General features: G+C 43.9%; 51 protein-coding genes, 1 pseudogene, 1 riboswitch and 1 other annotated feature (1 of these 54 only partly in view). Of the genes and pseudogenes, 34 read left to right on the top strand and 18 right to left on the bottom strand.

The annotated features are described in order from the left end of the window. The 6 genes in view from fsa to T546_RS0118325 are tightly spaced (at most 59 nt apart) and all read left to right on the top strand, a layout consistent with a single transcriptional unit that may run on beyond the window. Positions 1–589: the 3' portion of a fructose-6-phosphate aldolase gene (gene fsa / locus T546_RS0118350; protein ID WP_026892881.1), read on the top strand. The gene continues 68 nt to the left of window position 1, outside the view; only the last 589 of its 657 coding nucleotides appear in the window; its start codon lies beyond the left edge, outside the window; it ends in the stop codon at positions 587–589. A 34-nt stretch (positions 590–623) separates the two neighbouring features. Continuing rightward, the gene (arfA, locus tag T546_RS0118345) at positions 624–2,141 is read left to right on the top strand and encodes an arabinosylfuranosidase ArfA (RefSeq protein WP_026892880.1); all 1,518 of its coding nucleotides are present in this window, start codon (positions 624–626) and stop codon (positions 2,139–2,141) included. Positions 2,142–2,163: 22 nt separating this feature from the next. Continuing rightward, the gene (gene araA, locus T546_RS0118340) at positions 2,164–3,657 is read left to right on the top strand and encodes an L-arabinose isomerase (RefSeq protein WP_026892879.1); all 1,494 of its coding nucleotides are present in this window, start codon (positions 2,164–2,166) and stop codon (positions 3,655–3,657) included. A gap of 59 nt (positions 3,658–3,716) precedes the next feature. After that, positions 3,717–5,315 (top strand): xylulokinase, encoded by a 1,599-nt coding sequence (locus T546_RS0118335; protein ID WP_034599869.1) that lies wholly within the window; start codon positions 3,717–3,719, stop codon positions 5,313–5,315. A 27-nt stretch (positions 5,316–5,342) separates the two neighbouring features. Continuing rightward, positions 5,343–6,038 carry an L-ribulose-5-phosphate 4-epimerase gene (locus T546_RS0118330; protein ID WP_026892877.1) on the top strand — a complete coding sequence of 232 codons (696 nt, stop codon included), beginning with the start codon at positions 5,343–5,345 and terminating at the stop codon, positions 6,036–6,038. A gap of 10 nt (positions 6,039–6,048) precedes the next feature. Next, positions 6,049–7,149 carry a GntR family transcriptional regulator gene (locus T546_RS0118325; protein WP_026892876.1) on the top strand — a complete coding sequence of 367 codons (1,101 nt, stop codon included), beginning with the start codon at positions 6,049–6,051 and terminating at the stop codon, positions 7,147–7,149. A gap of 1 nt (position 7,150) precedes the next feature. On the opposite strand, the gene T546_RS0118320 is transcribed toward T546_RS0118325, so the two are convergent. Beyond that, entirely contained in the window at positions 7,151–8,458 is a 1,308-nt protein-coding gene (locus tag T546_RS0118320; RefSeq protein ID WP_051629962.1) for an MFS transporter, read from the bottom strand. Positions 8,459–8,655: 197 nt separating this feature from the next. On the opposite strand from T546_RS0118320, the gene T546_RS0118315 reads away from it, so the two are divergent. After that, on the top strand, positions 8,656–9,474 hold the full coding sequence (locus tag T546_RS0118315; protein ID WP_026892874.1) for a helix-turn-helix domain-containing protein: 819 nt from the start codon (positions 8,656–8,658) through the stop codon (positions 9,472–9,474). 22 nt (positions 9,475–9,496) lie between these two features. On the opposite strand, the gene T546_RS0118310 is transcribed toward T546_RS0118315, so the two are convergent. Continuing rightward, the gene (locus tag T546_RS0118310) at positions 9,497–10,342 is read right to left on the bottom strand and encodes an AraC family transcriptional regulator (RefSeq protein WP_026892873.1); all 846 of its coding nucleotides are present in this window, start codon (positions 10,340–10,342) and stop codon (positions 9,497–9,499) included. Between the two features lie 32 nt (positions 10,343–10,374). After that, a complete protein-coding gene (locus T546_RS24765; protein WP_242842258.1) occupies positions 10,375–10,803 on the bottom strand; it encodes a helix-turn-helix domain-containing protein in 429 nt (142 codons plus the stop codon). Between the two features lie 839 nt (positions 10,804–11,642). Here T546_RS24765 and T546_RS25380 point away from each other — a divergent pair. From T546_RS25380 to T546_RS0118295, 3 genes are all read left to right on the top strand, one after another. Further along, a complete protein-coding gene (locus T546_RS25380; protein WP_156951367.1) occupies positions 11,643–11,957 on the top strand; it encodes a hypothetical protein in 315 nt (104 codons plus the stop codon). Then, complete coding sequence (locus T546_RS0118300; RefSeq protein ID WP_156951366.1) at positions 11,893–12,390, top strand: sigma factor-like helix-turn-helix DNA-binding protein; 498 nt, start codon at positions 11,893–11,895, stop codon at positions 12,388–12,390. Before T546_RS25380 ends, T546_RS0118300 begins: the two co-directional genes overlap by 65 nt. Positions 12,391–12,625: 235 nt before the next feature. Further along, positions 12,626–13,678 (top strand): Kelch repeat-containing protein, encoded by a 1,053-nt coding sequence (locus T546_RS0118295; RefSeq protein ID WP_026892871.1) that lies wholly within the window; start codon positions 12,626–12,628, stop codon positions 13,676–13,678. A gap of 350 nt (positions 13,679–14,028) precedes the next feature. Here T546_RS0118295 and T546_RS26385 read toward each other — a convergent pair. The 3 genes and pseudogenes from T546_RS26385 to T546_RS0118285 all read right to left on the bottom strand — a co-directional run. After that, positions 14,029–14,270: pseudogene (locus tag T546_RS26385) on the bottom strand (transposase); the annotation flags it as partial. Positions 14,271–14,428: 158 nt separating this feature from the next. Next, positions 14,429–14,671 carry a CsbD family protein gene (locus tag T546_RS0118290; RefSeq protein ID WP_026892870.1) on the bottom strand — a complete coding sequence of 81 codons (243 nt, stop codon included), beginning with the start codon at positions 14,669–14,671 and terminating at the stop codon, positions 14,429–14,431. A 137-nt stretch (positions 14,672–14,808) separates the two neighbouring features. Then, entirely contained in the window at positions 14,809–15,057 is a 249-nt protein-coding gene (locus tag T546_RS0118285) for a GlsB/YeaQ/YmgE family stress response membrane protein (RefSeq protein WP_026892869.1), read from the bottom strand. A gap of 943 nt (positions 15,058–16,000) precedes the next feature. Between T546_RS0118285 and T546_RS0118275 the strand changes: the two genes are divergently transcribed. The 3 genes from T546_RS0118275 to T546_RS0118265 all read left to right on the top strand — a co-directional run bounded on the left by T546_RS0118275 (position 16,001) and on the right by T546_RS0118265 (position 20,041). Then, positions 16,001–19,075 (top strand): glycoside hydrolase family 2 TIM barrel-domain containing protein, encoded by a 3,075-nt coding sequence (locus T546_RS0118275; protein ID WP_026892867.1) that lies wholly within the window; start codon positions 16,001–16,003, stop codon positions 19,073–19,075. A gap of 113 nt (positions 19,076–19,188) precedes the next feature. Further along, complete coding sequence (locus T546_RS0118270; RefSeq protein WP_026892866.1) at positions 19,189–19,527, top strand: winged helix-turn-helix transcriptional regulator; 339 nt, start codon at positions 19,189–19,191, stop codon at positions 19,525–19,527. Between the two features lie 97 nt (positions 19,528–19,624). Beyond that, a complete protein-coding gene (locus T546_RS0118265) occupies positions 19,625–20,041 on the top strand; it encodes a pyridoxamine 5'-phosphate oxidase family protein (RefSeq protein WP_026892865.1) in 417 nt (138 codons plus the stop codon). Between the two features lie 242 nt (positions 20,042–20,283). On the opposite strand, the gene thiD is transcribed toward T546_RS0118265, so the two are convergent. The 12 genes from thiD to T546_RS0118205 all read right to left on the bottom strand — a co-directional run bounded on the left by thiD (position 20,284) and on the right by T546_RS0118205 (position 31,215). Continuing rightward, positions 20,284–21,084: a bifunctional hydroxymethylpyrimidine kinase/phosphomethylpyrimidine kinase gene (thiD, locus tag T546_RS0118260; RefSeq protein ID WP_026892864.1), complete on the bottom strand. Its 801-nt coding sequence runs from the start codon at positions 21,082–21,084 to the stop codon at positions 20,284–20,286. Continuing rightward, positions 21,081–21,722, bottom strand: a complete 642-nt coding sequence (gene thiE / locus T546_RS0118255; protein WP_026892863.1) for a thiamine phosphate synthase — start codon at positions 21,720–21,722, stop codon at positions 21,081–21,083. Before thiE ends, thiD begins: the two co-directional genes overlap by 4 nt. Then, positions 21,709–22,587, bottom strand: coding sequence for a hydroxyethylthiazole kinase (gene thiM / locus T546_RS0118250; RefSeq protein ID WP_051629958.1), 879 nt, complete (start codon positions 22,585–22,587; stop codon positions 21,709–21,711). The genes thiE and thiM overlap by 14 nt, the downstream gene beginning before the upstream one ends. Positions 22,588–22,607: 20 nt before the next feature. Continuing rightward, on the bottom strand, positions 22,608–23,141 hold the full coding sequence (gene thiW / locus T546_RS0118245) for an energy coupling factor transporter S component ThiW (protein ID WP_051629966.1): 534 nt from the start codon (positions 23,139–23,141) through the stop codon (positions 22,608–22,610). 58 nt (positions 23,142–23,199) lie between these two features. After that, on the bottom strand, positions 23,200–24,507 hold the full coding sequence (gene thiC / locus T546_RS0118240) for a phosphomethylpyrimidine synthase ThiC (protein WP_026892860.1): 1,308 nt from the start codon (positions 24,505–24,507) through the stop codon (positions 23,200–23,202). 90 nt (positions 24,508–24,597) lie between these two features. Continuing rightward, positions 24,598–24,706, bottom strand: a riboswitch (TPP riboswitch). Positions 24,707–24,750: 44 nt separating this feature from the next. Beyond that, on the bottom strand, positions 24,751–25,521 hold the full coding sequence (gene trpA / locus T546_RS0118235) for a tryptophan synthase subunit alpha (RefSeq protein WP_026892859.1): 771 nt from the start codon (positions 25,519–25,521) through the stop codon (positions 24,751–24,753). After that, positions 25,514–26,698 (bottom strand): tryptophan synthase subunit beta, encoded by a 1,185-nt coding sequence (gene trpB / locus T546_RS0118230; protein ID WP_026892858.1) that lies wholly within the window; start codon positions 26,696–26,698, stop codon positions 25,514–25,516. The genes trpA and trpB overlap by 8 nt, the downstream gene beginning before the upstream one ends. Before the next feature lie 2 nt (positions 26,699–26,700). Then, a complete protein-coding gene (locus T546_RS0118225; protein ID WP_026892857.1) occupies positions 26,701–27,327 on the bottom strand; it encodes a phosphoribosylanthranilate isomerase in 627 nt (208 codons plus the stop codon). Next, positions 27,324–28,124: an indole-3-glycerol phosphate synthase TrpC gene (gene trpC / locus T546_RS0118220; RefSeq protein WP_026892856.1), complete on the bottom strand. Its 801-nt coding sequence runs from the start codon at positions 28,122–28,124 to the stop codon at positions 27,324–27,326. The genes T546_RS0118225 and trpC overlap by 4 nt, the downstream gene beginning before the upstream one ends. Then, a complete protein-coding gene (gene trpD / locus T546_RS0118215; protein ID WP_026892855.1) occupies positions 28,121–29,140 on the bottom strand; it encodes an anthranilate phosphoribosyltransferase in 1,020 nt (339 codons plus the stop codon). Before trpD ends, trpC begins: the two co-directional genes overlap by 4 nt. Positions 29,141–29,155: 15 nt before the next feature. Continuing rightward, complete coding sequence (locus T546_RS0118210; RefSeq protein ID WP_026892854.1) at positions 29,156–29,734, bottom strand: anthranilate synthase component II; 579 nt, start codon at positions 29,732–29,734, stop codon at positions 29,156–29,158. Next, positions 29,731–31,215, bottom strand: a complete 1,485-nt coding sequence (locus T546_RS0118205; RefSeq protein WP_026892853.1) for an anthranilate synthase component I family protein — start codon at positions 31,213–31,215, stop codon at positions 29,731–29,733. Before T546_RS0118205 ends, T546_RS0118210 begins: the two co-directional genes overlap by 4 nt. A gap of 83 nt (positions 31,216–31,298) precedes the next feature. Further along, positions 31,299–31,555 (bottom strand) — a binding site (T-box leader). 148 nt (positions 31,556–31,703) lie between these two features. On the opposite strand from T546_RS0118205, the gene proC reads away from it, so the two are divergent. The 21 genes from proC (at position 31,704) to kduI (ending at position 57,589) form a co-directional block, all read left to right on the top strand. After that, positions 31,704–32,498 (top strand): pyrroline-5-carboxylate reductase, encoded by a 795-nt coding sequence (proC, locus tag T546_RS0118200; RefSeq protein ID WP_026892852.1) that lies wholly within the window; start codon positions 31,704–31,706, stop codon positions 32,496–32,498. A gap of 21 nt (positions 32,499–32,519) precedes the next feature. Then, complete coding sequence (locus T546_RS0118195) at positions 32,520–33,068, top strand: NUDIX hydrolase (RefSeq protein WP_026892851.1); 549 nt, start codon at positions 32,520–32,522, stop codon at positions 33,066–33,068. A gap of 61 nt (positions 33,069–33,129) precedes the next feature. After that, on the top strand, positions 33,130–33,726 hold the full coding sequence (locus T546_RS0118190; RefSeq protein WP_026892850.1) for a stage II sporulation protein M: 597 nt from the start codon (positions 33,130–33,132) through the stop codon (positions 33,724–33,726). Positions 33,727–33,946: 220 nt separating this feature from the next. Next, positions 33,947–34,834: a site-specific tyrosine recombinase gene (locus T546_RS0118185; RefSeq protein ID WP_026892849.1), complete on the top strand. Its 888-nt coding sequence runs from the start codon at positions 33,947–33,949 to the stop codon at positions 34,832–34,834. Between the two features lie 169 nt (positions 34,835–35,003). Further along, the gene (locus T546_RS0118180) at positions 35,004–35,528 is read left to right on the top strand and encodes an adenine phosphoribosyltransferase (RefSeq protein WP_024837199.1); all 525 of its coding nucleotides are present in this window, start codon (positions 35,004–35,006) and stop codon (positions 35,526–35,528) included. A 261-nt stretch (positions 35,529–35,789) separates the two neighbouring features. Next, complete coding sequence (locus T546_RS0118175) at positions 35,790–37,013, top strand: NAD(P)-dependent oxidoreductase (RefSeq protein WP_026892848.1); 1,224 nt, start codon at positions 35,790–35,792, stop codon at positions 37,011–37,013. Between the two features lie 5 nt (positions 37,014–37,018). Continuing rightward, positions 37,019–37,927 (top strand): AEC family transporter, encoded by a 909-nt coding sequence (locus tag T546_RS0118170; RefSeq protein ID WP_026892847.1) that lies wholly within the window; start codon positions 37,019–37,021, stop codon positions 37,925–37,927. 107 nt (positions 37,928–38,034) lie between these two features. Further along, positions 38,035–39,030, top strand: coding sequence for an adenosine deaminase (gene add / locus T546_RS0118165; RefSeq protein ID WP_026892846.1), 996 nt, complete (start codon positions 38,035–38,037; stop codon positions 39,028–39,030). 73 nt (positions 39,031–39,103) lie between these two features. Further along, on the top strand, positions 39,104–41,410 hold the full coding sequence (locus tag T546_RS0118160) for a RelA/SpoT family protein (RefSeq protein ID WP_051629964.1): 2,307 nt from the start codon (positions 39,104–39,106) through the stop codon (positions 41,408–41,410). Between the two features lie 50 nt (positions 41,411–41,460). Beyond that, positions 41,461–42,483, top strand: a complete 1,023-nt coding sequence (locus T546_RS24760; protein WP_051629956.1) for a CatB-related O-acetyltransferase — start codon at positions 41,461–41,463, stop codon at positions 42,481–42,483. 38 nt (positions 42,484–42,521) lie between these two features. Then, complete coding sequence (locus T546_RS0118150; RefSeq protein WP_026892844.1) at positions 42,522–43,169, top strand: MBL fold metallo-hydrolase; 648 nt, start codon at positions 42,522–42,524, stop codon at positions 43,167–43,169. Between the two features lie 8 nt (positions 43,170–43,177). Continuing rightward, positions 43,178–44,632 carry a coproporphyrinogen dehydrogenase HemZ gene (gene hemZ, locus T546_RS0118145; protein WP_026892843.1) on the top strand — a complete coding sequence of 485 codons (1,455 nt, stop codon included), beginning with the start codon at positions 43,178–43,180 and terminating at the stop codon, positions 44,630–44,632. A gap of 54 nt (positions 44,633–44,686) precedes the next feature. Next, positions 44,687–45,946: a histidine--tRNA ligase gene (gene hisS / locus T546_RS0118140; protein WP_026892842.1), complete on the top strand. Its 1,260-nt coding sequence runs from the start codon at positions 44,687–44,689 to the stop codon at positions 45,944–45,946. A gap of 19 nt (positions 45,947–45,965) precedes the next feature. Next, on the top strand, positions 45,966–47,756 hold the full coding sequence (gene aspS / locus T546_RS0118135) for an aspartate--tRNA ligase (protein WP_026892841.1): 1,791 nt from the start codon (positions 45,966–45,968) through the stop codon (positions 47,754–47,756). A 167-nt stretch (positions 47,757–47,923) separates the two neighbouring features. Further along, positions 47,924–49,477 carry a hypothetical protein gene (locus T546_RS0118130; protein WP_026892840.1) on the top strand — a complete coding sequence of 518 codons (1,554 nt, stop codon included), beginning with the start codon at positions 47,924–47,926 and terminating at the stop codon, positions 49,475–49,477. 135 nt (positions 49,478–49,612) lie between these two features. Further along, positions 49,613–51,442 carry a bifunctional metallophosphatase/5'-nucleotidase gene (locus T546_RS0118125; RefSeq protein WP_026892839.1) on the top strand — a complete coding sequence of 610 codons (1,830 nt, stop codon included), beginning with the start codon at positions 49,613–49,615 and terminating at the stop codon, positions 51,440–51,442. A 113-nt stretch (positions 51,443–51,555) separates the two neighbouring features. Then, positions 51,556–52,086, top strand: a complete 531-nt coding sequence (locus T546_RS0118120; RefSeq protein WP_026892838.1) for a GNAT family N-acetyltransferase — start codon at positions 51,556–51,558, stop codon at positions 52,084–52,086. Between the two features lie 140 nt (positions 52,087–52,226). Next, a complete protein-coding gene (locus T546_RS0118115; RefSeq protein WP_026892837.1) occupies positions 52,227–53,339 on the top strand; it encodes a tetratricopeptide repeat-containing glycosyltransferase in 1,113 nt (370 codons plus the stop codon). Continuing rightward, entirely contained in the window at positions 53,336–54,448 is a 1,113-nt protein-coding gene (locus T546_RS0118110; RefSeq protein WP_026892836.1) for a tetratricopeptide repeat-containing glycosyltransferase, read from the top strand. The genes T546_RS0118115 and T546_RS0118110 overlap by 4 nt, the downstream gene beginning before the upstream one ends. 412 nt (positions 54,449–54,860) lie before the next feature. Further along, a complete protein-coding gene (locus tag T546_RS23965; RefSeq protein WP_051629954.1) occupies positions 54,861–56,600 on the top strand; it encodes a methyl-accepting chemotaxis protein in 1,740 nt (579 codons plus the stop codon). A 146-nt stretch (positions 56,601–56,746) separates the two neighbouring features. Continuing rightward, entirely contained in the window at positions 56,747–57,589 is an 843-nt protein-coding gene (gene kduI, locus T546_RS0118100; protein WP_026892835.1) for a 5-dehydro-4-deoxy-D-glucuronate isomerase, read from the top strand. Positions 57,590–57,671: the final 82 nt, after the last annotated feature.

The raw sequence follows: 57,671 nt of genomic DNA, 5'->3' as shown, positions 1-57,671 counted from the left end.
CGGTGTTACCACCAATCCATCTTTGATTGCAAAAGAGGGAAGGGATTTTAATCAGGTGATTGAAGAGATTGCTTCTATTGTAGACGGGCCGGTGAGCGGTGAAGTAAAGGCCACCACTGAAGCTGCCAAAGATATGATAGAGGAAGGACGTCAGATTGCCTCCATTCACCCAAACATGGTAGTGAAGATTCCTATGACGGCAGAAGGTTTAAAGGCAGTAAAGGTTCTTAACTCGGAAGGGATTAAGACCAACGTAACGCTGGTCTTTTCCGCAGCCCAGGCGCTTTTGGCTGCAAGAGCAGGAGCTACATATGTTTCCCCGTTTTTAGGAAGGCTTGATGATATTTCCATGCCGGGAATTGATCTTATTAAGGATATTATGGACATCTTTACGGTTCATGGGATTGAGACTGAGATCATTGCAGCGAGCATTCGTAATCCTGTTCATGTGATAGACTGTGCAAAGGCAGGTGCTGATATTGCAACTGTACCTTATCCGGTATTGGAGCAGATGACGCATCATCCTCTCACAGACCAGGGAATTGTAAAATTCCAGGATGATTACCGTAAGGCATTTGGCGAATCATAAATGGAAGCAAATAGAGAAAGGTTGGAAGAACAAAATGGCGTACAGCAAAGTTAAGATGGTAGTTGATAAGGAGTTTCGCATTGCAGAAATAGATGAAAGGATCTACGGCTCATTCATTGAGCATCTTGGCCGCGCCGTATATGACGGTATTTACTCCCCAGAGCATCCCACTGCCGATGAACACGGCTTTCGTGAAGATGTTAAGGATTTGATCCGGGAGCTTAATGTTCCGATTATCCGGTATCCAGGCGGTAATTTCGTATCCAGCTTCAATTGGGAAGATAGTGTGGGACCTTTAAATGAACGCCCCAGACGCCTGGAACTTGCATGGAAAAGCATTGAAGAAAATAAAGTAGGCTTAAATGAATTCACCAAATGGACCAGGAATGTAGGGTCCGATGTTATGATGGCAGTGAATTTAGGTACCAGAGGAATTGCAGATGCCTGCAATATTTTAGAGTATTGCAACCACCCAGGCAATACCAAATACAGTGATTTAAGAATCAGTCACGGATATAAAGAGCCACATAACATAAAGACATGGTGCCTTGGCAATGAGATGGACGGAACATGGCAGCTGGGACATAAGACCATGGAAGAGTATGGCCGCCTTGCAGAAGAAACAGCCAGAGCCATGAAGATAATTGATCCTACCATTGAGCTGGTATCCTGCGGAAGCTCTTCTCTGACCATGCCCACCTTCCCTGACTGGGAGGCAGTAACACTTCAGCATACATACGACCACGTGGACTACGTTTCCATGCATCAGTACTATGGAAACCAGAAGGGCGATACCGAGGATTTCCTGGCTTGTTCCGATGATATGGACCAGTTTATCCGCACCGTAATCGCTACCTGCGATTATGTGAAGGCAAAAAAGAGAAGCAAAAAAGAGATTAAGATCAGCTTTGACGAATGGAATGTATGGTATCACTCCAACGCGGCTGACGATGATATTACAAAAAATCACCCATGGCAGATCGCACCTCCTATGTTAGAGGATATCTATACCTTTGAAGATGCCCTGCTGGTAGGACTTATGTTAATCACTATGTTAAAGCATGCAGACCGTGTGAAGATGGCGTGTCTGGCTCAGCTTGTCAATGTTATTGCGCCGATTATGACTGAGGCTGGCGGCGGCGCTGCATGGAAGCAGACGATTTTCTATCCATTCATGCATGCATCCAAATACGGAAGAGGAACGGCTCTTCTTCCAGTCATCAGTACTCCTAAGTTTGATACAGCGACTCATGAGAATGTAACTGCTGTTGAGGCTGTTCCTGTTTACAATGAGGAAAAGGGAGAGGTTACTATTTTTGCAGTCAACAGAAGCATTAAGGAAGATGCCGAGATGACCATTGATGTCAGAAGCTTTGAGGGATACCGTGTTCTTGAGCATACGGTTTTGGAATGCGATGATCTTCAGGCTGTGAACGGACCATTTAATCAGAAGGTGGCTCCAAAAGAGACCAGCCAGTCTGTTCTTGATGGCGGAGTGGTCACAAGCAAACTGAATAAAGCTTCCTGGAATGTAATCCGTCTTGGAAAGTAAATAAAAGTAAGGGGGTAATCTTATGGTAAGTAAAGAATATAAATTCTGGTTTGCAACCGGTTCCCAGGATCTCTATGGGGAAGAGTGCCTGAGAAATGTGGCGGAGCATTCTGCTATTATTACAGAGCGGTTAAACGCCTGCGGTCTGCTGCCATTTCCAGTGGTATTAAAGCCGGTACTCATTGACAATACTTCTATTCGCGCCCTGTTTCATCAGGCCAATGATGATGAGACTTGTGCCGGTGTTATTACCTGGATGCATACCTTTTCTCCGGCAAAATCCTGGATCTTAGGACTTCAGGAATACAGAAAGCCGCTGCTTCATCTACATACCCAGTTCAACCAGGAGATTCCTTATGACTCCATTGACATGGATTTCATGAATGAGAACCAGTCTGCCCATGGAGACCGGGAATTCGGCCACATGGTAACAAGAATGGGAATGGCAAGAAAGGTGATCGCTGGCTTCTGGGATGATGAAGGTGTCCAGAGACGGATCGGCGACTGGATGCGTACCGCAATCGGAGTGATGGAAAGCAGTCATGTCCGTGTGGTCCGTGTAGCAGATAACATGAGAAATGTAGCTGTTACCGAAGGAGATAAGGTTGAGGCCCAGTTAAAGTTCGGCTGGGAGATTGATGCCTACCCGGTCAGTGAGATCACAGACTTTGTAAAGGATGTAAAAGAGGGCGAGGTATCTTCTCTGGTAGAAGAATATTACAGCCGTTATGAAATTCTGACCGAAGGCAGAAGCCCGGAGGAGTTTAAAGCCCATGTGGCAGCCCAGGCGAGGATTGAGCTGGGATTCGAACAGTTCCTGAGGGAGAAGAATTATCAGGCCATTGTCACCCATTTTGGGGATCTTGGTGCATTGCAGCAGCTTCCGGGCCTTGCCATCCAGCGTCTGATGGAAAAGGGCTATGGCTTTGGAGCGGAGGGTGACTGGAAGACTGCTGCCATGGTACGCATAATGAAGCTTATGACCTCTGGGATTAAGGATGCCAAGGGAACCTCCTTTATGGAGGATTATACCTACAACTTAGTTCCCGGTAAGGAAGGAATTCTACAGGCCCATATGCTGGAGGTATGTCCAAGCATTGCTGACGGCAAGGTTGGAATCCGGGTGAATCCTCTTTCTATGGGCAATAAGGAAGATCCGGCGCGCCTTGTATTTACAGCAAAAGAGGGAAGAGGGATTGCCACCTCCCTCATTGATCTTGGAAACAGATTCCGTCTTATCATCAATACCGTAAACTGCAAAAAGACAGAAAAGCCGATGCCAAAGCTTCCAGTTGCAACTGCCTTCTGGACTCCGGAGCCAAATTTAATTACCGGAGCAGAGAGCTGGATTCTGGCTGGAGGTGCGCATCATACGGCATTTTCCTATGACCTGACTCCAGAGCAGATGGGAGATTGGGCGGAAGCTATGGGAATTGAAGCTGTCTTCATTGATGAGAATACAACCATACGTGATTTAAAGAACGAATTGAAATGGAATTCGGTAGTGTACCGCTAAGAACTTGATGGGGTCCGCCTCCTTAAGGGGGCGGGCCTATTTTAAAGGAGGGGTCCAAAATGAAAGGAAACGATATCGCAGCAGCAATTCGGGAAGGCAAAACAGCACTTGGAATTGAGCTTGGTTCTACCAGAATCAAAGCAGTATTAGTGGATGAAGACCATAACCCCATTGCTTCCGGCAGTCATGATTGGGAAAATAAGTATGAAAATGGAGTATGGACGTATTCCATACCTGATATCTGGAGTGGAGTACAGGACAGCTACCAGAAGATGGCAAAGGAAGTAAAGGAAACCTACGGGGAAACCCTGACCACCATTGGCGCTATCTGTTTTTCTGCCATGATGCATGGATATATGGCTTTTGACAAGGAAGGGGAAATACTGGTTCCTTTCCGTACGTGGAGAAATACCATGACAGGAGAGGCCTCCAAAAAGCTGACTGATATTTTTTCCTATCATATTCCTCAGAGATGGAGCGTTGCTCACCTCTATCAGGCGATTCTAAATAAGGAAGAGCACGTTTCAGCCATAGATTATCTCATTACCCTGGAAGGCTATGTTCACTGGAAGCTTACAGGAAAGCGGGTGCTTGGAATTGGAGATTGTGCCGGCATGTTTCCTGTTGACAGCACCACAAAGGATTATTATGAGCGGATGGTGGAACAGTTTGATTCCCTCATCGAACCGGAAGGTCTGCCCTGGAAGCTTAGAGATATTATGCCAAAGGTCTTGACCGCAGGCGAAGAAGCCGGTACATTGACTGAAGAGGGGGCTGCCCTTCTTGATGTCAGTGGCAATTTAAATGCAGGAATACCTCTTTGTCCCCCGGAAGGAGATGCAGGAACCGGAATGACGGCCACCAACAGCGTCGCCAGAAGAACGGGAAATGTGTCCGCAGGAACCAGTGTATTTGCCATGGTCGTACTGGAAAAGGAGCTTTCTAAGGTTTATGAAGAAATAGATTTGGTCACCACACCAGCAGGAGACTCCGTGGCAATGGTACACTGCAATAACTGTACCTCGGATTTAAACGCCTGGGTTTCTCTGTTTGAGGAGTTTGCTGAGACAATGGGAATGAAGACGGATAAGAATACTTTGTTTTCCACTCTTTATCAAAAAGCTTTGGAAGGAGATAAGGATGGAGGAGGTCTCTTATCTTACGGCTACTTATCCGGGGAGCATATCACACATTTTGAAGAGGGAAGGCCATTATTCGTGCGTACGCCTAACAGCCGTTTCAATCTGGCTAACTTTATGAGAGTACATCTTTATACTTCACTTGGAGCTTTAAAGGTTGGTATGGAAATTCTTTATGAGGAAGGTGTTAAGCTTGATGTGCTTCTTGGCCATGGCGGTTTATTTAAGACAAAAGGTGTAGGTCAGAGCATTATGGCAGCAGCCATGAACGTTCCGGTTTCGGTTATGGAAACGGCAGGAGAAGGCGGTGCCTGGGGAGCAGCTCTTTTGGCTTCCTATATGATCCGAAAGGATGAAGGCGAGACCTTAGATCATTACCTGGCTCAAAAGGTGTTCCATGGGGAAACTGGTACGGTGATAAAGCCGGATTCAGAGGACGAAGCCGGATTTAACGTATTTATGGAGCGGTATAAAACCGGGCTTTCCATCGAGCGGGCAGCCCTGGATTATATGAAATAATACCACAGACAGAAAGGCGGAAAGAACATGCTGGAAGAATTAAAACGCATTGTGTACGAAGCAAATATGGAGCTGCCAAGGAAGGGGCTTATTACATATACCTGGGGAAATGTCAGCGGAATCGACCGGGAGAGGGGGCTTTTTGTAATCAAGCCCAGCGGAGTGGATTATGAAAAACTGAAACCGGAAGATATGGTAGTTATGGACCTGTTGGGAAATAAGGTGGAGGGGGATTTAAATCCCTCCTCTGATACCGCCACTCATTTGGAGCTTTATAAGGCTTTTGAAGAAGTGGGAGGGATTGTTCATACTCATTCTCCTATGGCAACCTCCTGGGCACAGGCTGGCCGGGCACTGCCTTGTTATGGAACTACCCATGCCGATTATTTCTACGGTGAGATTCCATGTGCCAGGAATCTGACGGAGGAAGAGATTGAAGAGGGGTATGAGAAAAACACGGGAATGGTGATCATTGAGACCTTCCAGGGGAAAAATCCCATGCACGTACCTGGGGTACTCTGTAAAAATCACGGTCCCTTTACCTGGGGGACGGATGCAGACAATGCAGTTCATAATGCAGTTGTTTTAGAAGAAATTGCAAAAATGAACCTGATGACAGAACTTCTTAATCCCAATATCATTCCTGCACCTCAGTGCATGCAGGATAAGCATTTTATGCGCAAGCATGGCCCTAATGCCTATTACGGGCAGAAAAAATCGTAAGGAGCTTTCTATGGCAGAGGACAGCGGTAAGACAAAATACTATGTATTAATGGAAGAATTAAAGCAGGATATCATATCCGGGAAACGAAAGCCAGGAGATCGTCTGCCATCTGAAAATGAATTATCCGCCTCCTGTCACGTAAGCCGCCACACGGTGAGAAAAGCACTTTCCATTCTGGAGCAGGAGGGCTTTATTGAAGCGGAGCATGGCCGGGGCACCTTTGTCTCCAGAAAGGCAGGAGGGAAAAAGGGATCCGGCAATGTAGCGGTCATTACCACTTATTTGTCGGACTATATATTTCCCAGACTGATTCAGGGAATTGACAGCGTGCTTACGGCAGGAGGATACAGCATTATCCTTAAGAATACGGGAAACAGCAGGTTAAAAGAAAGCAAATGCCTGGAAGAAATACTGGAAAAGGATATTGACGGCTTAATCATTGAACCAAGCAAAAGTGAGATCATGTGCGGCCATAAGGGGCTTTATGACAAGCTGGATTTCTATCAGATTCCATATGTGTTCATTCAGGGGTATTACTCTCAGATGAAGCATAAGCCCCATATTCTCATGGATGATTGTATGGGGGGATATCTGGTAACGAAATACTTAAGAGATTTGGGACATGAGCATATCCTGGGTATCTTTAAGGCAGATGACATTCAGGGCAGGGACAGGCATAAGGGATATGTAAAGGCCCTCCAGGAAGCAGGGATCTTCTATGATCCTGATATGGTGATCTGGTTTCATACGGAGGATCGTACGGTCAAGCCTTCTGAGGTATTAAAATATTTACTGGAAGAGGGAAGATTAATAGATGGAATCGTCTGCTACAATGACCAGATTGCTCTGGAAATCATTAAGACACTTGAAAAATGCGGATTGTCTGTGCCACAGGACATATCTGTGACTGGTTATGATAATTCCTTTATTGCAGAGAATGGAATGGTAAAGCTGACGACCATCGCCCACCCCCAGGAGCGACTGGGGGCTATGGCGGCAGAACTTCTTTTGGAGAAGATTGACGGCATACCAGATGAGGAAAGCCGGGTAGAACGAATTTTAAAGCCGGAGCTTGTAATCCGTGAGTCCTGCAGGGAGCGAAAGGGCTGACTTAATGAGTACGAAGCTTACCCATGTAAAGGACACAGCCTATGATTAAGGTTCCGGATAATAGAAACAGCATCTGCATCCCTCCCATGGGAAAGCCAAGTATCTGGATGGAGGGAAGAACTTTTAGAAGTAGTGCGCCAATCAGGGTTGCAAGGAATCCACTGAGTCCGGCATAGGAAGAATTGGCACTGACATAAGGGACCCTTTTCTCTGTGGGAGCATAGTGGTATTGCAGGTGGAAAACAGAAATGGCAATTCCTCCCCAGGCGATGCCTGATAATGCCTGCAAAGGGGGCTGGAGGACGTAACAGGTCTCCGGCGTCATAAACAGCCAGCTGGCGTGAATCAGCCCTAAAAGGCCCATAGAGGCTCTTGTAACAAATAACCAGGAGGTTCTATCCGCCAGCTTTCCCCAAAGGGAAGAGGCGATGATCCGAAGGGTAGAGGAAATCAGCCCCAGGAAGGTGATATAGGTATAGTCAAGCTTTAGTCCGGTCACCATGTAGACGCTGAAAAAGGGGCCTGCTACCTGGAGGGCCACGTTCCAGAACATGTAGGAAAACATAACCTTTCGATATTCCTTATCTGCCAGGGGGGAAAGAATGGAATCCCTGAGCTTTTGGACGTGGGGAATGCTCTCCGGCTCCTTGATGGAGGAGAGGCACCAAAAATCCAGACAGGCCAGGGCGAATACCACGAAGCCTACCACATAAAATCCCTGCTGTTCCATATCCCCGCTTCGAAACCAGTCCATGACGCGGCCCATAAGGAGGCTGATGGCTGTGGACATACCAAAGGCAAAGGAGTCTTTCTTCCCAAGATATTTCCCTCGAATGGTGGAAGGAACCATCTGGAGAATCCAGTTACCGATGCCGGTTCCGATAAATGCACCGAAAAAGTGAGCCGTTCCATAAATTCCAACCAGCGCAAGCAGGCGGAGGCCGGGATTTTCGATAAAGAGCGGAACAAAGAACACGGAAGACAAAAGCAGCCGGTGAATCAGGGAAAATGCCGTAAGAATGGTTTTTCTCCGGCTCATGCTTTCTAAGAGGACTGCGGAAAACATCTGAAGCAGACAAAGCAGCAAAGGCAGAGAGCCGATGATTCCGTTGATGGAGTCAGTGGCTACCAGTGAGCTTGCGTATCCGGACAAAAATGCACCCGTAGTCAAGGTTACGATGCCGTTTGCGCAGCATCCTTCTGCAATAAAATATCTTCTGCCACTTCTATAATCTAAATCCGTCATAAGCGCTCCCTGAGAGCGGTTAGGAAACATTTTTTCCTTTATCCGTAATACGATGTCCATCATGTTAAGTCGGCAAATCTGCCGCGATCCCCTTTTCATTTTGCTGATTTTCTGCTATGCTTTTATTACATGAAGCAGCGTAGATTAAGAATGCTGCTGCTTTTTATCTTTCTCTATATTGCCAGTAGAATGAAAAGGATACAAGAGGAAAAAGAAGCGAAAAACTGGAGAATTCCGACTCGGGGTGACAGGGGGATGTTATGGAACATTATTTACAGCTAAAAGCGGTACTTCCGGTAAAAGCGCTCAATGCAGGATACCTAGTAACAGGGGGAAATGGCCGTCATGCAGACCGGGTCATGGATTCTTTTGAAATTATCTATGTAAATTCGGGAGTTTTGGGGATTGCCGAGGAAGAAATAGCTTACAATGTGGAAGAAGGGGAAGCACTGATCCTGTTTCCGGGTAGACATCATTGGGGAACCAGGGAATTTGATGAGGACCTGACCTTTTACTGGCTTCATTTTCATCTGGAAGAGGAAGCCGTAAGAACGGGACGGGATGTGATGTCCCTGCCTCAGCTGATACGGGTGAGAAAGCCGGAGCAGTTTGAGGATTTATTTCGCCGGTTTATCAAGCGGCAGAATGTTTGCAGAGATGATAAGACCATTTTAAATCTGGTGCTTTTGGAGCTTCTTTGTGAACTGAGCGATTCCCTTTCGCCCATGGAAGTCAATGGACAGAAGGTGCTCCTGGCCAACCAGGCGGGGCAGTATATCAGAAATCATTTAGAGGAGCCGTTATCTTCCTCTATTCTGGCAGAAAAGCTGGACTGCAGCCCGGATTATCTGGGGCGGGTCTACAACGCTGTATATGGGAAGACCCTGACAGAGGGAATTCATGAGGTGAGGTTAAATAAGGCCTGCCGTATGCTGGTGGAGACCAGTCTCACCGGCAATGAGATTGCTTATCAGTGCGGTTATCAGGATGTGGACTATTTCCGCAGAATCTTTAAAAAGTATATGGGAATTACACCAAAGGAATACCGCCAGACCTACAGCCTGGTGGGAAGAAAATAAATGAAGCGGCAGGAGAGGAAACTCATCTTGCCGCTTTTCTGTATTCTGCCGGGGAGAGTCCGGTCTGCTTTTTAAATATCCGGCTGAAATACAAGGGATTCTCGTATCCGATGATGGCGCCGATCTCACCCACGGTGTAATCCGTGCTTTCTAACAGCTCTTTTGCCTTGTTGACACGAATGGAGGTTATGTATTTTCCAGGCGGCATTCCAGCGTACTGTTTAAAGCTTCGGATAAGCCAGCAGGTGCTCATATGAAGCTTTTTCGCATATTCCTCAACAGAAATGTCTCTGGTAAAGTTTTCGTGGAAATAGTGGATGGCCTGTTCCATCTCTTCTTTGACCTCTGTTTTATTATAGCCGCCTTCTTCTTTTAACCGTTTGAGGGTAAGAAAAAGCTGTCTTAAATAGAGAGAGGACAATTCTTCGGAGCAAGGCCGTGGAAGCTGGAGTTCTTTGATCATGGCTAGAAAAAGATCCTGATACTTTGCCGAGATTCCGGTATACAGGATATGATCTCCTGAAAATCCGGCGTCTTTTATGAGTGTTTGTGCATCTTCGCCTGTAAAATGAAGCCAGTATACTTCTGGTCTATCTTCCAGGTAATACGCGTACTGCTGAAGACTGCGGGGGTGATAGATGACCATATGTCCGGCAGGAACCTCCCGGGGTTCTCCGTTTATGTAAAAGGTAGCTTTTCCAGATGAAATGTACAGGATCTGATAGTCCGGTCGGCCCAGTGGCCGTATGGTGGACATGACTGGGAGGGTAAGGAGGCGATATATTCCACAGCAGTTGGTTCTTAATGGGATATTGTAATTTTCCAGTTCTTCATCGGTTAAATCCATATAGCCGGTATTTGTGTACATAGGCATGGCTCCTTGGGGCATTATTTCCTTCTTTATTCATCAAAGAATGCATCGTCGAATTGTTTCATCTCATCCGTTACTTCTATATCGGTACGCTGGTGAGCGGCATTGACCTGTAAGTGGGCGCGGTCCCTTTGGGGGATTGGTGATATCTTTGATTGTTCTTGTTCGCAGCGGTTGTATTCCATTAGAAGTATGGTATCTACGGTATGTCTACCTTTGTCATCGATGGAGCGGTATTTCATCAGGTGATCTTCTTCTGATTTTGTCATAAGAATTGGCTGATTGGTATTGGTAGCTTCACTCCAGCCCATAAGATATGCAGGGCTGCATTCAAGAATGCTTGCCATGTGAGCGATGACGGAACGCTTGATGTTTTCTACCCGCCCGTTTTCGTACTTTGCGATAGCAGATTTCTGAAGTCCAAGTTTTTCGGCTAATTCTTCTTGTGTATATTTCATGATAAGTCTACGTTCTTTTATTCGTTCTGCCATTCCCATGACTATTGTTACCTCTCTTTTAACTTGTTGTGTCTTAATTTTACTATATTATTGGAGGATATGCAAGGTTTATTGCTGAAAGTGTCTTGAAATTCATATTTATGATTGACAGGGGGAGAGATACGTGATATATTTTAAGTGTCTTAAAAAGATACATTGGTTTTGGGGTAAATTGATATGAAGTATGATGTGTGTTGAGGGTGTATGGGGATATTGTATTAATAAGCTGATGATGTGTTGATGGGCGGAGGGTATTTTGGCTGGTTGTTTATTTCATTAGATAATATAAGAATTAAAGAATTATAGAATTAAAAACCGAAGAACCAAAGAACAAAGGTGAGTAATAATTAAAGAAACTAAGAATTAAGTAGTTAAGAAATCTAATGATAAGACCTGATTTGTTAAATTGTTAAATGACTGGATTAAGAGCCAATAAAATAAGATATTAATTATTTGCAATTTTTTTTGCAATAAATGTGTCTTAAAAAGACTCTTAATAATGAGGTACATTGCATTTGGAGATGGCAAATAAGTAAGAGTGAAATAATTATTTATTTCATTTCACCAGGAACGATTTAGTTTTGTCTCATAAAAGGGAGGAGCCGACAAGATTGGGGGATCCTGTCGGCTGAGTATGAAAAAAAGTTTATTTAAATGCTGTCTCTTTACATTTACTAATATACTTGGAAATTGTGACGGGATTTTGATGAAACTGTGAAGAGTCTGTGAAAGTGATATGGATCGTTGAAAATTAATTATTGAAAATGGATAAGAAAGAAAAGTAAAAGGAGGAACCAGGAATGAGTAAGGAAGTCAGAAAAATATATACCTTATATGACAACGGCTGCAAGATGGGACAATACAGTGCATTAGAAGCATCAGCACTTTTGAAAATTCCCTGCGCGTCAATCTCGTCTTATGCGAGCTCAGGGGCAAGGGCACTAGGCAGGTACACATTTGAACCTATGGAATCGGTGGAAGAACAGGACCCACTTGCAGTGGAATGGGATAAGGTTAGAAATGAAATTTTGGCAGCAGGGAGGTGTAAGAATGGATCAGGCAATGGCAGAGCAATTGGTAAAGTCAGCGGCACTGGAAGCAGTTCAGTTATATGAGAAGTCACAGAAAAAGTGTAACAGGACAAGGGTATTTCATAATGCAAAGAAACTGATGGAGAATTATAACCGGATACATCAGGGAGTCGTGGAGGGCGTGTCTGAACTATCTTATTTGGAAGGCCGCAGTCATTTGGAGAGCTCCTCAGAAGAGGACATGTACATCAACAGCATCCTGAAAAGTAAGCTCCGCAGCATCGTTATAATTGCACATCTGGATAAATGCATGAAGCTTTTAAAAGAGGAACAGAAAAGAAAAAATGCGCCAGAAAAATTTGAAGCCTTTAAATTGTACTATCTGGACAATGTGACTCAGGAAGAAATTGCTGAAATTTTACATAGCACAGACAGAACGGTACGGAGATGGGTGTCAGAAGTAACAGAAATACTGAGCGTTTACTTGTTTGGAGCGGATGCAATTGTTCTGGATTAGGACATTTAATGCTTATCCAAATCGTGTCCTGTTTCAGACGATATAGCAGATTTATAATTATATTATTCCAGATAGGAAAATCTGGAAAAGTAATCAGAGGAGGACATGGTGTGTGGAGTACTTGTTTTTTGCATATTATGTAACTTTGATTAGAGCAAAAATTATACTATTTGTTGACAGACACTATGAGAATAACTACCAATTGTTTATATAAAAATGTAAAAGGAGAATTACTATGGGATTGCCATTAAAAGGAAATTGGAAAATGGGTTTGCAGATGCCAACCGCTCGATTCGCATTTGCATGTGAAAGTGTTGGTAAGAAAATTTACTGTGCTGGTGGTTCAATATCTACCAGTAATCATAGAAATACAACTAATGTGTTAGAAGTATATGATACAGAAACTAACTATTGGGTACCCGCTAAGCCTATGCCTGAGTCATTATATATGATTGGATCGGTAGTAGTAGGAGATAAAATTTATTGTATCGGAGGTGTTGGTCCTAGCACCTTCTCAAATCGCATATATATTTATGATACAATAACAAATAATTGGACTTTAAGCCAGTATACAATGCCTACTGGTAGAGGTGCCCTGCGTTGCAGTTACGTTGAAGGAAAAATATATTGTGCTGGAGGGATTGTAAATGATGGAAGTACATCATGGGTATTTACTAATACTTTAGAGATATTAGATTTATCAACGGGAGCCTGGACTACAGGTAACCCACTTCCCGATAAATTGGGATTTGGCTGTTTACATTACAATAATGGCCGCTTGTATTGGATAAGCGGAGGCCATACGCCCTCTACCATCAATTCAAAGAAAACATATGTTTATGATATAATTAATAATATCTGGTCTGAAGGATCAAATGTGCCATCAAATCAGATTGCTTATGCAAGTGTTATAAATGATGAAAAGATATATATTATTAGTGGTACTAACTTTGATACAATGAAAGATTTAAATTCATTTCTGTCATATGATATTAAAAATGATACATACATAAACCTGCCCAATGCACCTACTATGCGCTCATCCTGTCAGGGTACGATTATAGATAATAAATTGTATGTATTAGGTGGATTTACAAATAATGGTCTGTCCAATAACGTTGAGATTTATACTGAAGAAAATTCTGTAATTAGAGAAGAACATTGCTGTTGTGGTTCATTAAAACTTGAACTAAATATACCAATTAATAATAATGCGGAAATGCTTGAAAAACTTAAAGAATTAGTTGGTGTAGCAAAAGGGTGTGATAGTAGTGGCTGTTGCAAATAATATGTAAAGAGCTGTAACTTTAAAAATAGGTGACAAAAGTCTCATTAATGTTTAGAGTGAGAGCTTCCTTTCGCTCACACAATTGTATAAAGCAGGGGATAAATATGCAACTAAAATACAATCCGCGAGCATATGGAGCATGTGAAGAAATCTCTTTAAATATATATCTTCTATTATATTGAGTGGGCTGAATTCTTCTAAAAGTAGGTTCAGCCCTTGATTTATATATAACAGCACATGCTAGGCATGTCAAGAGCAGACGGAACTTCGGTCTGTTTTTTATCTTATGTAAACTATTGTTCCAGTAACCAGCCCTCGAATATAATGCTCAATTCACGGTAAACGTGACCCTAGTTACGGATGGGCATACGCCACCTTTTTGTGGTATTAAAAGTTGACAGATACAAAGCTTTTAATAAAGCCGTATCACTTGAAAATACACTTCTTTGCCGGTTAAGCTTAGGATATGTAGCATTTAAGCTCTCAATGGCATTTGTAGTCTAGATAACTTATGAACATCAAAGGAGAACTTAAAGAAGGGAAAAATAGCGTCCCAGTTCTTTCGCCAGTTCCTCATAGAGTTGGAATATTTTACTATTATCATGAAGATCCTATTTTAAAGAGAAACTTTCACGTACTCTCCCAAAATGAAAAAAAACGACTATTAGCTACGAATTTAATTCTACGCTAATAGTCGGTCCCTTATTATAATATTTAAACAGTTTTCATTTACAGTATCCAAACAAATACTTATTTCTCTTTTTTCTTCATCGAATCAATCAAGTCATTTGCCTTCTCTGCAATATTCTCCTTAATATCCTCACCGATATGTGCAACTTTTTCCTTTGCCTTTTCTACATTTTCTCTGGCTTCGCCAGAAAGTTTTTGTAATTTACCGTCCAGTTCCAACTGTTCAGATTCGATGGATTTCCCAACGCTTTCTTTCACACTGCCTACGGCTTTATCTATTTTGCTTTTAACTGAGTTATTCATAAAAAACGCCTCCTTTGATAAGTGTTCTATCGTCGAGTTTAAAAATATATAAACAAATATGTATAAAACAAAATGTCTTTTATATCAAGACATTTTGTTATTTATCTTTTCAAAGTCAATTAGTAAAAAATAGTTTTTTATTTGCGAACTTTGTTTACGATCCACAATAAAATCAATGAACCTATAAAGGCAACTAATAGACTCCAAAGATTAAAACCGGTAATGCCATTTCCGCCTATTAAATTCATAATAAATCCGCCAATAAGACCACCAATAACACCTACGCATATATTTGCGAATGCGCCCATCTTTTTATCATTTCCAGTAACCATGCTTGCAAGCCATCCAGCTAAAGCACCTATAATAATCCAACCTATAATTCCCATGATTCACCTCTTTTCTTTATTGTTAACTAAATATAACACATAAATATAATTGATGTCAATTAATTTAAAGAAAAAACAGATATAATCTGTGTTATGTAATTGGTTTTCATCCCACCGTGCTAGAAACTATTAATTGTATTATTCCCCTAATCTCTTGAAATAATACGTAAAATAACCAGCCACAAATATCCAAAAAATAAAAATATACAGTAAGTTAGCTCCACTTTGATGCCTGAAACTGACAATATGATTTTTAAACTCTGTTTCAGTGGAAAGAGCTTGCGTAGCAATGAGTCCTCGTAACCTATATTTTAAGCCAATAGCTTCGGTTTCATAAGGAGGCCTAAATGCTGTTGTATCATTTTTAGCATGTTTCGCCTGGTTATAGGACTTCTTAATCCATAACCATTCACAACTAGTCTTTACGTCCCATATACTATTCTATAATTAAAAAAATGAGGTGCGTAATATGAGTTGTTCTTGGGGCTGTAGAAATAATTGTAGATGCAATACAAATAATAATTGTAATAACAATTGCAACAGTAATTGCAACAATAATAATAGATGCAACAACGTCGATCCTTGTGCTGAGGAAAAAAGAAGATGCTATTGTGAAGGTTTTCGCGATGGCTGTAACAGTGCCAATAGTCAGCGGAATAATAACAACAATTGTGGCTGTTAATCAAAAGCAGGCGGGTATCCGGTTCACCGGACCCGCCTTTTTACATAGAGTAGGTTGTATTATATTGAGTTTGTATTTAGAGAGCCACAAGTTAGAACTTCAAAATATTAGTAAAACACAAATCCATGGGAAAAGCTTAGTGATTTAGGGAATGCTTTCATATAACTGTATCATTTTGTGCATATTTTGGCTAATCAATGATATGGATTTTAGTCTGGTTCATTCTATAATAGGAGATAGAAATATTAGGAGGTAGAAACCATGATCGTCCCCAAACACTATGAAAATCTGCATCTGCTCCATGAAAACACCATGCCAAACAGAGCTTATTATATCCCGGTTTCCATGGCACGCTTTGATCTTGTTGAGCAGAGAGAAAATTCCGACCGCTTCCAGCTTTTAAACGATACCTGGAAATTCAAATATTTTGACAGTATTTATGATGTAAAAGAAGAGTTTTTCCTTGAAGATTATAATACCGAAAGCTTTGGAGATATCCCGGTTCCAGGCTGCTTTCAAAATTATGGCTATGATAAGCACCAGTATACCAACACCAGGTACCCTTTTCCAATGGACCCACCCTATGTGCCAGCAGAAAATCCCTGCGGTGCTTACGTTCATCACTTTATATATGAAAGAGATGCCAATGCGCCAAAAGCATTTTTAAATTTTGAAGGCGTGGATTCCTGCTTCTATGTCTGGTTAAATGGCAGCTATGTAGGATACAGCCAGGTTTCCCATGGAACCAGTGAATTTGATGTAACAGGGCTGATCCGAGAGGGCGATAATACCCTTTCCGTACTCGTTTTAAAATGGTGTGATGGAAGCTACCTGGAAGATCAGGATAAATTCCGTATGACTGGAATTTTCCGTGATGTATACTTATTAAAGCGCCCGGAAGAAGGAATCTTTGATTACTTCTTAAAGACAGCCTGTAAAGATGGCAAGGCTCACATCACAGGAGAGGTGACCTTTACCGGAAATGAGGTTCCAGTAAAAGTCACAGTTCTTGATAAAAGTGGAAATGTAACATCTGGTATGGAAGGGTATTTAAATGACGGAAAAATGGATCTTACCATTGAAGAACCTGTTCTTTGGAATGCCGAGAACCCTTATTTATATACCATTATTCTGGAGACCCAGAATGAAGTCATTGTAGACCGGTTGGGAATCAGAGAAATTTCTATTCAAAATGGAGTTATCTATTTTAATGGCCAGAAGATTAAATTCCACGGAGTGAACCGCCACGACAGCGACCCGGTTACCGGCTTTGCCATCAGCCTTTCCCAGATGAAAAAAGATATGAAGGTAATGAAAGAGCATAATGTCAATGCCATCCGTACCAGCCATTATCCCAATGCCCCACAGTTTTATCAGCTTTGTGATGAATACGGCTTTTACGTCATTGATGAGGCGGATAATGAAAGCCACGGAACGGCCTATGTATACATGAAAAACCGCGCCACAGAAGTTTGGAGAGACCGCTGGAATCGTGCCATCTCAGACAATCCGGACTTTACAGAAGCAACGGTAGACCGTGCCCAGCTTTTGGTAGAGCGGGATAAGAACCGTACCTCTGTAGTCATCTGGTCCATGGGAAATGAATGCGCTTATGGCTGCACCTTTGAGGCTGCTCTTAAATGGACGAAGGAATTCGACCCCACAAGACTGACCCACTATGAAGGCGCTCGTTACCGGGTTCTGAGTAAAGAATACGATTTCTCCAACCTTGATTTATACAGCCGTATGTATCCTAGCCTGGAGGAGATTCACGAATATGTAGAACGAAAGTCTGGTAAGCCATTTATTCTCTGTGAATACAGCCACGCCATGGGCAATGGTCCTGGGGATCTGGAAGATTATTTTCAGGTATTTGAACAGCATGATGAGGTGTGCGGCGGATTCGTATGGGAGTGGTGTGATCATGCTATTTACCAGGGAAGAAATACCGATGGAAAGCCTATGTATCTCTACGGCGGTGATCATGGAGAATACCCTCATGACGGTAACTTCTGTATGGATGGACTGGTGTATCCAGACCGCAGGCCACATACAGGGCTTAAGGAATTTAAGAACGTATACCGCCCATTAAGAATGGTATCTTTTGACCAGAAGTCAAAGGAATTAGTGCTTCATAACTATATGGATTTCTTAAGTCTTAAGGATTATGTCCGCCTTTCTTATGAGGTGACCTGTGACGGAATTGTCATTGATACAGGAGTACTTTCTGACGAGACAGTGGAAGATATCCGCCCTCATGAAGACGGTAAGGTGGTGTTACCAGTTGACGTACCTGAAGCTGGCAAATGTTATTTGAAGATAAACTATCTCCTAAGAAATGAAACTGCATTCTTACAATCCGGAAGTATTTTAGGCTTTGATGAGATTCTTCTGGAAAATGAAGACGGAAGAAACAGGACGGCAGCAGGACTCTTGCGCAATTTATCAGAAGATGCAGATTCAAAAGATGATATTAAATTGGAAGAAGATGATCGTTATCTGACTGTATCGGGAATGAATTTTTCCTATACCTACAATAAATTTACCGGTTGCTTGAAAGATATGTTCTTTGAAAATGGAAGTCTTTTAGACCGCCCCATGGAAATAAATATCTGGAGAACACCAACGGATAATGACAGCGACATTAAAAAAGCCTGGATGGAAGCACATTATCATAAGGCCATATCAAGAGCTTATGAAACAGACGTAGAGGTCAAGAATGACAGGGTAGAAATTAAAACAGTGATGTCAATCACTGCGGCACCGGTGCAGAGAATGATGAATATCAATGCCCTGTGGACGATCAGGCAAACAGGAGCCGTTGATGTGAAACTGGAGGTTAAAAAAGATGGGGAGTTCCCTGAGCTTCCAAGATTCGGTCTTCGCCTTTTCCTTCCAAAAGAAATGAATCAGGTAACCTATTATGGAATGGGTCCATTTGAAAATTATGCGGATAAGAAAAGAGCCAGCTATCACGGGCTGTTCCACAGTCATGTGACGGAGATGCATGAAGATTATCTTCGTCCCCAGGAGAATGGAAGCAGAGGAGACTGTGATTATGTGACGGTATCCGGTGGCAGGAGCCATTTGTCAGCTGTATCCTTACAGTCATTTTCCTTTAACACCTCCATTTATACTCAGGAGGAGCTGACGAATAAAGCTCATAACTTTGAACTGGTTCCGTCAGGCAGCACAGTTCTATGTCTGGATTATCGTCAAAACGGCATTGGCTCTGAAAGCTGCGGACCGGAATTAAGAAAAGAGTATATATTTGAGGAAGAAGAATTTACATTTGAAATAAGACTGGTTCCAGAAAAGAATGAAACCGTAAAATAAGTAGAAATAAAAAATATAGCAATGAGTGCTGATGAGTCAGTTTCATTGCTATATTTTTATATTTGAGTATGATATGATGTTCGTATACTTCTAAAATCTGAAAAGGTGATACGATGAAAATACGTAATGAATATACCTGTCCATTGGAATTGACCCATGATATTATAAGGGGAAAATGGAAGCCGATTATTTTATGGACGATTGGGAAAGAGCCTAAGTCCTTAGCACGTCTCCAACGAGAGATTAATGGAATCACTCAGAAAATGCTTTTAGAACAGATCAGTGAACTGCTTCCCTTTGGATTAATTACAAAAGAGACTTTTGAAGGTTATCCATTAAAAGTTCAATATTCTCTCACTGACCGGGGAAGGAAGCTGCTTGAGGCGATTACAATTATGCAGGCGATTGGGTCAGAACTTTTGACGGAAGAAGGCATGGGCAATATTACATAGAATGAGGTTTACAGCGCTTTCGATACCCACGAAAAAGTGGGTAATTTACAAATTTCTATTCCAGTTTTATCATTGATGATAGAAGGAGGACAGGAATATGAGAGATGTTGAAAAAACCATTGGAAATTTAATTGAAAAGCGGAACGTTTCATTTATCAGTTCTATAGATGAACAAGGATTTCCTAACACGAAAGCAATGCTTCCACCCAGAAAGCGGGAAGGGATTAAAACATTTTATTTCACCACCAATACCTCGTCCATGCGGGTCTCCCAATACAGAGAATGCCCTAATGCCTGCATATACTTCTGCGATACCAGGTTTTATCGTGGGGTGATGCTAAGAGGCACAGTGGAGGTGTTAGAGGATGAAGAAAGCAAGAAGATGATCTGGAAAGAAGGGGATACCATGTATTATCCTCAGGGCGTAACAGACCCGGATTATTGCGTGCTAAAATTTACTGCTAAAGACGGCAGATATTATAGCAACTTTCATTCAGAGTCTTTTGAAGTGTAATGACAGTAAATATAAACAGCAAGGAATCTCAATAAACCAGATTTCTTGCTGTTTTTAATTTTATAATATGATGATGAAGCAAATATCCATTACCGATGTCTCAGACTAGGCAGCTTGATAAAGGTAAAAAGGTATTTAAAATACCATCTTTTTAGTTCCATAGACGAAGATGGGTATCTCCGCTTAAAGGGTTTGAAGTGTACAAGAAAGAAATAGTCACGAACAAATAACAGGATACCTACTTAAGTCTCCTTAAACCCATGCCATATGGGACCGTTGCCATTACCAAGCTCCAACCCGGCCATTAAAGCTCCGGTTAAATATTCTTTGGCAGATAATATACTTTCTTCCAGACTTTTTTTCACGGCAAGACCGCAGGCAATGGCAGAAGATAAGGTGCATCCGGTTCCATGGGTGTTTGAAGTTTCTACCCGTTTTCCGTGAAACCAGGTAATGATTCCATTCTGACATAGCACATCATTAGCTTCCATAAAGCTGTGTCCACCTTTTAATAGAAAGGCAGTTTTATATTTTTCACATAACTCCATTGCAGCCTCTTCCATGTCGTTCTGAGAGATGAGGGGCCTTTTTGTGGATAAGAGTACCTGCGCTTCCGGAATATTGGGGGTAACTAAAGTGGCAAGGGGAAAGAGCTTCTCCGTTAGGTCCTTCAAGCCATTCTGTTCAAACAGAGTTCCGCCGCTGGTAGATACCATAACGGGATCTAAGACAACTGGAATCAAAGGAAACTTAGATAGCTTTTCGGCAATCACTTTAATAGAAGCAGAGGAACCGGCCATACCGATTTTGATTGCCTGAGGAGTTATGTCAGACAGAACTGCTTCCAACTGATCGGTGAGCATGGAAATACTCACGTCTTCCACCTGATAGACTCTGGTTGTATTCTGTGCGGTCAGTGCTGTGATAACACTGGAACCGTAAAGTCCCAGGGCAGCAATGGTTTTTAAATCAGCCTGGATTCCAGCCCCTCCGCTGGGATCAGAACCGGCGATGGTTAAGACTGAGGGAAGGGTAAAGCTCATAATGCCACCACCTTTCGGGCTTCTTCCTTTAAGGAACGGACTGCATCTGGAATATTTGTTTGACCAAAGATGCCAGAGACCACAGAGATTCCGGAGATTCCAGTTCCCTGTAACTCGGTTACATTTTTAAGGGTAATACCGCCAATGGCAGTAACCGGAAGTGGAGTGGCTGAGCAGATGTCGGATAGCTGTTCCCTTGTCATAGGAAGGGCATCTGCTTTTGTAGGACTTGGAAATACAGCTCCTGCCCCGATATAGTCCGCTCCGTCTTCATAAGCCTTTCTGGCCTGCTCTGGTGTTTTGGCAGTCACTCCCAGAATTTTATCAGGACCGATTCGCTTTCGGACTTCACTGGCAGACATATCGTCCTGCCCTACATGTACTCCGTCGGCCCCGCATGCAAGGGCAATATCCACATCATCGTTTATAAGCAAGGGAATGCCATAACGCCTGGTCAGGGCTCGAACTTCTTTTGCTTCCTTTAGAAACTCTTCTTTGTCCATATCCTTTTCCCGTAGCTGGAGCAGAGTGATACCGGAATTTAACGCCTCCTCAACTTGTTCCAACAAAGTTTTCTCCCCCCGATAGGCCTGATCTGTAACGCCATATAAAAGAAGCATATCTTTATGGAAGTTCAATTCTAAGTCCTCCTTTTTGAAGGGAGTGAGAGGAGAGATTGATTTCATCCATAAAATAGCGGTGAAAGCTTCCGCTTCCGCCTCCACACTCCTTTGTTTTTTGATTCGCGTTTTCTCCGCATAACCCATAGATTGCTGTGGCGACAGTCATCGCCTCAAAAAGTTTAGCCGATGAAGCAGCATAAGCAGCAAGAAAGCCGTCCAGCATACAGCCGCTTCCAGTGATTCCGGACATTTCCGGACAGCCATTTTTCACCAGCCGGATCTGATCGTGATATGCCACAATATCCGTCGCTCCGGTCATGACGACCACTGCTGATGTTATATGGCTTAAGAGATTGGCTGCTTCTATAAAGGAAGATACATTATCCTCTGTGATCTGATCTTCCCCTGAGGCATCCACACCCCTGGGAAGGTGAGAGGTATGATTTGCGGATTCGTTCACAAGCTGCCTCGTTACGTTTGATAAAAGGGTTCTGATTTCAGAGGCATTTCCACGGACTACGGTTGGTACCACCTTCTTTACCAGCTCCTGAATCAGTTCTGTTCGAAAGGGAGTGCTTCCAATGCCAACCGGGTCAAGAATCACGGGAATGCCCAAACGATTTGCTTCCATTCCAGCCGCTATCATGACGTCCAGGGTAGATTCTCTTGGGGTACCGATGTTTAAAAGAAGGCAATCGGAGAGCCTTGTCATTTCCTTAACCTCTGCCGGGTGGTCTGCCATAATGGGAGAGCCGCCGCAGGCGAGAACAACATTGGCTACGTCCTTGGCTGTGACATAGTTGGTAATGCAATGGATCAAAGGATGTTTTTCCCTGACCGTCTGAGGCAGGGCAGTATAGTCTTCCAGATTCATTTCCATTTTAAGTATCCTCTTCCTTTCTATTCCTTGATCAGCCGGTTAAGATAAGAAACCAAACCGAGACGGCGGAAAATTTCAAATAAGGCAGCAGCCATCAGTGTTCCACAGACCGTGCTCAATAAAAATGGTACGACAAAAAAGAAAACAGCTAAATCCTTACCCATAAAAAAGACAGCCAGGGGATAGGAAACCAGTGCGCCAATGATGCCCGTTCCTCCGATTTCTCCAAGACAGGAAAAGAGAAGCTTGCCTGTTTTTTGAAATAGGAGAGCGGAAAGAAAAGCACCTATCATACTGCCTGGGAATGCAAGCAGGCTTCCAGTACCAATTAAATTGCGAATCAGGGAAGTGCAAAACGCGGTCAAAACTCCATAAAATGGGCCAAGAAATATTCCGGCCATAACATTGACAAGATGCTGAATGGGAAAGCATCTGGAGGCGCCGATGGGGATAGAAAAGCCGGAGAGCGCCACGGTAACAGCAGCCAGCATACCACTAAGTGCCAGTTTTTTTATTCTGGACCTCTGGTTTATGTAAGAGCCTTTATGTATCATTGCTTCTGTATTTTGATTCATGATAATTCCTCCATTTCCGATTGTTTAGAAAAAACCATCACTCATCAAAGATCGTGATTTTCTCGCCTTCCAGAATCCGGTTCATGTTTTTCATGGCGCAGAAATTTCCGCACATGGAGCAGGTATCCTCTTTTTCGGGTTTTGAAGTTTCCCGGTAGCGTCTTGCTTTTTCCGGGTCAATGGCCAGTTGGAACATGGTTTCCCAGTCAAGACGCTTTCTGGCATCGCTCATCTGATGGTCCCATTCCTTTGCTCCCTTTATTCCCTTCGCGATGTCAGCCGCATGGGCAGCGATCCGGGCAGAGATAATTCCTTCCTTCACATCATCCCCGTCAGGCAGTCTTAAGTGCTCCGCTGGGGTGACATAACATAAAAAGGCAGCCCCGGCAGCAGCGGCTATGGCTCCTCCGATGGCAGAAGTAATGTGGTCATATCCAGGGGCAATATCAGTGACCAGGGGACCAAGAACATAGAAGGGGGCTCCCTTACAGATCGTCTCCTGAATCTTCATATTGGCAGCGATCTGATCCAGAGGCATATGTCCTGGACCTTCAATAATGACCTGTACATTTTTCTCCCAGGCTCTCCGGGTCAGCTCTCCCAGGGTAACAAGCTCCTCGATCTGAGAAATATCCGATGCGTCTTCAATACAGCCCGGACGGCAGGCATCTCCAAGGCTTAAGGTGACATCGTGCTCCTGACAGATTTCTAAAATCCGGTCATAATGCTCATAAAATGGATTTTCTTCCCCGGTCATTTCCATCCAGGCAAAGATAATGGAGCCGCCTCTGGAAACGATGTTGGTCAGCCGCTTGGCTTCTTTAAACCGGCGGGCGGTCTGTTTGTTGATGCCGACGTGAATGGTCATAAAATCCACTCCGTCCTTTGCATGCATTTCTACAATATCAATCCACTCCTGGGCAGTAATCTCTCCAAGGGCCTTGTGGTAATAAACAACCGCGTCATAGATGGGAACGGTACCGATGATGGCGGGACATTCCTCGGTCAGTTTTCTGCGGAATTTTCTGGTGTCCCCGAAAGAGCTTAAATCCATAATGGATTCTGCTCCCATGGAAACGGCATCCTGAACCTTTTTAAGCTCCAGGTTCAAATCATTTAAATCCCTGGAAGTGCCAAGGTTTACGTTGATCTTTGTCTTTAACATGGACCCAATTCCATTGGGGTTTAGGCAGGTGTGATGCTTATTCGCCGGTATGGCTACCTTGCCTTCTGCCACCAGGGGAAGAAGCTTTTCTGGGTCCCACTGCTCTTTTTCTGCGACCGCCATTAATTCCTTTGTCCGAATGCCTTTTCTGGCAGCATCCATCTGTGTGGTGTAATTCATTTGTAATCCTCCTTTTATTTTGCCGGAGGGACTGACGAGAACTTGTGCAAATAAAAAGAGCCCATACCAACAGGCACAGGCTCAGAGAATAGATTCGTCTCGTATAAATCCCTACGTTGGCATTACCCAAATCAGGTTATAAAGGTCGAAGTTTGATTACTTCCTCTCAGCCCGCTTACGAGCTCCCTCTTGTGGCATTAGTGTAACACCGGGTCAAATCATTGTCAAGATGAAAAAGGGGGATTATGATATGGCAGCTTTCATTTCTCTCACATAGGAGCAGATTGGCTCGATGCAGTCAGCACCGTATCTGGCAGCCAGTTTAACAATGGCACTGCCGACGATCACACCATCTGCATACTGGCTCATTTCCGCTGCCTGCTCCGGGGTGGATATCCCAAATCCAATGGCGCAGGGAATGTTCTTTGTCTCCTTTACCAGAGAAATCATATCTCCCAGGTTCGTGGTAATTTCCTTTCTTACTCCGGTCACGCCCATAGAAGAAACGCAGTAAACAAAGCCTTCTGCCTCAGCCGCGATAGTCCTTATTCTCTCGTTGGAGGTAGGGGCAATCAGGGAAATGAGATCAATGCCGTACTGATTGCAGTAAGGCTTTAATTCCTCCTTTTCCTCAAATGGCATATCAGGAACAATAAGGGCATCAATGCCGCATTCTGCCGCATTTTTTATGAACCGTTCACTGCCGTAAACGAAGATGGGGTTTAAGTAAGTCATGAAAGCCAGTGGAACGCTGGTCTTCATGCGAATTCTTTTCACGGACTCAAAAATCTTATCCGTCGTGGTGCCGGCCAAAAGAGCGCGGGCATCCGCTTCCTGAATCACGATGCCTTCCGCCACCGGATCGGAAAATGGTATCCCGATCTCAATTAAATCAGCACCAGCCTCTGCCATGGCAGGAATCAGCTCTTCTGTGACAGAGAGATGGGGATCACCTGCTGTAATAAATGGGATAAATGCTTTTCCTTTTGAAAAAACGTCTGCAACTCTACTCATAAATTTGTACCCCCTTATAACGGGCTATGGCAGCGACATCCTTATCACCACGCCCGGATAGATTAATGACAATGATCTGGTCTTTTCCCATGGCAGGCGCAATTTTTCTGGCATGAGCAATGGCATGGGAGCTTTCGATGGCAGGAATAATTCCTTCCATCCGGGATAAATATTCAAATGCCTCTACCGCCTCATTGTCGGTAACTGGAACATATTGTGCACGTCCGGAATCATGGAGATTTGCGTGCTCCGGCCCGATTCCAGGATAATCAAGACCTGCGGAAATGGAGTAAACAGGGGCAATCTGTCCGTATTCATCCTGGCAGAAGTAGGATTTCATGCCGTGAAAGATACCAAGAGTCCCTTTTGAAATGGTAGCCGCATGTTGATCGGTATCAATGCCGTGTCCAGCGGCTTCACAGCCAATCATCTTTACAGAAGGTTCTTCCAGGAATTCATAAAAAAGTCCCATGGCATTGCTGCCGCCGCCCACACAGGCGATTAAAAGATCTGGCAGCTTGCCTTCTGCTTTTAAGATCTGAGAGCGAACTTCCTTGCCAATAATGCTTTGAAAGTCCCTGACAATGGTAGGGAAAGGGTGAGGGCCCATAACAGAACCTAGGACATAGTGAGTATCCTCCACCCGGTTGGTCCATTCCCTCATAGTTTCGTTGACCGCATCTTTTAAGGTCCTCGTTCCGCTGGTTACGGGGTGGACTTTAGCCCCTAAAAGCTCCATTCGAAATACATTCAAAGCCTGGCGTTCTGTGTCCTCTTCTCCCATATATATCTCACATTCCATTCCCATGAGGGCCGCAGCGGTAGCAGTCGCCACTCCGTGCTGTCCGGCGCCGGTTTCTGCAATGACACGGGTCTTGCCCATTTTTTTAGCAAGAAGAACCTGCCCTAAGGCATTGTTGATTTTGTGGGAACCAGTATGATTTAGGTCTTCCCGTTTTAAATAGATTTTTGCTCCACCTAAGTCCTTTGTCATCTTCTCGGCGTAATAGAGCAGAGAGGGACGACCGGTATAGGTTTCGTGAAGGGTCTGCAGCTCTTTTTGAAATTCTTCGTCATGACTGTATTTTTCATAAGCTGCTAAAAGTTCTTCCACTGCGTTCATCAGCGTTTCCGGCACAAATTGTCCGCCGTGCTGTCCAAATCTTCCTTTTGACATTTTCATTCACTCCTTAATATTTGTATGATTTCTTTTATTTTCTCCGGGTCTTTTCTGCCCTCTGTCTCAAGACTGCTGCTTAAATCAAGACAAAAAGCATCCGTAGCTGCTGCTTTTAAAATGTTCTCCGCTCCAATTCCACCCGCCAGGAACCATGGCTTTTTTATGACGGGAATGGAAGACCAGTCAAAGCTTTTTCCGCTTCCTCCGTATACATCTTTTAAATAGGTATCAAAGAGCAGATAATCCGAAGGAAAGCTTTCTGCTTTTGCCATATCATCAACAGACCGGACTCTGATGGCTTTTATAATGGGCGCCGGAATCTCCATCTGTTCTTTCAAAGAAGTGGCGTAGTCCGAATCTTCATCTCCATGAAGCTGCACCATTCCAATGGTCCCGTCCTTTATGAGAGCTAAGATATCCTCTATGGGACTATTTACAAAAACACCAACAGATGGGATTTCCGGCAGTAAAGCTTCTCTTAGCTGCCTTGCTTTCTCCTGGGTGAGCTGCCTTTTTCCAGGGGCAAATACAAAGCCTGCATAATCAGGTTTCCAGAGATTGACCGCTTCTATATCCTCGGCTCTTGTAAGACCGCATATCTTAATCCGTTTCTTCCTGTCATTCACCTGCAAGCCTCCTTAAAATGATGGAGCAGGGCCTGCTTATTGAACGCCCGCATCAGGCTTTCCCCTAAAAGCACTCCGTGGACACCTGCCTCCGCCAGAGTTCGAATCTGTTCTTGGGTACTGATTCCGCTTTCTGCCACAAAAAGTACTTCCTCAGGCACCATGGCCCTCAGTCTTAAAGAAGTTTCAAAGTCCACCTGAAATGTCTTTAGATTCCGGTTGTTCACACCAATGATTCTGGCACCGGCTGATAATGCGGAATGGACTTCTTCTTCATTATGGGCCTCCACCAGGGAACTTAAGCCAAGGCTGTCACAGATTTTTATATATTCCTTTAGCTCATCCGTGGAGAGGAGAGAGCAGATGAGAAGAATGGCTGAGGCACCAATCACCTTTGCTTCATAGATCTGGTAAGGGTCAACGGTAAAATCTTTTCTTAAAAGGGGAAGGGATACGGTCTTTTGTATGTCGGTTAAGTACGCATTGCTCCCCATAAAATATTCCGGTTCCGTAAGAACTGAGATGGCATCAGCCCCTGCCATTTCATACTCCCTGGCAATCTCAAGGTAAGGAAAATTAGGTGCAATCAGACCCTTAGAGGGGGAAGCACGTTTCACCTCGCAGATAAAGGAGATACCGGGAGCTTTCAGCTTTCTTTCCAGCGGGAAAACTTTGGTTTCCTCCTGAGAGGCCAAACACGCTGCCTCCGCCTGTCTTTTCATTACCTCAAGGGAAATGATTTCTTTCGCTGCCTCTGCTCTTTTTTTAGAGGCAGCAGCCAATGTATCTAATATCATAACGTAACCTCCGTGGTGGCATTTACAAACTGATTTAGCTTCTCCAATGCCTTTCCAGAATCAATCAGGTCCTCAGCCTTTTTGATGCACTGGGAAATGGTACAGTCATCAATGCCAAGATAAAGGCTTAAAGCTGAATTTAAGACGACGATATCACGCTTTGGACCTTTTATGGCTCCGCTTAATATATCCCTTGTGATCTGGGCATTTTCTACAGGAGTTCCTCCCAGAAGGTCAGACAGTGAGGAACGGCTTAAGCCGAACTCCTCTGGAGTGATATCGTAAGGAATCAGCTCCCCAAACCGGATTTCACAGACATGGGTAATCCCCGTGACCGTAGCTTCATCAAGGCCGTCATCGCCGCATACCACAAGTCCACGCTTGACTCCAAGGTTACTTAAGACCTGTGCCAGTGGTTCCACCAGCTTCCTGTCATAGACCCCTAACAGCTGCATGGTGGCCCCGGCCGGGTTTGAGAGAGGGCCGAGAATATTAAAGATGGTACGGACACCAAGCTCTTTTCGTACCGGGCCGGCATATTTCATGGAAGAGTGATAAGCCTGAGCAAAGAGAAAGCACATGCCGGTGCTTTTAAGAATCTCGCCCGACTGCTCCGCTGTAAGGTTTAAATTAACGCCTAGAGACTCTAAAACGTCTGCAGCACCGCTTTTACTGGACACACTGCGGTTTCCATGCTTTGCAACCGGAACGCCACCAGCGGCCACCACAAAGGCACTGGTGGTGGAAATATTAAAGGTTCCCACTTCGTCGCCTCCTGTGCCCACAATATCAATCACTGGAAAATCAGGCTCCAGCCGCAGGGCTTTTTCTCTCATAACCGTGGCGCAGGCTGTGATCTCATCAATGGTTTCCCCTTTCATCCGGAGTCCTGTTAAAAATGCCGCCATTTGTGCCGGAGTGGTTTCACCGCTCATAATTTCATTCATGACTTCCCTTGCAGCTTCAAAGCTTAAGTTCTGTCCTTCAATTACTTCATGGATTGCTTGCTGGATCATTTTGATTACCTCCTTTTATTGGCCAATGGATATGGATAAGAAATTTTTCAGTATGGTTTCTCCGTCAGGGGTAAGTATGGATTCCGGGTGAAACTGCAGCCCATAAACTGCATGCTCCTTATGTTTCACAGCCATAATTTCTCCCATATCGTCGGTACCGATGGGAGTAAGGCAGGCAGGAAGAGTTTCCTTTTTTGCAATGAGTGAGTGGTATCTGGCAGCAGGAATCTTTTTTTCTAAGCCCAGAAACAAGGGATCCGATGCGTCAATGGTGATGATGCTTTGCTTTCCGTGCATCAGCTTTCTGGCATGGGTGATTTGTGCGCCAAATACCTCGCAGATTCCCTGATGGCCGAGACACACTCCAAGAATAGGCATTTTTCCTTTTAAGGTCCTTACCACGTCCTCACAAACACCGGCATCCTTTGGATAGCCAGGACCGGGAGAGAGAACGATGTGACTAGGAGATAATGCTTCGATCTCGGCTACGGTCAGCTCGTCGTTTCGAATTACCTTGATATCGGGATTTAATCCCCCTATCATCTGAACCAGGTTGTAGGTAAAGCTGTCATAATTATCAATAAAGAGAATCATAGGTCATTCACCTCCCCGGCTCTTAAAAGAGCAGTAATCACTGCCTTTGCCTTGTTTTCTGATTCCTCGTATTCCCGTTCCGGTATGCTGTCGGCAACAATACCGCCTCCTGCCTGGACGGAAACAATCCCGTTTTTTCTCACCGCCATTCGGATGGCGATGCAGGTATCCATATTTCCGGTAAAGTCAACATACCCCAAGGCTCCGCCGTAAATGCCTCTTGGTTCATTTTCCAGTTCGTCAATGATCTGGCAGGCCCGGATCTTCGGGGCACCGGAAAGGGTTCCGGCAGGCAGAACAGATTCGATGGCGGAAAATGCGTCGCAATCCTTTCGAATATCCGATTCCACCTGGGAGCAGATGTGCATGATGCGGGAATAGCGGTGGATCATCTGGTATCCGGTTACTTCAACGGAGGAAAACTCTGAGATTTTTCCAAGGTCATTTCTTCCTAGATCCACCAGCATGTTGTGCTCCGCCAGCTCTTTCTCATCGGCCAGAAGCTCCTTTTCCAGTCTGATATCCTCTGCCTCGTCTTTTCCTCTTGGCCTGGAGCCTGCTACCGGGAAGGTGGTGAGCCTGTGATCCTTTAACCGCACCAGGGTTTCCGGTGAGGTGCTCATGATTTCCATATCCCCGGTGCTTAGATATACCATGTAAGGAGATGGATTGGTGGTTCTTAAGACCCGATAGGCATTTAAAAGACTGTCTGGATAAGGGCTTTCAAATTTCCTGGAAAGGACCGCCTGGAAGATATCACCGTTTACGATGTATTCCTTTGCCTTTTCAACCATCTGGCAGTAATCCTCTTTTGTCACATTACAGTGAAAGGAGGGCGTATTTAAAACCGCAGATTTTTTTAGAGGAGCCATATCCCCGATCATTCGGGCGATGCTTTCAAGCTTCGTACAGGCCTTTCCGTAATTCTCCATGACCTGATCCGTTTTCATGTTGACCACAATGCTGATCTTCTGGGTCAGATGATCATAGGCAATGACCGTGTCAAACAGCATCAGGTCAAAATCATTGCAGTCGCCCTTTTGGATGGAAAGTACCGGCTCTGCATATCCGATCATGCTGTAAGCAAAGTATCCCACAAAGCCTCCGGTAAATGGCGGAAGGCCGGGAATCTTAGGAGAGCGGTAGTCCTTAAGTATATCTCTTAATACCTCATAAGGCTGATCTGTTACTATGGTTTTGTCCTGGGGCCCCCCTTCTTCCATTCTGTAAGGATGGATAGAAACCTTCCCGTCATTACAGGAGACGCTCATGACCGGGTCATATCCCAGAAAGGAGTAGCGGCCCCAGGTCTCACCGCCCTCAATGCTTTCTAACAGATAGTATCGGCTGCTTAAGGCTGCGATTTTACGCAGCAGGGTAATGGGGGTTACAATGTCTGCAAATATTTCCCTGCAGACCGGGATTACGGGATAAGAGGCAGCCAGTGCCCCGATTTCCCGGCAGTCCGGTGTAAGATTCATGGTATAGACTCCTTTCTGTGATAGGACGTATTTTCCTATCAAATAAAAAAAGCTCCCGTCCCTCCTTCCATACGAATATGGAAAAGAGGGACGGAAGCTATAATTACGGTTCCGTGGTACCACCCTGATTGGAAAAGTTAGACTTTTCCCACTTATAACACACTAACATGTGCCTCCCCTTGGTAACGGATAGGAAACCCGTCGTCATCTACTCCCAGAATCTGGTTTCAAGCCGCCCTCGCAGGTCCATTCAGATCAGACATCAACGCTTCCTCTCACCAACCGGAAGCTCTCTGTGCATGATATAGAGATCTTACTTACTCCTGCTCATCAGTTTATCACTTTGTTTTGCTACAGTATATGAGATGGAAAGTGAAATGTCAATACATATTTTTAAAATTTTTCGGAACATTGACATTTTAAAAAAGGATGGTTAGAATGGTGCTAATTGATTGCAGTATTTTATAGATGATGAGGAGGAATATCCGATGGCAAAAATAGGGATCATTGGAATTGGAAATATGGGCTATGCCATATTAAAAGGCTTACTGGGTGTATACGGTAAGGAAGATATTATATTTACAGACGTGAACCTTGACCGGTGCGAGCAGATTACAAAGGAGCTGGGAGTGGCTCATACGGATAATAACGGGCAGCTGGCTGGATTAGCAAAATATATTGTCCTGGCTGTAAAGCCCCAGTATTTTAATCCGGTCCTTGCAGATATCCGTCACAGTGTTACGGAGAAAAATGTAATTATTTCCATTGCACCTGGAATTACCACCACTCAGCTTAAGGAAAAACTGGGAGATGAAAAAAGAGTGGTCCGCGCCATGCCAAATACTCCGGCTCTCTTAGGAGAAGGAATGACCGGCGTTTGCTATGAGGAAAAGGCATTTACTCAGGAAGAGAAGGATTCCATCAAGGATATTTTCAGCTCTCTTGGCAGAATGAGGATTGTGGAAGAACGGCTTATGAATGCGGTGGTATGTGTCAGCGGCAGCTCACCGGCCTATGTATATATGTTTATTGAGGCTCTTGCAGACAGTGCTGTCAAATACGGACTGCCAAGAGATGCGGCTTATGAGATGGCTGCTCAGGCTGTTTTAGGAAGCGCGAAAATGGTTCTGGAAACAGAGGAGCATCCCGGAGCATTAAAGGATAAGGTCTGTTCGCCGGGAGGAACTACCATTGCAGCGGTATCCGCTCTGGAAGAGTCAGGCTTTCGCAGTGCAGTCATAAAAGCTGCCGATGCCTGTTACAAAAAGTGCACGGAAATTTAAGTAGAAACCGGAGGTATTACCATGAAACAGCCGCCAGTCGTTCGATTGGACAGAACATTCAAATACCAGGGGAGCATCTTAAAGTTTTATGAGGATACCATCCTTGCAAACGGTCATATCGCCCATTGGGATTTTATCCACCACATTGGTGCCGCAGCAGTAGTTCCTGTGACAAAGGAAGGTAAAATCTTAATGGTACGCCAATACCGAAACGCCCTGGATCGTTATACTCTGGAGGTCCCAGCCGGAGCACTGGATACCGCGGATGAGCCAAAGATTGCCTGTGCCCACAGGGAACTGGAAGAGGAGACTGGATTTAAGACAGAGATAGAAAATCTTGAATTCCTGGTCAGAGTCAACACCACGGTGGCATTCTGTGATGAAGCCATTGATATCTTTGTGGCAAGAAATTTAGTGCCCTCAAAGCAGAATCTTGATGAAGAAGAATGCATCGAGGTGGAGGAGTGGACGGTAAAGGAATTAGAGGAGAAGATCTTTCAGGGTGAGATTACAGACGGAAAGACCATTGCCGCTATTTTAGCCTATGCCCGTAAATATGATGTGAAATAAGAATTGAATAAATATCCCCCCAAAGGCATAAATTGTGACAAGACCTGTAGGGGGATTTTTTATGGCCAGTTTATTACAAAATATAAGACTTCGTTTTGGCAGAAGAACGGACAACAATTACATGAAGGTTTACCGGAGCACCAGGACGTGGGATATATACCTGATCTGCTTTTTTATCGGTCTCACCGCAGGAACGGTCATGGCAAATTTGTGGTATTCTTCCTTTGCAGATGAGGCTGGATATTATTTAGGGCTGCTTAACCGGAATGTAAACCTGGGAAAAGACGAACGCATGCAGCTTTTCGGACAGGTCGTAAGCCAAAGAGTGATGGAGGTATGGATTATCTGGCTTATAGGCATGACGGCATATGCACTTCCATTATTTTGTACCTTCATGGGCCTGGCAGGATTTTCCATGGGATTTGTCCTTTCTGTGATAACCGTTCAAAAAGGGCTTATGGGACTCCCCATTTTCTTTATGACAATCATGCCACAAAGCCTGTGTTACCTTCCTGTTTTTGGGATTTTACTGTTTTGGGGAATCCAAAAGGAGAGGCGTTTTCGGATTCCCGCATTGATTCTCCTCCTGCTCCTGACAGCGGCCGGGAGCGCGTTTGAAGCATGGATTAACCCGTTTTTCTTAAAATTTGTCCTGTAGACTGGAAAAATTAATGGGAAAATAACATCAACAGAATTACCATATCTTGCGAATAGCCCCATGAGGTGACCAATATCTTGTATGTGTTATGTAAATTGAAGGAAGAACACTGGTAAAGTGGGAAAAATGTGTTTGATTTTATCGAAAATAGTCTATATAATGGTAGGAAGAAGCCTTATTTTAAGGCATTTTTTAAACCGAACGGTTAGGGAGTATAGAAATGGTAGTTGAGATCAATCACTTTATTATTTATTTAAGAGAGATAAAAAAAACTTCAAAGAACACTGAGGTTTCTTATCAGCGGGATTTGTTGCAGATGGCATCCTTTTTAGGACAGCAGGGAATTATGGAGGTTGGGAAGGTAACAAAGACCAGCTTAAACTCCTATATCCTATACCTGGAAAAAGAAGGAAGGGCAACTACTACCATTTCAAGAACACTGGCATCCATGAAGGCATTCTTTCATTATGAATGCTCACAGGGCAACATCGGCAAAGACCCGGCAGAGCTTATTAAGGCTCCCAAGGTGGAAAAGAAGGAACCTACTATATTATCAGTTGATGAAGTCAACTGCCTTTTAAGCCAGCCGGACGGGGAATCACCGAAAGAGCTTAGGGACAGGGCCATGCTGGAGCTTCTCTATGCCACAGGAATCCGGGTATCTGAACTCATTAATTTGAGAAAGACCGATGTGAACCTTACGGTAGGCTATATCACCTGCCGGGACGAGCATAAGGAGCGCATGATTCCCTTTGGCAAGGTAGCGAAGCTGGCACTCTCTGCCTACATGGAACGGGGAAGAGAGTATCTTTTAAAAGAACAGGACTGCGAATGGCTGTTTACCAATTGTAACGGAAAGGCCATGAGCCGACAGGGATTTTGGAAGATTGTCAAATTCTACGGAGATAAGGCTGGGATTAAGGCGGATATTACGCCTCACTCCTTACGACATTCCTTTGCTGCCCATCTTTTACGAAACGGAGCAGACATCCATGTGGTACAGGCCATGCTTGGACATTCGGATATGGCTACCACCCAGATGTATATGAATTACGCTCAAAAAGAAGCAGTTCGCCGGGCCTATACGGGAGTCCATCCCAGAGGCTAGGTTTTTTGGAACATTCCTATGCCTTCCGCCATATAATGCGGAAGGCATTCCTTTTGTAAAAATATGAAATTGGGAAAAAACAATATTTGCCTGAAAACAAGGTTTGCGCTATAATAGGTAAGGTTGTGCTTTAACACTGATGAAAACTAAAAAACATGAGGTATAAGAAATGAAAAAATTAGAAGATTATGTCGCAAGTATTCCGGATTTTCCGGAAGAAGGAATCATATTCCGTGACGTGACTACTATACTGGAAGATCCTGACGGACTCTCCCTGGCAGTAGACGGCGTTCGCAAGATGCTTGAAGGAGTAGAGTATGATTCTGTCATTGGACCAGAATCCAGAGGCTTTATATTTGGCGTTCCAGTGGCATATGCAGAGCATAAGGGCTTTATTCCCGTACGTAAAAAAGGAAAGCTTCCAAGAGAAGTTCTTTCCATGGATTATGCACTGGAGTACGGCACTGCAACCATTGAGATTCACAAAGATTCCATTAAGCCGGGCCAGAAGATCGTTATCATCGATGACCTGATCGCCACAGGCGGTACCATTGAAGCGATCATCAAGCTGGTGGAAGAACTGGGCGGAGAGATTGTTAAAATCTGCTTTATCATGGAGCTTGCTGGATTAGAAGGAAGAGAAAAACTTAAGGACTATGATGTGGAATCACTGATTGTCTACGAAGGAAAGTAAATAGATAGAAGGTAAACAGGGAATGCTAAAGGCTGAGTGTATCTACACCTGCTTTTGGTATTCCCTGTTTACGAAAAGAATGACAAATTTATCACACAATTCAGGGCCATATCGATATATTTTTATCAAAATTTATTTTTTTCGATACATTTTGCGTGGCTATTGATTTTATGATTTTTACTATGCTATAGTATGAATTAAAACACATGCTGACCATATTGCAGCAATTTCATAAATACAGTTAGAGAAAGGAAAACTTCAATGGCCGTACATGTAATTGATGAAGCAAATAGATGTTTAAATTGTAAGAAACCTTTGTGCCGTCAGGGCTGCCCTATTAATACTCCAATTCCTCAGATGATTCAGGCTTTTAAGAACGGAGATCTTAATGATGCAGGAGAGATGTTATTTAGCAACAATCCTCTGTCTCTCGTATGTTCTCTGGTGTGCAATCATGAAAAACAGTGCGAGGGCCACTGCATTCTTGGAAAAAAAGGACAGTCGGTTCATATCAGCAGCATTGAAAATTATATATCGGATACTATTTTTGATAAAATCAAGATCGAATGCAAGCCAAAGAACGGGAAGAAAGTAGCAGTCATCGGTGCAGGTCCAGCAGGAATCACCATTGCCATTTACTTGACCAAGGAAGGCTACAGCGTAACCATATTTGATGCAAAGGATAAGGTCGGAGGCGTTCTCCAGTATGGAATCCCGGATTTCAGACTTCCAAAGACGATCCTGGAACGTTATAAAAAGAAACTGGTAGATATCGGAGTGAAGATACGCCCTAACACAGCCATCGGAACCGCCTTAGAAATCAAGGACCTGGTTCGGGATGGGTACCAGAGTATCTTTATCGGAACCGGAGTATGGAGACCAAAGACTCTGGGTGTTAAGGGAGAATCTCTTGGTAATGTTCACTATGCTATTGATTATCTGGCAAATCCGGATGCTTATGATTTAGGAGATAAGGTAGCTATCATTGGTGTGGGCAACTCCGCCATGGATGTGGCCAGAACCGTGATCCGCCACGGAGCAAGAAAGGTGACACTTTACGCCAGAGGTCTCCACAGCAATGCCAGCGAGCATGAGACAGCCTATGCAAAGCTTGACGGAGCTAATTTTCAGTTCGGTAAGCAGATTGCTGAAATCACAGATGACGGTCCCGTATTTGAGACGGTAATTTATGATGAAGAAGGAAAACAGATTGGTATGGAAGAAGAGCGGGATCAGGTTTATGTGGATTCCACCATCATCTCTATCAGCCAGGGTCCAAAAAGCAAGCTGGTGAGTACCACAGAGGGCTTAAAAGCCAGTCAGAACGGTCTTCTTATGACCGATGAGGACGGACGCACCACGATTCCAGGTGTCTTCGCTTCCGGTGATGTGGTTCTGGGCGCCAGAACCGTTGTTGAGGCAGTGGCTTATTCAAAGAGAGTCGCACAGGCAATGGACGAATATATGAAATCTAAAGAAGAGTGATAGAAATGGATTACAGCAGTCTAATCAATCTCCAGGGAATGCTTTTTTTACTTGTGGCAGCAGGCATTATTCTCCGGAAAAAAGGGATTCTTCATGAGGAAGCAAAGGCAGTGTTGACCGATTTGGTAATTTACCTCATCCTGCCCTGTAATATTATCAGCTCCTTCCTGATTGAATTCAATCTATCGGTTCTTAAAAAGTTTGCTGTCATATTATTGATTGCCACCTTGATTCAGGTGGTGAGTCTTATCCTTGCCAATGTTCTATATAACAAGGAGGAAGATGGACGGAAGAAAGTGCTTCAATACGGTACAGTCTGTTCCAATGCAGGATTTATGGGCAACCCGATTGCAGAAGGCGTTTTCGGGGCACAGGGGCTTATGTTTGCCTCTATATTCTTAATCCCCCAGAGAATTGTTATGTGGTCTGCTGGAGTATCCTATTTTACAGAGAGTCCGGATAGAAAGACCATTGTGAAAAAGGTCATGACGCACCCCTGTATCATAGCGGTTTATATCGGAATGTTTTTCATGGTCACTCAGATTCAGATGCCCCAGTTTCTTGAACATACCATAAGGGGCGTGGGTGGCTGTACGACCACGGTGTCCATGGTGTTGATTGGAACCATATTGGCAGAGGTGAAGCTTAAGAGTATCCTGGACTGGGGAATTGTAAAATACACGGCAATCCGTTTATTTTTCATTCCCCTCCTTGTGTTTCTTTTCTGCCGTCTCTTTTCCGTAGACCCTATGCTTTTAGGAGTATCCGTACTGTTAGCCGGAATGCCTGCAGGAAGTACGACTGCCATATTGGCGGCAAAATACGATGGTGATTATATTTTTGCTACAAAGTGTGTGGTGGTAACGACCCTGTTATCCTTAGTGACCATTCCTTTGTGGTGTATGTTTTTATAGCTGGCAGGCGGTTAAGACCGCCTGCCATTTTCGATAAACAATAAAACTAATTGTTGCATGAACGGGAATATGATAGAATATTTCCATTGAAGGAAGGAGGGATCGTTATGAAACGACTGGAAACTGATCTCCATCTGCATTTGGACGGCTCCTTATCAACAGATGTGGTAAGGCTGCTTGCAGCAGAAATCGGATATGATTTTGAAGGACGGAGTGTAAAGGAAAGTATTTCCGTAGGAGAGGATTGCAAAAGCCTGGTGGATTACTTAAAATGCTTTGATCTTCCTGCACAGCTTTTACAGACAGAGGAAGCACTGGAGCTGGCATCAAAGGATCTGGTGGTGCGTCTGGCGGAGCAAGGTCTTATTTACACAGAGATCCGGTTCGCACCCCAGCTTCACATGAGAAAAGGGCTGACAAAAGAAAAGGTCGTGGAAGCCGTGATCCGTGGAGTGGATAAGGGCGTAAAGGAAGCAGGATCTATAAAAGCAGGTATTCTGCTCTGCTCTATGGTCAATGGCTCTGATAAAGAAAATGAAGAGACCTTTGATATTGCTGGCGGGTATTTAAACCGTGGAGTGGTTGGCGTAGATATTGCAGGACCTGAGGGAATGGTGCCCATGGCTCACTTTGAACCTCTCTTTAAAAAGGCTTATGAGAAGGACATTCCTTTTACCATCCATGCTGGAGAATGCGGGGATTGTGAAAATATAATCAAAGCGGTGGCTTACGGTGCCAAAAGAATCGGTCACGGCTGCGCGGCCATACAGTCGGATGCATGTATGGACCTTTTAAAAAAGGAAAAGATTACATTAGAAATGTGTGTGATCAGCAACCTACAGACAAAGGCAGTGGCTTCCATTTTTGAGCACCCCTTAAAGGCATTTTATGACAGAGGAATCCGTGTGACTTATAACACGGATAACATAACGGTTTCCGACACAAGCCTTTTAAAGGAAGCAGAGCTTATTAAAAAACACATGGGCTTTACAGAGGCAGATTTAAGGCAGATGAACCGGTATGCTTTGGAAGGTGCTTTTCTAAAAGAGGAAGAGAAAGAAAAAATAATTGCATTTTTCGACAATAATAATTATAATGAATGATAACTACGTTTAAAAAACGATGAATACTGGGAATGCTAGAAAAAGGTGATGGCATATGGCAGATTATCCAATGATGGAAAATAATAATAAGGCAGCTTTGGAGAATGCAAAGCGGGAGAAGCGGGGACTTGATACTGAATTGGAGGCTCCTGCAGATTTTACGAGCCCTGAGGTGCTTTATGAAGAGTTGGTAAAAAGTATCAAACGATACCATCCTTCCGATGATCTAACCATGATCAAAAAGGCATATCAGATCGCTTACGACGCACATAAAGACCAGAAACGAAAATCGGGTGAACCTTACATCATTCACCCTCTTTGTGTTGCGATTATTTTAGCGGATCTTGAGATGGACAAAGAAACCATTGCCGCTGGGATTCTACATGATGTGGTTGAGGACACCGTAATGTCCTTAGATGAGCTGAAGGCAGAGTTTGGCGAAGAAGTGGCCCTTTTGGTGGATGGCGTTACAAAGCTGACCCAGATATCCTGGTCCATGGATAAGATGGAGCTTCAGGCGGAGAATTTAAGAAAGATGTTCCTTGCTATGGCAAAGGACATCCGTGTGATCATAATAAAGCTTTCTGACCGCCTCCATAACATGCGTACCCTTCAGTATATGAAGCCGGAAAAGCAAAAGGATAAGGCCAGGGAGACCATGGAAATCTATGCTCCCATCGCCCACCGTCTCGGTATTTCCAAGATAAAAATCGAGCTTGACGATCTGTCCTTAAAGTATCTTCACCCCGAAACTTACTATGAACTGGCTGAGAAAATATCACTAAAAAAGGATGCCAGGGAATACTTTGTAAAGAGCATTGTAGATGAGGTTTCGGAGCATCTTAGTGCTTCCGGGATTGAAGGCAAGGTGGACGGCCGCGTCAAGCATTTTTTCAGTATCTATAAAAAGATGGTAAACCAGAATAAGACCCTGGATCAGATCTATGACTTATTTGCTGTCAGGATCATTGTGGAAAGCGTAAAGGACTGCTATGCTGCACTCGGTGTGATTCATGAGCTTTATAAGCCGATTCCAGGCCGTTTTAAAGATTATATTGCCATGCCAAAGCCCAATATGTACCAATCATTACACACCACCCTGATTGGCAATAACGGCCAGCCGTTTGAAATTCAGATCCGTACTTATGAGATGCACCGCACGGCGGAATACGGTATTGCGGCCCACTGGAAGTATAAGGAGAGCGGAAGCGGCCAGGTGGCTGCGGCGAAAGAGGAAGAGAAGCTAAGCTGGCTTCGTCAGATTCTGGAGTGGCAGAAGGACATGTCCGACAACATGGAATTTTTAAACATGGTAAAGGGCGACTTAGACTTATTCTCTGACAGCGTTTACTGCTTTACCCCTTCCGGCGACGTAAAGAACCTGCCAAGCGGTTCCACCCCAATTGACTTTGCATACTCCATCCACAGTGCAGTCGGCAATAAGATGGTAGGCGCACGCGTGAATGGCAAGCTGGTCAATATTGAGTATGTGATCCAGAACGGAGATCAGGTTGAGATCATTACCTCCCAAAACAGCAAGGGCCCCAGCAGGGACTGGCTGAATATGGTGAAAAGTACTCAGGCCAAGAATAAGATCAACCAGTGGTTCAAGACAGAGCTTAAGGAAGATAACATTCAACGCGGCAAGGAAATGGTGGACCGTTACTGTAAGACAAAGGGAATTAATTATCCTGACATTAACAAGCCGGAATATCAGGATAAGGTGATGAAGCGTTATGCCTTCCGTGACTGGGAATCCGTGCTTGCTTCCATTGGACACGGTGGCTTAAAAGAAGGCCAGGTCATCAATAAGATGATTGATGAACGGGATAAAAAGCTGAAAAAAGACGTAACGGATCATACGATTCTAAATGACATTGAGGACATGAGCAATAAGCTGCCCATTAAGAGACGTTCCGGCAGCGGAATTGTGGTAAAGGGCATTCATGACCTTGCGGTCCGTTTTTCCAAGTGCTGTAGTCCGGTACCAGGAGATGAGATTGTAGGCTTCGTGACTAGAGGAAGAGGAATTTCCATTCACAGGACCGACTGCGTGAACGTGTTCAATCTTCCGGAAGATGAAAGAAACCGCCTTATCGATGCCGAATGGCAGGAGCAGGAGGGCGAGGCGACAAAAGAGCGTTATTCCTCAGAAATCAAGATTTTTGCAAATAACCGTATCGGTATGTTCGTAGACATTTCAAAGGTATTTACGGAACGTCAGATTGATATTACCTCTATGAATTCCAGAACCAACAAGCAGGGCAAGGCTACGATTACCATGACCTTTGATATTCATGGAGTGGAGGAGCTTGGAAAACTGGTAGATAAACTGAGACAAATCGAAGGAGTTATAGACATTGAGAGGACTGCGGGATAGCGCAGTTTTCTCTATTTTGGCCGATGTTTCTTGATCGAAAGGAGAATCTTATGATTCAGGGTGTTTTTTACAATCCATTTACGATCAGACAGGCGACGGTATGTCCGCTGCCGGTACCAGGAACAGACAAACAGTTTCCCCTTTTGCAGCTGGATATTGACAGCTATATTGTAGGCGCTGAGATCCAGTCCGGAATCAATTTTAATTATGCAGAAGGTGTACATTGTATACAAATCGGTAAATACTGCGCTCTCGCAGAGAAAATTACATTTCTTATAAATTTAAACCATGATTATAAATCTGTATTTCAGGGAAGTCCCTCTCTTCTTCAGGAGGCAAGATCCAGCAGGCTGAAACGAAAGGGAAGTGTGCTCATTCAAAATGACGTCTGGGTGGGGCACGGTGCTACCATAATAAGCGGCATCACCATTCACAACGGTGCCATCATAGGTGCAGAAAGCGTGGTGACAAAGGATGTCCCGGCTTACGCCATTGTGGCAGGGAATCCGGCAAAGATCATTGGATACCGGTTTCCCGAAGAACAGAGAGAAGCTTTTAATGAGATCGGGTGGTGGAACTGGGATCAGGAAACCATCAAGTCCCGAAGAGAGGATTTCTTTCAGCCGGTGGAGACCTTTATAGAGAAATGGCAGCAGGAAGCTAAGGATTCCTGGAATCAGGTGGTCCCTGCGTTTGAAAAAGAGGATCGAAAGAATATACTTTTTATCATGGATAGTAAGGACCCCTTCCCTGTCTGGCAGAAGGTCATAAAGGAATTTCTTGCATTTCCTAAGACGCCCCACAGCTTAAGACTGATCCTTTATCTTCCCGCAGTGCCAGACGGCCAGGGAGACAAAGATGCACTCCTTGACGGGTTAAAGGATTATAACGGCTGGGAAGAGGACATCATGATAATAGATGGAGTTTTGGAAGGCGATGTAAGAGACCTGTTTACAAATGCAGATTATTTTATTACCACCAGACAGGAGAAGAATCTGCTATGGACAGAGTATGCAGATCATTATGGGGTAAAGCTCTTATACGGCACAGACATTCCGGTATTATCCTTATAAATAGTTACATACAGACAATGTAAGTCAGGAGAGAGAACATGAGCGATTTCAGAATAAAAACGTATGCAGTGGGACAGATCGGCACCAACTGCTATATCCTGTTCCTTGAATCACAAAAAGAAGCAGTCATTGTAGACCCTGGGGCACAGGGCGGTTATCTGGTTGAAAAATGCAAGGAGCTTGGAGTTACGCCGAAAGCGATTTTCTTAACTCACGGACATTTTGACCACATACTCGGGATCGATGAAGTAAAGCGCTGGTATCCGGATATTAAAATCTACGCCGGAGAGCATGAAAAGAACACGCTCATGGATCCGTCTGTTAATTTATCCGGCGGATTTGGCGGCAGCGGGTATACCGTTCTGGCTGATGTCTGGTTAAAGGACGGGGAACAGGTAACGGTTGCCGGAATTGACTTTAAAGTCATTCACACACCCGGCCATACCACAGGCTCTGTCTGCTTTCTGATTCCAGAGGAAGAGGTGCTTATAAGCGGAGACACCTTATTCCAGGAATCGTTAGGAAGAACAGACTTTCCAATGGGAAATCAGTCCCAAATTATTCATTCCATCAGAGAAAAGCTATTTGTGCTGCCTCAGAATACCCTTGTCTATCCCGGACATGGAGATATGACAACCATTGGCCATGAACTAGTTTATAATCCGGTGGCATTATACAGAGGATAGGAAAACACATGATAGGATTATTTTTAGATGACCAGTCCTTTGAACAGGATATCAGAGAGTTATTAATGGCCTTTTATCCAGGGGAAAGCTTTGCCCATGAGGAAACAGAGGGAGAAGATTACCGTCTCAAGGTGCAAAGCCAGACCCGGGAGGACAGCTTTTTTCTTACAATCAGGGATATGGAAGGCAATGAGGAAATTACGGACTCCGTAAACGTCCATTATCCCGACCGGTTCGAAACAAAGAACCGGATCAAGCGCATGCTTTATCAGATGGCAGGGAAACTGACGGGAATGGAGCTTCCCTGGGGTACCCTGACCGGAATCCGGCCTACAAAGATTGCCATGACAAAGCTTTTGGAAGGACATTCCAAAGAGGAAGTTAAGTCTCACATGAAAGAAACTTACCTTGCAAGTGATGCCAAGACCGATTTAAGCATTGAGATCGCAAGCCGGGAAATCAGCCTTCTTTCAGAGATTGACTATGAAAATGGCTACAGCCTTTATGTAGGAATCCCATTTTGCCCCACCACCTGCCTCTACTGTTCCTTTACGTCCTTCCCCATCGGACAATGGGAAAAACGTATGGAGCTGTACCTGGAGGCATTGTTTCGGGAGATGGACTATACTGCCGAAAAGATGAAGGGGAGAGTCCTTGATACCGTTTATATCGGCGGCGGCACTCCTACGTCTCTTTCCGCACAACACCTGGAAATACTGATTAAGAGGCTCTATGATACCTTTGATTTTAGTACGGTCAAGGAATTTACCGTGGAAGCAGGAAGGCCGGACAGCATTACAGAGGACAAGCTGAGAGTATTAAAAGCCCATGGAGTGACCCGCATTTCCATCAATCCACAGACCATGAAGCAGGAGACCCTTTCCATCATCGGAAGGCGGCATACCGTTGATATGGTAAAGGAACAGTTCCATCTGGCAAGAAGCCTTGGATTTGATAATATAAACATGGATTTAATCATCGGCCTGCCGGAAGAGGACATGGAAGATGTGAGAAATACCATGGAAGAAATAAAGGCTTTATCCCCTGACAGTATCACCGTTCATTCCCTGGCAATTAAGCGTGCGGCCCGCCTTAATATGTTTAAGGAAAAGTACGGCGATTATAAAATGGTGAACACCCAGGAGATGATTGACTTAACCGCAGAGTACGCCAGAATGATGGGACAGGAGCCGTATTACTTATACCGTCAGAAAAACATGGCAGGAAATTTTGAAAATGTAGGCTATTCTCAGCCAGGCAAGGCATGTATCTACAACATTCTCATTATGGAAGAAAAGCAGACCATAATCGCCCTTGGCGCAGGAACTACCACGAAGGTGGTATTCCCCAGTGAGAATCGACTGGAACGTGTGGAAAATGTCAAGGATGTGGAGCAGTACATCACAAGAATTGACGAAATGCTGGAAAGAAAAGAAAAAATGCTTGCAAAATTAGAAATGTAATTTAAAATAGAGGCAGGATTCATCAATTAAATTTAGAAAAACGGAGTGAATGAGATGGCATTGAAAAAGAAACCGGTTACCGGAATGAAGGATATTCTGCCCGCGGAAATGCAGGTGCGTGAATACGTAATGAACCAGATACGTGAAACTTACGGTGGCTTTGGCTTTCATTCCATTGAAACTCCCTGCGTGGAACACATTGAAAATCTGTCCAGCAAACAGGGCGGAGACAATGAAAAGCTGATCTTTAAGATTATGAAGCGGGGAGAAAAGTTAAATGTTGAGGAAGCCAAAGATGAAAATGATTTGACAGACAGCGGGCTTCGCTACGATTTAACGGTCCCCTTATCCAGATATTATTCCAACAATGCAGCGTCCCTTCCGGCTCCCTTTAAATCCCTTCAGATGGGAAGTGTCTGGAGAGCGGACCGCCCTCAAAAAGGACGTTTCAGACAGTTCGTTCAGTGCGATATCGACATCCTGGGAGATGCCAGCAGACTGGCGGAAATCGATCTGATTCTGGCTACTACGACCCTTCTTGGCAAGATTGGTTTTAAAGGATATACGGTAAGAATCAATGACCGTAACATCTTAAAGGGAATGGCAGCATTTTGCGGATTTCCGGAAGAGTCCTATGACCAGGTATTTATTATTCTGGATAAGATGGACAAGATCGGCATGGATGGTGTAGAGAGAGAGCTTAAGGAAGCTGGCTACGAAGAAGAAAAGGTCAAGAAATATTTATCCCTGTTTGAGTCTGTGACCAGAGATGCATCTGGAGTCAGAAGCCTTGGGGAAACCTTAAAGGGTGCCATGGACCCGGAGCAGGCGGAAAATCTGGCGGCTATCATTGACAGTGTGACTGGAATTTCCACTTGCCAGTTCTCCATTCAGTTTGACCCCACCTTAGTACGAGGCATGTCTTACTATACCGGAACCATTTTTGAGATTCAGGTAGATGGCTTCCCAGGCTCAGTAGGCGGCGGCGGACGCTATGATAAGATGATCGGTAAATTTACAGGAATGGATACTCCGGCATGCGGTTTTTCCATAGGCTTTGAGCGCATCATCACCATCCTAATGGATGAAGGCTTTACCGTACCCGGCAGTCAGGAAAAGATAGCATTTCTTCTTGAAAAAGGCGTAAGCGATGAAGTGACCAATCAGGCCATGAAGGAAGCCATGGAAGAGCGGGCTAAGGGAGTGACCGTACTGGTTTCCCAGATGAATAAAAATAAAAAATTCCAGAAGGATAGCCTATTAAAAGAAGGCTATACCCAGTTTAAAGAATTTTATAAAGAAAGTTTGAAATAAGGATAAGCAGGAGGAAAATATGGCAGAGTCAATGCTGGGATTAAAAAGATCCCATAGGTGTACAGAGGTTACCACAGCTGATGCAGGCAAAGAAGTGACTGTTATGGGCTGGGTTCAGAAAAGCAGAAACAAAGGAGGAATTATCTTTGTTGATTTAAGAGATCGTTCCGGAATTCTGCAGATCATTTTTGAAGAAAGCGAATGCGGAGCAGAAAGCTTTGCAAAAGCAGAACGGTTAAGAAGCGAATTTGTAGTTGCAGTTACCGGAGTGGTAGAGAGCCGGGCAGGCGGTGTCAATGAAAACCTGGCTACCGGAGCCATTGAAGTGCGCGCAAAGAGCTTAAGAATCCTCTCTGAATCCGAGACTCCGCCATTTCCTATTGAAGAGAACAGCAAGACCAAGGAAGAACTGAGATTAAAATATCGTTACCTGGATTTAAGAAGACCGGATCTTCAGAAAAATATTAAGGTAAGAAGCCAGGTGGCTACTCTCACAAGAGCATTTCTTGCAGAAGAAGGATTTTTAGAGATTGAAACTCCTACCATGATTAAGAGTACTCCAGAAGGCGCCAGAGATTACCTGGTACCAAGCCGCGTTCACCCAGGCTCCTTTTATGCACTTCCCCAGTCTCCCCAGCTTTATAAGCAGCTTTTGATGTGCTCTGGCTATGACCGTTACTTCCAGCTTGCCAGATGCTACCGGGATGAAGACTTAAGAGCGGACAGACAGCCGGAATTTACCCAGATCGATATGGAGCTGTCCTTTGTTGACGTTGACGATGTATTAAATGTCAATGAAAGACTGTTAAAGAAATTATTTAAGGAAATCTGCAACTATGACCTTTCCCTTCCAATCACAAGACTGACCTGGAGAGAGGCCATGGACCGCTTTGGTTCCGATAAACCGGATATGCGTTTTGGCATGGAGCTTACCAATGTTTCTGATGTGGTAAAGGATACAGAATTTGTTGTATTTAAGGGTGCTTTAGAGCAGGGCGGATCTGTTCGTGGTATCAATGCAGAAGGCCAGGGAGCTATGCCGCGTAAGAAGATTGATGCCCTGGTGGAGTATGCCAAAGGCTTTGGTGCCAAGGGACTTGCTTACCTCGCTATTGGCGAAGATGGAACTTATAAATGTTCCTTTGCAAAGTTCATGACAGAGGAAGAGCTAAAGACTCTGGCAGCAGCCATGGGCGGAAAGCCAGGAGATTTACTCCTGTTTGCAGCAGACAGAGATAAAGTAGTATTCGATGTATTAGGAAATTTAAGACTTGAGCTTGCAAGACAGCTTGAGCTTTTGAAAAAAGATGATTTCAAGTTCTTATGGGTAACTGAATTCCCGCTTTTAGAGTACTCTGAGGAGCAGGGCCGTTTTACCGCTATGCATCATCCATTTACTATGCCTATGGATGAGGACTGGGCAATGATCGACACCGACCCTGGTGCAGTACGTGCCAAAGCATATGATATCGTTCTTAACGGAACGGAGCTTGGCGGCGGTTCTGTCCGTATCCATCAGGCAGACATTCAGTCCAAAATGCTTGAAGTTCTTGGCTTCACCAAAGAGCAGGCTCAGGAGCAGTTCGGATTCCTCCTGGATGCATTTAAATTCGGTGTTCCACCTCACGCAGGACTTGCCTATGGACTTGACCGTGTTGTCATGCTGATGGTAGGAGCGGACAGCATTCGCGATGTAATGGCATTCCCGAAAGTTAAGGATGCTTCCTGTCTCATGTCAGAAGCTCCGGCTCCGGTTGATCCAAAGCAGCTGGAAGAGCTTCGAATTGGAATTAGTAAAGAAAATGAATAAATAAAAAATGAGGAGCGTTTCTGTAATAGAAACGTTCCTTTTTTGTGGAGATAATCTGAAAAATCGCTTGTATATTGGTTAAATTCGATAAAAGGTTATTTTAACAGAATATATACCGATAAAAATAATGTAGAGACTTATTAATAAAACAAAGGGGGAAGTGTCAAATGAATGTATCAATATCTTCCGTGCAATTTTCCAAGTGGATGAACAGTCTGCCGGCTGCGAAGAACCAAGCAGGAAAATTTACACAAGATGTACTAAAAGCAGGTAATACAATTGGACAGAATGAGAAAAAGGAAGACGTTCCTGCCAATAATAAAATGATACTGTATTCCGGTAAGGTGGCAGATGGAGACTTGAAATACAACGATGAATCCATTCTTAATATGGAAATCGTTCCATCATCCAAACGGGAGTATACAAAGGAAGATGCAATAAAATATCAATACCTGCAACAATTTAGTTTTAACTTAAACGATGTATTAGCAGGTAAAGTAGATAATATCACATTGCCTGATTTAAATAAGCCAGTTCCTCAGGAATTTATTGATGAACTAAGCAGAAATGGAGTTACCAAAAACTCCTATGACAGCGGAAGAATAGGTTTCTATCTTTCTGGTCTTGATGAAACTAATTCCTCTTTTACTCATAGTCTGGAATATCTGGCCTCTGGCTATGCAGTTGGAAAACAGCATATTGAGGATCATTATTCTGGAGAAGAAAAAGCGCAGCTCTTAAAGGATCTGGAAACCCAGTACAATTCTGGAGCGGAAATCATTGCTAAGAATGCATCAAAAGAAATCGGAGAGTTTTTTGAAGAAGGGGGAACCGAGGGAGAGGCTAAGAAGGTTTATGACAGCGTGATGAAAGCGTATCAGGATTCGGTAAAGCAATACTCCGATTTTATTAAGGATAATCAGGATTATGCAAAGCTGAGTCAGGAAGACCAGTGGCTGAAAGCAGATGATTCCTATATGGCAGGTCAATTAAGAAAGGCTGCAGAAACCAATGCTTCAAACACGAAAGAAGTCAGTGAAGCAAAATATTATTCTGTTGACGAACTTGATAAGGCAAAAAGTATGATAAACGAGATCAAATCCTATGATAGTAACAGCTATGGAGAACGATCCATAAACAGTAACTCCAGTGAAGAGGAAATTGGTTTTAAGCTTGCAGAACTGAGTCTAAAAGGTGAACTGTTTAATCGGTTCAGCGGCGTATCCGATGGAATAAAAAGAGCAATGACAAAATCCATAGAAAAATTCACCAATACTCTGGCAGACAGGCTGAATGAAGAACTGAAAAAGACCAGAGAAAAAGTAGCAGAACCAGGTAAAGCTGCCGATCTGGTGTCAAAGAATATTTTTACCGTGTACAATCGGATTATGGATCTATATAAAAATACCAACGATGTGGCAAAAGCATTAAAAGAAGGAGCAGAGCTTGCGAAAGCTCAGCACTTAACAAATTCCGGAGATCCTCAGTATTCTAATTTATGGCGTTATGGTAACGATGGCTCAAAATATTGGAATAACTTTTTTGAAAACACGATGAAATATAAGAGCACCAAATTTGTTATCATGCCAAATGAGAATGGATATATAGATAAGGAATCTGGGATAGACACCCTTACAAGAAACTGGAATAAGTTTGCAGAAAGCTGGACGGATGACAGCAGCGTAAAGCTAAACGAAGGTACTTTTCTTGCTTATGGCTGATAGATTATAAGGAATCCCCTTTCTTTCTAAAAAAAGTTTGAAATTAACCATAATTTTTGAAAAAATAATATTTTGTTTTTACAAATGTCTGCTATAATAAAGAAAATTGCATTTTTCAAAAGGAGGATTCAAGCAATGAAAGGAAGTATGAAAAGAAGGTTTCTGTCACTGTGGATAGCTCTTTTAATGGTACTCTCTCTTACTACGGGCATATCCATCCCCTCATTTGCCGCGGACAAGGATATTGTGGTCCTATACACCAACGATGTCCATTGCGGAGTCGATGACAACATTGGATATGCAGGACTTGCTCTCTATAAAAAAGAGATGCTGGCCCAGACTCCTTATGTTGCCCTGGTAGACGGTGGAGATGCCATTCAGGGTGCCCCCATTGGAACACTTTCTGATGGGGGATATTTAATCGACATTATGAATAAAGTCGGTTATGATTTCGCGGTTCCAGGCAACCATGAATTTGATTATGGAATGCCCCGTTTTCTGGAGCTGGCAGGAAAGTTAAACTGCGGCTATTACTCCAGCAATTTTATGGATCTTCGGACAGGCTCTGCTGTATTTGCCCCTTATAAGATGTTTACCTATGGAAATACCAAGGTTGCATTCGTAGGAGCTACCACACCAGAAAGCTTTACAAAGTCAACTCCAACCTATTTTCAGGATGGAAACGGAACCTACATCTATGGATTCTGTGAAGATGAAAGCGGTCAAAAGCTGTATACCCAGATTCAGGCTTCTGTAGACCAGGCAAAAGCAGAAGGCGCTGAGATCGTTGTTTTAGTCGGCCATCTTGGGGAGAACGGAACCACAGACCAGTGGACCTCTGACAATGTGATTAAAAATACGGCAGGAATTGATGCTGTCATCGACGGCCATTCTCATGAAGTATACAATAAATACGTTAAGAACAAAGATGGTAAGGACGTGCTTCTTACCCAGACCGGAACAAAGCTTAAAAATATCGGTAAGCTTACCATTAAAACAGATGGAACCATGACAAGTGAGATGGTCTCCAAGGTACCAGAAGGAGTTGTTACAAGTACCTATACTGTGAAAAAGGGAGATTCCTTAAGCCGAATTGCGAAAAAGGAATTAGGCTCCTATGACCGTTACCAGGAAATATATAATTCCAACCGAAACGTATTAAAGGACCCCAACGTATTAGCAGTCGGTTCTCAGCTTGTAATTCCAGCAAAGAGTGCGGTTACTGCCGACGGAAAAGCCATTGATTATGATACAGACCGTTACATAAAAGCAATCCAGTCCCAGTATAACGAAACTCTAAAGACAGTAATCGGGCGAACGGACACAGAACTTACCATTAATGATCCGGCTACCGGAAACCGGGCAGTCAGAAGCGGAGAAACAAATCTTGGTGATCTTTGCGCAGATGCTTACCGCGTTGTGCTTGGAGCTGAGATCGGTCTTTCAAACGGCGGCGGAGTCAGAGCCAGCATAAAGCCAGGAAATATTACATATAACGATACCCTTACCGTATTCCCCTTTGGAAATATGGGCTGTGTCGCAGAAGTAAAGGGGCAGCAGATCAAGGATGCACTTGAAATGGCTTCCAAGAATTACCCCAAGGAAAGCGGCGGCTTCCTTCAGGTTTCCGGCCTTACCTACACCATCAATTCTCAGACTCCTTCCAGTGTCCAGGTAGATGAGAAAGGGAATTTCCTTAAGGTAAATGGAGCTTACCGGGTTTCTGATATTATGGTGGGAGGTACCCCTCTTGACGTAAATAAGACCTACACTGTTGCTTCTCATAATTACATGCTGAAATCAGGCGGCGATGGAATGACCATGTTTAAAGGAAGCAAAATAATCCGTGATGAAGTGATCACCGATGTTGATCTTTTGTCCTCCTATATCCGCAATCAGTTAGGCGGAAATGTAGGCAGCGATTATGCGAATCCAGCAGGTCAGGGCAGAATCACCACAAAGTAAATGTATATAGACAGCCTGTTCCGGTTTGACCGGGACAGGCTTTTTGCTTGTTTCTTCCCTCCGGAAATGGTACACTGAGAGGAGAATTAATATATGGTTAGGAGATAATTGTTATGCTGTTAAAACACCCGAAGTCCCGATTTGAGGAAATATACCAGGTTTATGAAGAGGCTTTTCCAGCCATTGAGCGTCGCACCAGAGAGGGGCAGGAAAAAGTCTTCGATCATCCTCTTTACCGTGTCCGCGTTGTGGAAGAAGAGGGAAAGGTTTTTGCCTTTTTAGGATACTGGGAGCTTTCTGACTGTATTTTCTTAGAGCATCTTGCTACCTTAAAGCAGTCCAGAGGCAATGGCTATGGAAGACTCCTTGTGGAGGAGGTTTTAAAAGAGGCTGAAAAACCAGTATTTCTTGAGATAGAGCCGGTGACAGAAGCTGACCCAATGACTGGCCGAAGAGCTGGTTTTTATGAAAGACTAGGGTTTCACTTAAATCCATTTTTCTATGAGCAGATGCCCTTAAAGCCAGAAGACAACCCCCTTAGACTCATGATCATGAGCTACAGGGCTCCTATGACAGAAGAGGAATTTCTGCCCTATAAAAAGGAAATCTATGAAATAGTCTACGGAGTAAAAGCAACGGATTAACCCAATCGGTTCACGGAACAAGTCCTATCTGCATATACTTAATTTAGCAAATAAAATGGGGGCAGGAATCCGGTTATCTGGAGGGAATAAGGTACGTATAATGAATTATAAGTATGGATCCCCAAAAGGAGTTGGTCAAAGTGAATCGATATAAGGTATGTGTATACGCAATCAGTAAGAATGAAGAAGAGTTTGTAGACCGGTGGATGGACGCGGTATCAGAAGCAGATGAAGTGATTGTAACTGATACCGGTTCCACAGATAAAACCGTGGAAAAGCTTCGGCAGCGCGGAGCCATTGTTTATGAGGAAACCATTTCTCCCTGGCGCTTTGATACCGCCAGAAATGTGGCCATGAATCATATTCCAGAGGATGCAGACATCTGCGTTTCCAATGATCTTGATGAAGTATTTGAACCAGGGTGGAGAGAGAAGCTGGAGGCTCAGTGGAAACCGGGACAGACCAGAGCACGTTATTTATTTTCCTTCAGCTGCAATCCTGACGGAAGTCCAAAGAAACAGTTTCCCATGGAAAAAATTCACGGAAGAAACAATTATAAATGGATTCATCCCGTACATGAAATTCTGGAATACAGCGGGGAAACACCGGAAGTATCTGGCTGGATCAGCGGTATGGTGCTGAACCATTTTCCGGATGAATCAAAACCAAGAAGCCAGTATCTTCCCCTCCTGGAATTATCTGTGGAGGAAAATCCCTTAGATGACAGAGCCACGTTCTGGCTGGGCAGAGAGTATGTATTTCATGGTCAATATGAGAAAGCAATCAGTACTTTAAAACGCCACCTTTCCCTTCCTACTGCGAGATGGCTGGAGGAGAGAAGTGCTTCCATGCGTTTTATTGCTCACAGCTTTGGAGAGCTTGGCAATAAAAGAGAAGCAAGATCCTGGCTTTTTAAAGCGCTTGCAGAGGATCCTGATGTAAGAGAACCTTATCTGGCCCTTGCAAAAGCCGGATATTTGGAAGGTGACTGGCCCCTTTGCTATGCCATGGCAGAAAAAGGTCTCACAATCACAGAGAGCACGGGAAGCTATCTGGTAGATCCGGTGAGCTGGGGATATGCGTTTTATGATTATTGCGCCATCAGCGGATATCGTATGGGCATGTACGAAAAGGCAAGGGAACATGCAAAGAAAGCGCTTTCCATGGACCCTGACAATACAAGGCTTAAGAGCAATCTTGCCTTAATCGAAGACCGGTGCAAGAAAGAGACCAGTGAGGAGGTATCCTCATGAGCGGATTAAAGATATGTGTCTATGCGATCTGTAAGAATGAAGTTTCTTTTGTGGATCAATGGATGGATTCCATGAACGAGGCTGACCTCATTGTTGTGACGGATACAGGTTCCGATGACGGTACCGTAGAAAAGCTTCGGGAAAGAGGGGCTGTGGTTTACGTGGACATCGTAAAGCCATGGAGATTTGATGTTGCCAGAAACATTTCTCTGGAACACGTTCCGGAAGATGTGGACGTTTGTGTCTGTACGGATTTAGATGAGCTTTTTGAACCCGGCTGGAGAAAAAAACTGGAGGAGGCATGGTTAAATCACAAGCCATTGCACCAGGGAGAGATTTCAAAGACCGGCCGTTATCTTTATAACTGGAGCTTAAAGGCCGACGGAACTCCGGATATTCAGTTCTACTATTTTAAAGTGCATGAGCGTAAGAACTTCCGCTGGAAATGTCCTATCCATGAATTCGTTCAGTATGTGGGAACACAGCCTTTGGAAACCGTATATATCGATGGTATGGTACTCAACCATCACCCCGATCCTACGAAATCCAGAGGGTCTTATCTGCCTCTTTTAGAGCTTGCTGTGGATGAAACGCCAGAGGATGAGCGGATGCGTTATTATCTTGGCAGGGAGTATATGTATAAAAGCCAGTGGCAGAAATCCATTGATACCTTAAATCAATACCTGAATCTTCCGTCCGCTAACTGGCCGGATGAACGATGCGCAGCCATGCGCTGGATTGCAAGATCCTATTACCGGCTTGGAAAGACGAAGGAAGCATACAGCTGGTATTTCCGCGCCATAGCAGAGGTACCCACCATGAGGGATCCTTATGTGGAATTTGCAAGAATGTGCTACGAGCTAAAAGACTGGACCATGAGCTACTATTTGGCAAAAGAAGCATTAAAGATAACAGAAAAATCCAGAACGTTTGTAAATATGGGCTATTCCTGGGATTACACCCCTGATGATCTTTGCTCCATAGCTGCATACCGTATGGGAATGCTTGATGAGTCCGAAGAGCATGCGAAAAGAGCATTAGAGCATGCCCCGGAAGATGCTCGATTAAAGAATAATCTGCAAATGGTAATCGCATCAAAAAAAGGTTAACTCTTTCTTAAAAATGTGCCTTGCACCCAACAAGCCTTGGGTCAGGGCACATTTTTTGTTTTAGTGCTATTTATTGTAAGATTAGAAACCAGATTCCTTAGATTCAAAATCGTGTGGATTATTGATGGTTATAAAATAGTAATAAACTAAACTTTTCACAGTTTTTTAGTATCTGCTCTATATTTGTCTGAATTGTATATTGTAAAGTCTTTTGTGTAAGAAAACAGCTTATATTGACGGTGACACATGAGTTATGACACAAGTATAAATGTATAATTCTTATAAAAAGATAAAATGAGACATAAAAGTAAAAAGTTATACATTATTATACCAAACTCGCGTTGCACTTGTCAGATAATGGATGTATCATAATGAATATTATTAAGTCTATGCAATCATGGAGGAATACATAATGGAAAAGCAAAAGAAGAAACGATTGCAGGTCAGGGGAAAACTGATTTTATTTGTCAGTGCCATGTTGTTTACTACAATTTTTGTATTAACAGTAATCTCCTACATCAGCTTGGACCGTGCATATCAAAACTGGATTAAGTCCAGTTATGAAAGCTATGATCAGAATATTAAGACGGCAGTTGAAAATCTTGTCAGTGTATTGGATGACAACTATAAGCGCTATGAAAGCGGTGAGCTTACGGAGCAGCAGGCAAAAAAGAATGCAGAAAGCATCGTCCGTAATGCCAGATACGACGGAGGCAGCGGTTATTTCTGGGCAGATACGTCGAACGGTCTTTGCGCCGTGCACATGAATCCGGAATATGAAGGAAAAGAACGGTTCAATGAGACGGATAAAGCAGGCAATTATTACATCAGAAGCTTTATTGAGAATGGCGCAAAATCAGGAGGCGGATTTACGGATTTTTATTTCACAAAGCCTGGTCAGGATGGAGTATATGCAAAGAGAGCCTATACACTTAAATTCGCGCCTTATGACTGGAATATCAGCACCGGAAATTACATTGACGACATCAATGACGCGGTGGCTGCGCACCAGAAAGAGAAGCTGATGGAAATTGCGTTTCTTCTTTTGGTATCGTTAGGAATTTGTGCAGCAGGCCTTTTCATTCTCACTGGCCGTCTAAGTAAGATTACCGCACCCCTAACCCCTGTTGCAGATCGTCTTAAGCTATTGGCAGAGGGAGATGTTCATACACCCCCTGTAACAATCAGCGAGACAAAGGATGAGCTGGAGGTTCTCTCTAGGGCAACGGATGAGCTGATAGGACAAATGGCAGAGGTAGTTGCAGATATTACCAATCACATGGAGCATATGTCACGAGGGGATATGACCCTTCCTGTGGAAAAAAGATATGCAGGAGATTTTGCACCGATCCATAATTCACTGACTCTTATTTACCAGCAGCTAAACCGGACGCTGAAAATCATACGTCAGTCAGCCGATCAGGTAAATGCAGGCTCTACCCAGGTGGCAGATGCCGCTCAGGCTCTGGCCGCCGGTGCCACAGAGCAGGCCGGAACCATAGAAGAGCTTTCCTCATCTATAACAGTCGTTTCCTCTCAGGTAGAGCAGAATACCTCTCATATAGAAGAAGCTGTTGATTATGTGGAGCAGACCGTATATCGTGTGGAAGAAAGCAATGATAAGATGAAGCAGATGCTAAATGCCATGGATGAAATCAAAACCACCTCAGATGAAATAGGAAAGATCACGAAGGACATCGATGGAATCGCTTCCCAGACAAACCTCCTGGCTTTAAATGCTGCGGTGGAGGCTGCCCGGGCTGGCGAAGCCGGAAAAGGATTTGCTGTGGTAGCCGATGAGGTAAGAAGTCTTGCGGCAAAGGCAGCCGAGGCAGCAAAACGCACCGCACATCTTGTTGAGAATGCGACCCGTGCCGTAGAAGACGGACTTACTACAGCAAAAGAAAATGCAGAGCTTCTCTCCGATGCAACCAATCAGGCCAAGCACGTCAAAGAGCTTATGGAGACGGTAGAGCAGGCTTCCAGGGAGCAATCGGTGGCTATGGAGCAGGTCACCTCTTCAATCAATCAGATATCCGCTGTGGTGCAAAGCAATGCCGCTACGGCAGAGCAAAGCTCCGCTTCCAGTGAAGAGCTGTCGGCTCAGGCAAATTTGCTGCGTGACGAAGTGGCAAAATTTCACGTTCTTTAAATAAGTGAATGATTTTACTTCCTGAAAAACGGGATTTGTTGTTGGTTTTTCACAATAAATCTAAGAACCTGTTGAATTAAAAACCTGCTTGTGATACCATGAGAGTGGTCAGTTATTTCAAAATACAACAAGGAGGGTTTTAATAAATGGATATCCGTTATTCAGCTAATCAAAGAGATTTTAAACGATATACAACAGAAGAAACAAGAAATGAATTTTTAATTGAAAATTTATACGTTGCCAATGAAGTGGTAGCTGTATATTCCCATGTAGATCGTATGGTTACATTAGGTTGTATGCCTACAACAGAATCTGTTTCTATTGACAAAGGTATTGATATTTGGAAAAATTTTGGTACAAGCTATTTTCTTGAGAGACGCGAGATCGGTATTTTTAATATCGGTGGAGCAGGAACCATTGTTGCAGATGGGGAAGAGTTCAAGATGAATTACAAAGACTGCTTATACATTACAAAAGGAACAAAGGAAGTTACCTTCTCCAGTGCAGATGCAGCAAACCCTGCCAAGTTCTATATGGTAAGTGCACCAGCTCATAAGGCATGCAAAACAACGTTTATTCCTATTGAAAAGGCAGCGAAAAAGCCTCTTGGAGCAATGGAGACCGCAAACAAGCGTGTCATCAACCAGTTTATTCATCCAGACGTATTGGAAACCTGTCAGCTTTCCATGGGAATGACTGTATTAGATGCAGGAAGCGTATGGAACACCATGCCATCCCATACTCATGAGAGACGTATGGAAATCTATATGTACTTCGAGATTCCGGAGAACAATGTAGTATTCCACATGATGGGAGAAGGCAATGAAACAAGACATATCGTAATGCAGAATGAGCAGGCAGTGATCAGCCCATCCTGGAGCATCCATTCCGGAGCAGGTACCAGCAATTACACCTTCATCTGGGCAATGGGTGGAGAGAATCAGGCATTCGACGATATGGATACCATTCCAACCACTGAATTAAGATAATATTTATATATAGAAGCAGATGCACTTTTGGTGTGTCTGCTTTTTTATTGTATTGCAGTCTTTTATAAACCACCTGCTATGC

The organism is [Clostridium] aerotolerans DSM 5434 (genome assembly GCF_000687555.1).
Classification (GTDB): domain Bacteria; phylum Bacillota; class Clostridia; order Lachnospirales; family Lachnospiraceae; genus Lacrimispora; species Lacrimispora aerotolerans.
This window is presented reverse-complemented; position numbering and strand designations above follow the sequence as displayed.

What these genes read in the sequence shown, in the direction of transcription:
- T546_RS0118205 (WP_026892853.1), bottom strand. Translation starts at nt 31,215, where the DNA reads ATGAATCTTACACCGGACTGCCGGGAAATCGGGGCACTGGCTGCCTCT.
- T546_RS0118170 (WP_026892847.1), top strand. Translation starts at nt 37,019, where the DNA reads ATGGATTACAGCAGTCTAATCAATCTCCAGGGAATGCTTTTTTTACTT.
- T546_RS23965 (WP_051629954.1), top strand. Translation starts at nt 54,861, where the DNA reads ATGGAAAAGCAAAAGAAGAAACGATTGCAGGTCAGGGGAAAACTGATT.
- hemZ (WP_026892843.1), top strand. Translation starts at nt 43,178, where the DNA reads ATGATAGGATTATTTTTAGATGACCAGTCCTTTGAACAGGATATCAGA.
- T546_RS0118315 (WP_026892874.1), top strand. Translation starts at nt 8,656, where the DNA reads ATGGAACATTATTTACAGCTAAAAGCGGTACTTCCGGTAAAAGCGCTC.
- trpB (WP_026892858.1), bottom strand. Translation starts at nt 26,698, where the DNA reads ATGTCAAAAGGAAGATTTGGACAGCACGGCGGACAATTTGTGCCGGAA.
- T546_RS0118335 (WP_034599869.1), top strand. Translation starts at nt 3,717, where the DNA reads ATGAAAGGAAACGATATCGCAGCAGCAATTCGGGAAGGCAAAACAGCA.
- T546_RS0118330 (WP_026892877.1), top strand. Translation starts at nt 5,343, where the DNA reads ATGCTGGAAGAATTAAAACGCATTGTGTACGAAGCAAATATGGAGCTG.
- trpC (WP_026892856.1), bottom strand. Translation starts at nt 28,124, where the DNA reads ATGATATTAGATACATTGGCTGCTGCCTCTAAAAAAAGAGCAGAGGCA.
- trpA (WP_026892859.1), bottom strand. Translation starts at nt 25,521, where the DNA reads ATGAGTAGAGTTGCAGACGTTTTTTCAAAAGGAAAAGCATTTATCCCA.
- T546_RS0118175 (WP_026892848.1), top strand. Translation starts at nt 35,790, where the DNA reads ATGGCCGTACATGTAATTGATGAAGCAAATAGATGTTTAAATTGTAAG.
- thiD (WP_026892864.1), bottom strand. Translation starts at nt 21,084, where the DNA reads ATGAGCTTTACCCTTCCCTCAGTCTTAACCATCGCCGGTTCTGATCCC.
- T546_RS0118275 (WP_026892867.1), top strand. Translation starts at nt 16,001, where the DNA reads ATGATCGTCCCCAAACACTATGAAAATCTGCATCTGCTCCATGAAAAC.
- thiW (WP_051629966.1), bottom strand. Translation starts at nt 23,141, where the DNA reads ATGATACATAAAGGCTCTTACATAAACCAGAGGTCCAGAATAAAAAAA.
- T546_RS24760 (WP_051629956.1), top strand. Translation starts at nt 41,461, where the DNA reads ATGATTCAGGGTGTTTTTTACAATCCATTTACGATCAGACAGGCGACG.
- T546_RS0118295 (WP_026892871.1), top strand. Translation starts at nt 12,626, where the DNA reads ATGGGATTGCCATTAAAAGGAAATTGGAAAATGGGTTTGCAGATGCCA.
- thiC (WP_026892860.1), bottom strand. Translation starts at nt 24,507, where the DNA reads ATGAATTACACCACACAGATGGATGCTGCCAGAAAAGGCATTCGGACA.
- T546_RS0118270 (WP_026892866.1), top strand. Translation starts at nt 19,189, where the DNA reads ATGAAAATACGTAATGAATATACCTGTCCATTGGAATTGACCCATGAT.
- proC (WP_026892852.1), top strand. Translation starts at nt 31,704, where the DNA reads ATGGCAAAAATAGGGATCATTGGAATTGGAAATATGGGCTATGCCATA.
- T546_RS25380 (WP_156951367.1), top strand. Translation starts at nt 11,643, where the DNA reads ATGAGTAAGGAAGTCAGAAAAATATATACCTTATATGACAACGGCTGC.
- T546_RS0118125 (WP_026892839.1), top strand. Translation starts at nt 49,613, where the DNA reads ATGAAAGGAAGTATGAAAAGAAGGTTTCTGTCACTGTGGATAGCTCTT.
- arfA (WP_026892880.1), top strand. Translation starts at nt 624, where the DNA reads ATGGCGTACAGCAAAGTTAAGATGGTAGTTGATAAGGAGTTTCGCATT.
- T546_RS0118320 (WP_051629962.1), bottom strand. Translation starts at nt 8,458, where the DNA reads ATGATGGACATCGTATTACGGATAAAGGAAAAAATGTTTCCTAACCGC.
- thiM (WP_051629958.1), bottom strand. Translation starts at nt 22,587, where the DNA reads ATGGAAATGAATCTGGAAGACTATACTGCCCTGCCTCAGACGGTCAGG.
- kduI (WP_026892835.1), top strand. Translation starts at nt 56,747, where the DNA reads ATGGATATCCGTTATTCAGCTAATCAAAGAGATTTTAAACGATATACA.
- T546_RS0118180 (WP_024837199.1), top strand. Translation starts at nt 35,004, where the DNA reads ATGAAAAAATTAGAAGATTATGTCGCAAGTATTCCGGATTTTCCGGAA.
- add (WP_026892846.1), top strand. Translation starts at nt 38,035, where the DNA reads ATGAAACGACTGGAAACTGATCTCCATCTGCATTTGGACGGCTCCTTA.
- T546_RS0118160 (WP_051629964.1), top strand. Translation starts at nt 39,104, where the DNA reads ATGGAAAATAATAATAAGGCAGCTTTGGAGAATGCAAAGCGGGAGAAG.
- T546_RS0118185 (WP_026892849.1), top strand. Translation starts at nt 33,947, where the DNA reads ATGGTAGTTGAGATCAATCACTTTATTATTTATTTAAGAGAGATAAAA.
- T546_RS0118150 (WP_026892844.1), top strand. Translation starts at nt 42,522, where the DNA reads ATGAGCGATTTCAGAATAAAAACGTATGCAGTGGGACAGATCGGCACC.
- hisS (WP_026892842.1), top strand. Translation starts at nt 44,687, where the DNA reads ATGGCATTGAAAAAGAAACCGGTTACCGGAATGAAGGATATTCTGCCC.
- T546_RS0118325 (WP_026892876.1), top strand. Translation starts at nt 6,049, where the DNA reads ATGGCAGAGGACAGCGGTAAGACAAAATACTATGTATTAATGGAAGAA.
- T546_RS0118265 (WP_026892865.1), top strand. Translation starts at nt 19,625, where the DNA reads ATGAGAGATGTTGAAAAAACCATTGGAAATTTAATTGAAAAGCGGAAC.
- T546_RS0118285 (WP_026892869.1), bottom strand. Translation starts at nt 15,057, where the DNA reads ATGGGAATTATAGGTTGGATTATTATAGGTGCTTTAGCTGGATGGCTT.
- T546_RS0118120 (WP_026892838.1), top strand. Translation starts at nt 51,556, where the DNA reads ATGCTGTTAAAACACCCGAAGTCCCGATTTGAGGAAATATACCAGGTT.
- T546_RS0118130 (WP_026892840.1), top strand. Translation starts at nt 47,924, where the DNA reads ATGAATGTATCAATATCTTCCGTGCAATTTTCCAAGTGGATGAACAGT.
- T546_RS0118195 (WP_026892851.1), top strand. Translation starts at nt 32,520, where the DNA reads ATGAAACAGCCGCCAGTCGTTCGATTGGACAGAACATTCAAATACCAG.
- T546_RS24765 (WP_242842258.1), bottom strand. Translation starts at nt 10,803, where the DNA reads ATGAAATATACACAAGAAGAATTAGCCGAAAAACTTGGACTTCAGAAA.
- aspS (WP_026892841.1), top strand. Translation starts at nt 45,966, where the DNA reads ATGGCAGAGTCAATGCTGGGATTAAAAAGATCCCATAGGTGTACAGAG.
- T546_RS0118310 (WP_026892873.1), bottom strand. Translation starts at nt 10,342, where the DNA reads ATGTACACAAATACCGGCTATATGGATTTAACCGATGAAGAACTGGAA.
- T546_RS0118190 (WP_026892850.1), top strand. Translation starts at nt 33,130, where the DNA reads ATGGCCAGTTTATTACAAAATATAAGACTTCGTTTTGGCAGAAGAACG.
- T546_RS0118300 (WP_156951366.1), top strand. Translation starts at nt 11,893, where the DNA reads ATGGATCAGGCAATGGCAGAGCAATTGGTAAAGTCAGCGGCACTGGAA.
- trpD (WP_026892855.1), bottom strand. Translation starts at nt 29,140, where the DNA reads ATGATCCAGCAAGCAATCCATGAAGTAATTGAAGGACAGAACTTAAGC.
- T546_RS0118110 (WP_026892836.1), top strand. Translation starts at nt 53,336, where the DNA reads ATGAGCGGATTAAAGATATGTGTCTATGCGATCTGTAAGAATGAAGTT.
- araA (WP_026892879.1), top strand. Translation starts at nt 2,164, where the DNA reads ATGGTAAGTAAAGAATATAAATTCTGGTTTGCAACCGGTTCCCAGGAT.
- T546_RS0118210 (WP_026892854.1), bottom strand. Translation starts at nt 29,734, where the DNA reads ATGATTCTCTTTATTGATAATTATGACAGCTTTACCTACAACCTGGTT.
- T546_RS0118290 (WP_026892870.1), bottom strand. Translation starts at nt 14,671, where the DNA reads ATGAATAACTCAGTTAAAAGCAAAATAGATAAAGCCGTAGGCAGTGTG.